At 71.9% G+C, this 57,099-nt stretch carries 47 protein-coding genes (2 of these 47 cut by a window edge); 30 read left to right on the top strand and 17 right to left on the bottom strand.

The genetic code is table 11. The annotated features are described in order from the left end of the window. On the bottom strand, positions 1-352 hold the 5' portion of the coding sequence (locus FVE25_RS48740; RefSeq protein ID WP_157249752.1) for a TetR/AcrR family transcriptional regulator. The gene continues 251 nt to the left of window position 1, outside the view; the window shows 352 of its 603 coding nt (coding positions 1-352); the start codon lies at positions 350-352; its stop codon lies beyond the left edge, outside the window. Between the two features lie 104 nt (positions 353-456). Here FVE25_RS48740 and FVE25_RS48745 point away from each other — a divergent pair, with 104 nt between their 5' ends. From FVE25_RS48745 to FVE25_RS48765, 5 genes are all read left to right on the top strand, one after another. Further along, entirely contained in the window at positions 457-1,362 is a 906-nt protein-coding gene (locus FVE25_RS48745) for an NAD-dependent epimerase/dehydratase family protein (RefSeq protein WP_157249753.1), read from the top strand. Positions 1,363-1,436: 74 nt separating this feature from the next. Then, positions 1,437-4,616 carry a bifunctional cytochrome P450/NADPH--P450 reductase gene (locus FVE25_RS48750; protein WP_219825647.1) on the top strand — a complete coding sequence of 1,060 codons (3,180 nt, stop codon included), beginning with the start codon at positions 1,437-1,439 and terminating at the stop codon, positions 4,614-4,616. A 52-nt stretch (positions 4,617-4,668) separates the two neighbouring features. Beyond that, complete coding sequence (locus tag FVE25_RS48755) at positions 4,669-5,343, top strand: response regulator transcription factor (protein WP_157249754.1); 675 nt, start codon at positions 4,669-4,671, stop codon at positions 5,341-5,343. Continuing rightward, positions 5,340-6,653 carry a HAMP domain-containing sensor histidine kinase gene (locus FVE25_RS48760; RefSeq protein ID WP_157249755.1) on the top strand — a complete coding sequence of 438 codons (1,314 nt, stop codon included), beginning with the start codon at positions 5,340-5,342 and terminating at the stop codon, positions 6,651-6,653. Before FVE25_RS48755 ends, FVE25_RS48760 begins: the two co-directional genes overlap by 4 nt. Next, positions 6,637-7,071 carry a VOC family protein gene (locus FVE25_RS48765; RefSeq protein WP_157249756.1) on the top strand — a complete coding sequence of 145 codons (435 nt, stop codon included), beginning with the start codon at positions 6,637-6,639 and terminating at the stop codon, positions 7,069-7,071. The genes FVE25_RS48760 and FVE25_RS48765 overlap by 17 nt, the downstream gene beginning before the upstream one ends. Here FVE25_RS48765 and FVE25_RS48770 read toward each other — a convergent pair. Further along, positions 7,006-8,316 carry a sulfatase family protein gene (locus tag FVE25_RS48770; RefSeq protein ID WP_157249757.1) on the bottom strand — a complete coding sequence of 437 codons (1,311 nt, stop codon included), beginning with the start codon at positions 8,314-8,316 and terminating at the stop codon, positions 7,006-7,008. The two genes, FVE25_RS48765 and FVE25_RS48770, sit on opposite strands and share 66 nt — an antisense overlap. 172 nt (positions 8,317-8,488) lie before the next feature. Between FVE25_RS48770 and FVE25_RS54150 the strand changes: the two genes are divergently transcribed. Further along, on the top strand, positions 8,489-8,647 hold the full coding sequence (locus tag FVE25_RS54150) for a hypothetical protein (protein ID WP_181019721.1): 159 nt from the start codon (positions 8,489-8,491) through the stop codon (positions 8,645-8,647). On the opposite strand, the gene ispG is transcribed toward FVE25_RS54150, so the two are convergent. Then, entirely contained in the window at positions 8,641-9,747 is a 1,107-nt protein-coding gene (ispG, locus tag FVE25_RS48775; protein WP_157249758.1) for a flavodoxin-dependent (E)-4-hydroxy-3-methylbut-2-enyl-diphosphate synthase, read from the bottom strand. The two genes, FVE25_RS54150 and ispG, sit on opposite strands and share 7 nt — an antisense overlap. After that, a complete protein-coding gene (locus FVE25_RS48780) occupies positions 9,744-11,480 on the bottom strand; it encodes a 1-deoxy-D-xylulose-5-phosphate synthase (RefSeq protein ID WP_157249759.1) in 1,737 nt (578 codons plus the stop codon). Before FVE25_RS48780 ends, ispG begins: the two co-directional genes overlap by 4 nt. A 131-nt stretch (positions 11,481-11,611) precedes the next feature. Between FVE25_RS48780 and FVE25_RS48785 the strand changes: the two genes are divergently transcribed. From FVE25_RS48785 to FVE25_RS48825, 9 genes are all read left to right on the top strand, one after another. Next, complete coding sequence (locus tag FVE25_RS48785) at positions 11,612-12,700, top strand: polyprenyl synthetase family protein (protein WP_219825648.1); 1,089 nt, start codon at positions 11,612-11,614, stop codon at positions 12,698-12,700. After that, complete coding sequence (locus FVE25_RS48790; RefSeq protein ID WP_246267472.1) at positions 12,697-13,641, top strand: 4-hydroxy-3-methylbut-2-enyl diphosphate reductase; 945 nt, start codon at positions 12,697-12,699, stop codon at positions 13,639-13,641. The genes FVE25_RS48785 and FVE25_RS48790 overlap by 4 nt, the downstream gene beginning before the upstream one ends. Further along, positions 13,638-15,026 (top strand): family 2B encapsulin nanocompartment shell protein, encoded by a 1,389-nt coding sequence (locus FVE25_RS48795; protein ID WP_246267473.1) that lies wholly within the window; start codon positions 13,638-13,640, stop codon positions 15,024-15,026. The genes FVE25_RS48790 and FVE25_RS48795 overlap by 4 nt, the downstream gene beginning before the upstream one ends. After that, the gene (locus tag FVE25_RS48800; RefSeq protein WP_157249761.1) at positions 15,026-17,167 is read left to right on the top strand and encodes a terpene synthase family protein; all 2,142 of its coding nucleotides are present in this window, start codon (positions 15,026-15,028) and stop codon (positions 17,165-17,167) included. The genes FVE25_RS48795 and FVE25_RS48800 overlap by 1 nt, the downstream gene beginning before the upstream one ends. Next, positions 17,164-18,492 (top strand): family 2B encapsulin nanocompartment shell protein, encoded by a 1,329-nt coding sequence (locus FVE25_RS48805; protein ID WP_157249762.1) that lies wholly within the window; start codon positions 17,164-17,166, stop codon positions 18,490-18,492. The genes FVE25_RS48800 and FVE25_RS48805 overlap by 4 nt, the downstream gene beginning before the upstream one ends. A gap of 141 nt (positions 18,493-18,633) precedes the next feature. Next, entirely contained in the window at positions 18,634-20,097 is a 1,464-nt protein-coding gene (locus tag FVE25_RS48810) for an alpha/beta fold hydrolase (RefSeq protein ID WP_157249763.1), read from the top strand. 19 nt (positions 20,098-20,116) lie between these two features. Next, positions 20,117-20,554 carry a hemerythrin domain-containing protein gene (locus tag FVE25_RS48815; protein WP_157249764.1) on the top strand — a complete coding sequence of 146 codons (438 nt, stop codon included), beginning with the start codon at positions 20,117-20,119 and terminating at the stop codon, positions 20,552-20,554. Then, complete coding sequence (locus tag FVE25_RS48820) at positions 20,551-20,904, top strand: nucleotide pyrophosphohydrolase (protein ID WP_157249765.1); 354 nt, start codon at positions 20,551-20,553, stop codon at positions 20,902-20,904. Before FVE25_RS48815 ends, FVE25_RS48820 begins: the two co-directional genes overlap by 4 nt. A gap of 98 nt (positions 20,905-21,002) precedes the next feature. Then, positions 21,003-21,434, top strand: coding sequence for a hypothetical protein (locus tag FVE25_RS48825; RefSeq protein WP_157249766.1), 432 nt, complete (start codon positions 21,003-21,005; stop codon positions 21,432-21,434). Here the strand turns inward: FVE25_RS48825 and FVE25_RS48830 are convergent. The 3 genes from FVE25_RS48830 to recD2 all read right to left on the bottom strand — a co-directional run bounded on the left by FVE25_RS48830 (position 21,431) and on the right by recD2 (position 25,955). Then, positions 21,431-21,949, bottom strand: coding sequence for a pyridoxamine 5'-phosphate oxidase family protein (locus FVE25_RS48830; RefSeq protein WP_157249767.1), 519 nt, complete (start codon positions 21,947-21,949; stop codon positions 21,431-21,433). The genes FVE25_RS48825 and FVE25_RS48830 overlap by 4 nt on opposite strands. 90 nt (positions 21,950-22,039) lie before the next feature. Beyond that, positions 22,040-23,635, bottom strand: coding sequence for an MFS transporter (locus FVE25_RS48835; RefSeq protein WP_181019722.1), 1,596 nt, complete (start codon positions 23,633-23,635; stop codon positions 22,040-22,042). 217 nt (positions 23,636-23,852) lie between these two features. After that, positions 23,853-25,955, bottom strand: a complete 2,103-nt coding sequence (gene recD2 / locus FVE25_RS48840) for an SF1B family DNA helicase RecD2 (protein ID WP_219825649.1) — start codon at positions 25,953-25,955, stop codon at positions 23,853-23,855. Positions 25,956-26,010: 55 nt separating this feature from the next. On the opposite strand from recD2, the gene FVE25_RS48845 reads away from it, so the two are divergent. Both FVE25_RS48845 and FVE25_RS48850 read left to right on the top strand, forming a co-directional pair. Continuing rightward, positions 26,011-26,871: a 3-methyladenine DNA glycosylase gene (locus FVE25_RS48845; RefSeq protein ID WP_157249769.1), complete on the top strand. Its 861-nt coding sequence runs from the start codon at positions 26,011-26,013 to the stop codon at positions 26,869-26,871. Between the two features lie 49 nt (positions 26,872-26,920). Further along, a complete protein-coding gene (locus tag FVE25_RS48850) occupies positions 26,921-27,697 on the top strand; it encodes an SDR family oxidoreductase (protein ID WP_157249770.1) in 777 nt (258 codons plus the stop codon). Here FVE25_RS48850 and FVE25_RS48855 read toward each other — a convergent pair. The 3 genes from FVE25_RS48855 to FVE25_RS48865 are packed head-to-tail and all read right to left on the bottom strand — an operon-like array spanning position 27,694 to position 29,960. After that, positions 27,694-28,515 (bottom strand): oxidoreductase, encoded by an 822-nt coding sequence (locus FVE25_RS48855; RefSeq protein ID WP_157249771.1) that lies wholly within the window; start codon positions 28,513-28,515, stop codon positions 27,694-27,696. The two genes, FVE25_RS48850 and FVE25_RS48855, sit on opposite strands and share 4 nt — an antisense overlap. Continuing rightward, a complete protein-coding gene (locus tag FVE25_RS48860; RefSeq protein ID WP_219825650.1) occupies positions 28,508-29,302 on the bottom strand; it encodes a class I SAM-dependent methyltransferase in 795 nt (264 codons plus the stop codon). Before FVE25_RS48860 ends, FVE25_RS48855 begins: the two co-directional genes overlap by 8 nt. Next, positions 29,292-29,960, bottom strand: coding sequence for a TetR/AcrR family transcriptional regulator (locus FVE25_RS48865; RefSeq protein WP_181019723.1), 669 nt, complete (start codon positions 29,958-29,960; stop codon positions 29,292-29,294). Before FVE25_RS48865 ends, FVE25_RS48860 begins: the two co-directional genes overlap by 11 nt. A gap of 116 nt (positions 29,961-30,076) precedes the next feature. Here FVE25_RS48865 and FVE25_RS48870 point away from each other — a divergent pair, with 116 nt between their 5' ends. The 5 genes from FVE25_RS48870 (at position 30,077) to FVE25_RS48890 (ending at position 39,971) form a co-directional block, all read left to right on the top strand. Continuing rightward, positions 30,077-32,902: an alpha-L-fucosidase gene (locus tag FVE25_RS48870; protein ID WP_157249774.1), complete on the top strand. Its 2,826-nt coding sequence runs from the start codon at positions 30,077-30,079 to the stop codon at positions 32,900-32,902. 17 nt (positions 32,903-32,919) lie between these two features. Beyond that, positions 32,920-34,602 carry a glycosyl hydrolase family 28-related protein gene (locus FVE25_RS48875; protein WP_157249775.1) on the top strand — a complete coding sequence of 561 codons (1,683 nt, stop codon included), beginning with the start codon at positions 32,920-32,922 and terminating at the stop codon, positions 34,600-34,602. Next, positions 34,568-36,559 (top strand): family 10 glycosylhydrolase, encoded by a 1,992-nt coding sequence (locus FVE25_RS48880; RefSeq protein ID WP_157249776.1) that lies wholly within the window; start codon positions 34,568-34,570, stop codon positions 36,557-36,559. Before FVE25_RS48875 ends, FVE25_RS48880 begins: the two co-directional genes overlap by 35 nt. A 41-nt stretch (positions 36,560-36,600) precedes the next feature. Continuing rightward, a complete protein-coding gene (locus FVE25_RS48885) occupies positions 36,601-38,643 on the top strand; it encodes a M14 family metallopeptidase (protein WP_157249777.1) in 2,043 nt (680 codons plus the stop codon). 101 nt (positions 38,644-38,744) lie between these two features. Continuing rightward, a complete protein-coding gene (locus FVE25_RS48890) occupies positions 38,745-39,971 on the top strand; it encodes an erythromycin esterase family protein (RefSeq protein ID WP_157249778.1) in 1,227 nt (408 codons plus the stop codon). Here the strand turns inward: FVE25_RS48890 and FVE25_RS56690 are convergent. Continuing rightward, positions 39,968-41,524 carry a serine/threonine-protein kinase gene (locus tag FVE25_RS56690; protein WP_219825651.1) on the bottom strand — a complete coding sequence of 519 codons (1,557 nt, stop codon included), beginning with the start codon at positions 41,522-41,524 and terminating at the stop codon, positions 39,968-39,970. The genes FVE25_RS48890 and FVE25_RS56690 overlap by 4 nt on opposite strands. Positions 41,525-41,564: 40 nt before the next feature. Beyond that, complete coding sequence (locus tag FVE25_RS48900; RefSeq protein ID WP_157249779.1) at positions 41,565-44,621, bottom strand: AfsR/SARP family transcriptional regulator; 3,057 nt, start codon at positions 44,619-44,621, stop codon at positions 41,565-41,567. A gap of 59 nt (positions 44,622-44,680) precedes the next feature. Between FVE25_RS48900 and FVE25_RS48905 the strand changes: the two genes are divergently transcribed. From FVE25_RS48905 to FVE25_RS48915, 3 genes are all read left to right on the top strand, one after another. Then, positions 44,681-46,168, top strand: coding sequence for an MFS transporter (locus tag FVE25_RS48905; RefSeq protein ID WP_157249780.1), 1,488 nt, complete (start codon positions 44,681-44,683; stop codon positions 46,166-46,168). A 305-nt stretch (positions 46,169-46,473) separates the two neighbouring features. Further along, positions 46,474-48,078, top strand: coding sequence for an alpha/beta fold hydrolase (locus FVE25_RS48910; RefSeq protein WP_157249781.1), 1,605 nt, complete (start codon positions 46,474-46,476; stop codon positions 48,076-48,078). 53 nt (positions 48,079-48,131) lie between these two features. After that, a complete protein-coding gene (locus FVE25_RS48915) occupies positions 48,132-48,626 on the top strand; it encodes a beta-class carbonic anhydrase (protein WP_157249782.1) in 495 nt (164 codons plus the stop codon). A gap of 32 nt (positions 48,627-48,658) precedes the next feature. Here the strand turns inward: FVE25_RS48915 and FVE25_RS48920 are convergent, their stop codons facing one another. The 5 genes from FVE25_RS48920 to FVE25_RS48940 all read right to left on the bottom strand — a co-directional run bounded on the left by FVE25_RS48920 (position 48,659) and on the right by FVE25_RS48940 (position 51,626). Continuing rightward, positions 48,659-48,865 carry a TM2 domain-containing protein gene (locus FVE25_RS48920; RefSeq protein WP_157249783.1) on the bottom strand — a complete coding sequence of 69 codons (207 nt, stop codon included), beginning with the start codon at positions 48,863-48,865 and terminating at the stop codon, positions 48,659-48,661. Positions 48,866-48,946: 81 nt separating this feature from the next. Beyond that, positions 48,947-49,336, bottom strand: coding sequence for a DUF7144 family membrane protein (locus tag FVE25_RS48925; RefSeq protein WP_157249784.1), 390 nt, complete (start codon positions 49,334-49,336; stop codon positions 48,947-48,949). A gap of 93 nt (positions 49,337-49,429) precedes the next feature. Beyond that, positions 49,430-49,828, bottom strand: a complete 399-nt coding sequence (locus FVE25_RS48930) for an SRPBCC family protein (protein WP_157249785.1) — start codon at positions 49,826-49,828, stop codon at positions 49,430-49,432. A gap of 35 nt (positions 49,829-49,863) precedes the next feature. Further along, positions 49,864-50,619, bottom strand: a complete 756-nt coding sequence (locus FVE25_RS48935; RefSeq protein ID WP_157249786.1) for an alpha/beta fold hydrolase — start codon at positions 50,617-50,619, stop codon at positions 49,864-49,866. 41 nt (positions 50,620-50,660) lie between these two features. Next, positions 50,661-51,626 carry a hydroxyacid dehydrogenase gene (locus FVE25_RS48940; protein ID WP_219825652.1) on the bottom strand — a complete coding sequence of 322 codons (966 nt, stop codon included), beginning with the start codon at positions 51,624-51,626 and terminating at the stop codon, positions 50,661-50,663. Positions 51,627-51,747: 121 nt separating this feature from the next. Here FVE25_RS48940 and FVE25_RS48945 point away from each other — a divergent pair, with 121 nt between their 5' ends. The 5 genes in view from FVE25_RS48945 to FVE25_RS48965 are tightly spaced (each overlapping or abutting the next) and all read left to right on the top strand, a layout consistent with a single transcriptional unit that may run on beyond the window. Further along, the gene (locus FVE25_RS48945; protein ID WP_246267476.1) at positions 51,748-53,334 is read left to right on the top strand and encodes a TIGR04028 family ABC transporter substrate-binding protein; all 1,587 of its coding nucleotides are present in this window, start codon (positions 51,748-51,750) and stop codon (positions 53,332-53,334) included. After that, the gene (locus FVE25_RS48950; RefSeq protein ID WP_157249788.1) at positions 53,331-54,236 is read left to right on the top strand and encodes an ABC transporter permease; all 906 of its coding nucleotides are present in this window, start codon (positions 53,331-53,333) and stop codon (positions 54,234-54,236) included. Before FVE25_RS48945 ends, FVE25_RS48950 begins: the two co-directional genes overlap by 4 nt. Beyond that, complete coding sequence (locus FVE25_RS48955) at positions 54,233-55,000, top strand: ABC transporter permease (protein ID WP_157249789.1); 768 nt, start codon at positions 54,233-54,235, stop codon at positions 54,998-55,000. Before FVE25_RS48950 ends, FVE25_RS48955 begins: the two co-directional genes overlap by 4 nt. Further along, on the top strand, positions 54,997-56,538 hold the full coding sequence (locus tag FVE25_RS48960) for a dipeptide ABC transporter ATP-binding protein (protein WP_157249790.1): 1,542 nt from the start codon (positions 54,997-54,999) through the stop codon (positions 56,536-56,538). Before FVE25_RS48955 ends, FVE25_RS48960 begins: the two co-directional genes overlap by 4 nt. Beyond that, positions 56,535-57,099, top strand: the 5' portion of a protein-coding gene (locus FVE25_RS48965; protein ID WP_157249791.1) for a putative FMN-dependent luciferase-like monooxygenase. It continues 410 nt past the right edge of the window; the window shows 565 of its 975 coding nt (coding positions 1-565); the start codon lies at positions 56,535-56,537; the stop codon falls past the right edge of the window. Before FVE25_RS48960 ends, FVE25_RS48965 begins: the two co-directional genes overlap by 4 nt.

Raw genomic sequence — 57,099 nt, forward strand, 5'->3', positions numbered from 1 at the left:
GGTCCCGCAGGGAGAGCAGGGTCAGCTCCAGGAACAGGATGTACTTCTCCCGTTCCTCGGTGACCGTGCGCCACAACTCCCGCACCAGCGCCGCGATCGTCTCCCGGAAGTCCGTGCCGTCCTCCGGCATGGCCGCCTCGACCCGGCTGACGAGCGTCCTGATGAGCTCTTCCAGCACGCCGCGGTAGAGCTCCTGCTTGGAGCCGAACATGTAGTGCACCATCGCCTGCGCCACCCCCGCCTCGGCGGCGATGGCCCGGGTGCTCCCCGCGGCGACGCCTTCCCGGGCCATGAGCCCGATCGCGGCCTCAACGAGCTGAGGGCGCCGCTCGGCGGCGGGGACGTGAGCCATGCCCGCACCCTATCGGCTCTCCTTCGCGGGCAGCCGCGATGTCACAACGGGACCCCGTCCGCTCGTCGTCGGGGGTGACCGCGTGCTGAGGAAGGGAAACTGACATGAAGGTGCTCGTCGCCGGAGCCACGGGAGCCATCGGCAAGCCGCTCGTCGCGGCGCTGCGGGAGGCGGGTCACGAGGTGCTGGCCCTGACCCGGTCGCCCGGGGCCGTCGTGCCCGGCGCCCGGACGGTCGTCGCCGACGTGCTCGACCGCGAGGGACTGCTGCGGGCCGTGGACGGCCTCGCCGCCGACGCCGTCGTCCACGAGCTCACCGCGCTGAGCAAGGCCCCGGCCAGGTACCGGGACCTGGAGACGACCAACCTCCTGCGCACGACCGGGACCGCCCACCTGCTCGACGTGGCCGCGGCGATCGGGGCCCGGCGGTTCGTGACGCAGTCGATGGTCCCCGGCTACGGCTACTACGACCACGGCGACCGGGTGCTCACCGAGGAGGACCCGTTCGGCGTCGAGCGCGGCGCCAAGGGGGACGCCGTGGTGGCGGCGATGCGGGTCAACGAGGAGCGGGTCTTCGCCTTCGGCGGCGTCTCGCTGCGGTACGGCGCCTTCTACGGGCTGGAGGGCTCGCGCGTCTTCGCGGCCATGCTGCGCGCGGGCAAGCTGCCCGCACCCAGGGGCGGGGGCGGCATGGTGCCGTGGATCCACCTGGCCGACGCCGCCGCCGCGACGGTCGCGGCTCTGGAGCGGGGTACGGCGGGCGCGGCCTACAACATCGTGGACGACACCCCGGTGACCTGGGGTGAGATGCTCGGCGCTCATGCCAGGGCCGTCGGCGCCCGGCCACCGCGGGCGCTGCCGCGCTGGCTGATGCGGATGGCCGCGCCGTACTTCGCCACGCTGATGTTCGACACCCGGATGCGGGTCTCGAACGACAAGGCCAAGCGGGAGCTGGGCTGGAAGCCCGTCTATCCGGGTTACGAGGAGGGCGTGGCGGCCCAGGAGCTGTGATTGTTCAATCGACTTAGTCGGATGACAAAGTCGCGTGCTAGCCTGGCGGTGACACCGGAAGAAGGGACGTTCACGTGACCGCTGCCGTCATCCCGTCGCCGCCCGCCCTGCCGTTCGCCGGCCACGCGCTCAGCGTGCCGGCCGACCGCCAGGTCGCCCACCTGTGCGAGCTGGCCCGCACCTGGGGCCCGATCTTCACGATGAGCGCCTTCGGCGAGGAGGTCGTGCTCGTCACCGGGCTCGACCTGGTCACCGAGCTGTGCGACGAGCGCCGCTTCCGCAAGAACGTCCACTCCGACCTGGTCAACCTGCGCCCGCTCGCCGGAGACGGCCTGTTCACCGCCTACTCCGGCGAGCCGAACTGGCGCAAGGCCCACGACATCCTGCTGCCCGCCTTCTCCGTCACCGCGATGCGCGGCTACCACGCGACCATGCTCGGCGTCGCCGGGAACCTGGTGACCGCCTGGGCGCGGGCGGGCCGGCGGCCCGTGGAGGTCAGCGCCGACATGACCCGGCTGACACTCGACACCATCGGGCTGTGCGGATTCGGCCACGACTTCGAGTCCTTCACCCGTGCCGAACCCCACCCGTTCATCGGCGCGCTGGTCGGCGCGCTGTCGTACGGCCAGGCCAAGGGCAGCTTCATCCCCGGCCTCGACTTCCTCTACGGCAGGCGCACCCGGCGCTTCCACGAGGACCTGCGCGTCATGGAGGACCTGGTCGACGAGGTCATCAGGCAGCGCAGGCAGTCCGGCGACCGGAGCACCGGCGACCTGCTCGGCCGCATGCTGCACAGCACCGACCCGGTCACCGGCGAACCCCTCGACGACCTCAACATCCGCTACCAGGTGATCACCTTCCTGATCGCCGGGCACGAGACCACCTCGGGCGCCCTGTCGTTCGCGCTGTACTACCTGGCCAAGAACCCGGCGGTGCTGGCCAAGGTGCAGGAGGAGGCCGACACGCTCTGGGGCGCCGACGAGCCGGACCCCACCTGGGCCGACGTGGGCCGCCTGACCTACACCCGGCAGGTGCTGCTGGAGAGCCTGCGCCTGTGGCCGACCGCCCCGGCGTTCGCCGTCGAGCCACTGGAGGACACGGTCATCGGCGGGCGGTACCCGGTCAAGGCGGGCGCTTCGCTCATCGTGCTGACGCCCGCGCTGCACCGCGACCCGGTCTGGGGCCGCAACGTGGAGCTGTTCGACCCCGATCGCTTCGCCCCCGACCGGCAGGACGCCCGGCCGCCGCACGCGTTCAAGGCGTTCGGCAGCGGGGAGCGGGCCTGCATCGGGCGGCAGTTCGCGCTGCACGAGGCGACCCTGGTGCTGGGGCTGCTGGCACACCGCTTCCATCTGATCGACCACGCCGGCTACGAGCTGAAGGTCAAGGAGACGCTGACGCTCAAGCCCGACGGCTTCACCCTGCTCGTCGAGCCGCGCACGGCCGCCGACCGGCGCGTGCGGGCCGCTCCGGCCACGTCCGCCGCCCTCACGTCCGCCGCCGTCACGTCCGCCGCCGTCACGTCCGCTGCCGTCACGGGGGTTCGCGCGGCCCCCGGCGCCGCGATCACCTTCCTCCACGGCTCGAACATGGGCACCTGCTCGGCCATCGCCCGCGACCTGGCCGCCGAGGCGGAGGAACGCGGCTTCACCACCACCGTCGCCCCGCTGGACGAGGCCGTGGACGCCCTGGGCGAGACCCCGGTCGTCATCGTGGCCGCCTCCTACAACGGGCGGCCGACCGACGACGCCGCCCGGTTCGTGGAGTGGGTGTCGGTCAAGGACGGGCTGCCGGGCACGCCGTACGCGGTGCTGGGGGTGGGCGACCGCAACTGGGCGGCTACCTTCCAGCGCGTGCCCCGGCTGATCGACGAGCGGCTGGCCGAGGCGGGCGCCGTCCGCCTGGCCGAGCGCGGGGTGGTGGACGCCTCGGGCGACCTCTCTGGCGCCGTGGACGCCTGGTCTGCCGCGCTCTGGCCGGCGCTGCCGGGCGCCGTCCAAGATCCGGCCGTCCAAGAGCCGGCCGGACAGGGGGCGGCTGGCCGGGAGGCGGCCGCGGAGAAGGCCGCTGAGCACGAACCGGTTTTCACCCTCGAGACCGTGACCAAGTCCCCGGCCGAGGAGAGGGCCGCGCACTACGGGGTGCTCCCGATGAAGGTCCTGCTGGCCGAGCCGCTCACCCACCCGGACGCCCGCCAGAAGCAGCACGTGCGCCTCCAGCTCCCCGAGGGTGTCACCTATCGCACCGGCGACCACCTGGCCGTCCTGCCGGAGAACCCGCCCGAGCTGGCCGAGCGGGCCGCCGCCCGCTTCGGTCTCGACCTCGCCCAGCGGGTACGGCTGCGCGCCGCCCGCCGTACCCGGACCCTGCTGCCGCTCGACACCCCGGTCACGGTGCGCGAGCTGCTGACCGGGTTCCTGGAGCTGCAGCGTCCGGCGACCCGGCACCAGTTGGACGTCCTGATCGCCCACACCCAATGCCCGCACACCCGGGCGAGGCTGGCCGCCGTCGATCCGGCCGCCGCCACGGTCCTGGATCTGCTGGCCGGGCATCCGGCCTGCGAGCTGCCGTTCGAGGTGTTCCTGGAGCTCATGCCGGCGTTGCGGCCGCGCAACTACTCCATCTCCACCTCCCCGCTGGTCCAGCCGGACGCCGTGGACCTGATGGTCTCCCGGGTGGCCGGGCCGAGCCGTACCGGGGCGGGGTGGTTCCACGGCGTGGCCTCGCATCACCTGGCCGAGGCGGCGCCGGGGGAGCGGGTGCTCGCGCGGGTCGTGCCGGGGCCGGAGGGCTTCCGGGAGCTGGCGGACGCGGCGAGCCCGGCGATCCTGGTCAGCGCGGGCACCGGGCTGGCGCCGTTCCGCGGGGTGATCCAGGACCGGTTGCGCCGCGGGGCGCGGGGCGGGCTGCTGTGCTACTTCGGGTGTGACGCACCGGAGCTCGACTATCTGCACCGAGCCGAGCTGGAGGAGGCCGAGGCCGCGGGGGTGGTGAGCCTGCGCCCGGTCTTCAGCGAGGTCCCCGGCGGGCGGTTCGTGCAGGATCGGCTGCTCGAGGAGGCGGACGAGGTCGCGGAGGTGCTCGACGCGGGCGGCCGCGTGTACGTCTGCGGGGACGGGCGCCGCATGGCTCCCGGGGTGCGGGCGGCGCTGGCCCGCATCCATGCCGAGCGCACCGGCGGGGCCGCGAGCGAGGAGTGGCTGGAGGAGCTGCGGGCGAGCGGCCGGTACGTTGAGGACGTCTGGGAAGGCTGAAGATTGCCTTAAGGGCGTTTTGTCCGGAAGGGTGGACCCGGATAATGACCGAATGACCAGTTCGGCGCGGGTGATGGTGGTCGAGGACGCGGAGGCCATCCGGCTGGCCGTGCTGTCCGGGCTGGGCTCGGCCGGGTACGTGGCCCGCGGGCTGCCCGACGGCACCGGCTTCGAGCAGGAGCTCAACGTCTTCCAGCCCGACCTGGTCGTGATCGACCTCATGCTGCCCGGCCGCGACGGCTTCGCCCTGCTGGACGTGGTGCGCGGGCGCAGCGACGCCGGCGTCATCGTGCTCACCGCCCGGGACGGCGTCGCCGACCGGCTGCGCGGGCTGCAGGCCGGGGCGGACGACTACGTGGTCAAACCGTTCGAGCTGGCCGAGCTGACCGCCCGGGTCGGCGCCGTGCTGCGGCGGCTGCGCCGTACCCCCTCGACGTTGCAGATCGGCAACCTGATCATCGACGTGGACAAGGGCATCGTGCTGCGCGACGGCCGTCCGGTCGAGCTGACCAGGACCGAGCTGCGCCTGCTCGGCCACCTCGCGCTCCACCGGGGCCAGGTGCTCAGCAAGACGCAGTTGCTCACCAGCGTCTGGGGATACGACGCCTACGATCCCAACCTCGTCGAAGTGCACGTCAGCGCGTTACGCAGGAAACTTGAGAGCACGGGCGAGCGCGTGCTGCACACCGTGCGCGGCCTCGGCTACGTCCTGGACGGACCTCGATGAGAGGGTACGGCTGGCGCAGCGGCTCGCTGCGCGGCAGGGTCACCAGCTCCACGCTCCTCGTCGTCGCCGCCACGCTCGTCGTGCTGCTGGTGGCCGTGGACGCGCTGTTCGGCTTCCTGGCCACCACCCAGACCGAGGACCGGCTGGCCGATCGGGTGCAGTTCGCCGTCCAGCTCGACCGGCGCAACGTCCGCGCCGACCGGCTGGTGCGGCGGCTCAGCGGCGCCGGGATCGAGGTGATGCTGGTCGACCTGGCCGGCCGGCAGCACACGCTCGGCGGCTTCCAGCCCAACCTCGGCACCCCCACCCTGACCAGGCGGCTGCCGAGCGGTGCGCTGCTCACCCTCTACGCCGACACCGAGGCCATCGACGCCACCCGGAACACGCTGCGCATGCTCATGCTGATAGCCGGGATCGCCGCGCTCGCGGCGCTGGGCTTCGTGCTGCCGGTGACGATACGGCACGCCACCCGGCCGATGGACGACATGGCGGACCTGGCCCGGCAGATCGCGCTGGGGGAGCGCGGCAAGCGCCTCACCCCCGAGCGCAGGGACACCGAGCTGGGACGCACCGCCGCCGCCTTCGACTCCATGCTCGACGCGCTGGAGGGCGCCGAACGACAGGCCCGCGAGTCGGAGAACCGCTCCCGCCAGTTCCTCGCCGACGTCGCCCACGAGCTGCGCACCCCGCTGGCCGGCATCCAGGCCACGGCGGAGGCGGTGCTGCAGGCGCCGCAGGCGATGCCGGCCGAGGAGCGCGAGCGCATGCAGCTCCTGCTGGTGCGCGAGACCCGCCGGGCCGGGCGCCTGGTGGACGACCTCCTTGCGCTGGCCAGGATCGACGCCGGTCTCGGCCTGCACCGCGAGCCCGTCCAGCTGCGTGCCCTGTGCGAAGCCGAAGCCGAGCACGTACGGCTGCGCGATCCCGACCTCATGGTGAGCGTGGCCGGGCAGGAGGCGATGGTGATCGGCGACGCCCAGCGGCTCGGCCAGGTGCTGGCCAACCTCCTCGACAACGCCCGCCGCCACACCCCGCCCGGCGGCGCCATCACGATGACGGTCGCCCGCCGCGACGTGCACGCGGTGGTCGACGTGACCGACACCGGGCCCGGGGTCCCGCCCTCGGCCCGCGAGCTGATCTTCCACCGCTTCGTCCGCCACGACACCGCCTCCGGCGGCGCCGGTCTCGGCCTGCCCATCGCCCGCGGCCTGGCGCTGGCCCACGGCGGCACCCTGACCTGCGAAGAGTCGGCGTCGGGCGCGCTGTTCCGGCTCAGACTGCCACTATGGGCCGATGGCTCAGCTTCATGACCTCGTCATCGACTGCCGTCATCCCGCTTCCCAGGCCAGGTTCTGGGCCGCCCTGCTCGACGGGTACGCGGTGGCGCCGTACGACGAGGAGGAACTGCGCCGCCTGAGCGCCATGGGCCTGTCCGGCCCGGAGGACGACCCGACCGTGCTGGTCGAAGGGCCGGACGGGGCGCCGCGGATCTTCTTCGTGAAGGTCCCCGAGCCCAAGCTGGTCAAGAACCGGGTGCACCTCGACGTCAGGGCGGCCGACCTCGAGGCCGAGCGGGAGCGCCTGCTCGGCCTCGGCGCGCGGGAGACGGGCCGGCACGAGAACTGGATCGTCATGGCCGACCCGGAGGGCAACGAGTTCTGCCTACAACCTGCGGGCGGCGGTCAGCCGGGCGGCCAGGTCGGCGGGGGGCCGGTCGCCGGGGCGTAGGAGGTTCTCCAGTTGATGGGGATCCTTGCCCAGGTCGTAGTACTCGCGGAAGATCACCTCGCCGGCTCCGTCGTAGTACTCGGTGTAGATGCGGGTGCCGGTGTAGACCGCCGCCCATAGGCCGGGCCCGGTGCCGTCGGGGCGGCCGTGGTACTCCAGGAACGCGAGGTCGCGGCGGCGGCCGGTCAGGAGCGAGAAGCCGTCCATGCGGCCGCGCGGCGCGATCCCGGCGGCGTCCAGGATCGTCGGCGCGATGTCGATGTTGGCGGCCAGCCGGTCGTCCGCCCTGCCCTGGCCGAAGCCCCCGGCGGGCCACGACAGGTAGAACGGCACCCGGAAGGCCGGCCGGTAGGGCACGCTCTTGCCGACGTGGCCGTGCTCGGCCCAGCTGAAGCCGTTGTCGCCGATGAAGATGATCAGTGTGTCGTCCAGCTTGCCCTGCGCCACCAGCTCGGCTCTGATCGCCTTGAACATGTCGTCCACCGAGCGGAGCGTGCGCAACTGGGCCTGGCGGACCTCGCGCCCGCGGGCCAGGTCGGCCGAGGCTCGCTGGATGTAGGGGGGCTTGTCGCTCTTGTCGGTCTCGGCCACGGCCGGGTTGCCGTCCCAGGGCGGCACCTCGAGGTCGGCGTACTTGTCCTCCGGGGTGTTCGGCCCGTGGGAGGCGTACGGCGACAGGTACAGGAACCACGGGTCGTCCTTGTTGGCCCGCATGAACGCCAGCGCGTGCTGCCTGATCAGCGTGGTGGTGTAGCCGGGGCGGCGGCCGACGGTGCCGTTGACGTTCCACTGGGCCCGCCGGTAGGCCGGGCGCATGATGGCGAAGTCGTCGAAGTGCGGCGGGGCCTGGCTGATGTCCCAGGCGTTGAGGTACTTGCCGTACAGCCCGGTGCGGTAGCCGCCCGCCCGGAGGTGGCTCTGGACGGTGGTGTCCTGGTCGAGCCGCTCCGGCGCGCTGTTGTCGACGACCCCGTGATGGCGGGCCAGGCGCCCGGTCATGATCGAGGAGCGGGACGGCGAGCACAGCGGCGTGGTCACGCAGCCGTGGGAGAAATCAACCCCCTGGCCGCCGATGAGGCTGACGATCGAGGGGATCGCCCACTCGGTCTCCTTCCGGTGATCGTCGGTGACGATGAGCAGGATGTTGGGGCGTTTGGGGCGCGTGGCCGCGGACGCCGGGCCGCTGGTGACCGCGGCGGCGGCAGCCGTACCGGCGATGAAGGCGCGTCTGCTGAGTTGACTCACGTCCTGACCTCCCGAAAACGGTAGTCAGTAATTGTTCACCACTCATCACCATATGTCGGGTTTTGGGGGAGATCTTCAGGGGTTCTTCAGAAGGAGGGTTGACACCACTTCGTGTGTAGTACTACGTTGACAGCACTTCAAACGTAGTGCTTCAGAGCGAAGGAATCACCAGATGCGAATCAAGCTCCCCGCTTCGATCACCGGCGCCACCGCCGAGCAGGCCAAGGGCAAGCACGGCAAGCGTGAGCACGCCGTGCGCGAGATCCAGCCCACCGGCCGCGCCAACTTGTCCCGCCGTCCGACCGCCGCACCCCGAAGGAGCTCCTACTGAGAATCCGCCGCCGAGTCCCCGGCCAGCCGCAGGGCCTCCTCGATCAGGGTCTCCACGATCCGCGACTCCGAGACGGTCTTGACCACCTCGCCCTTCACGAAGATCTGCCCCTTGCCGTTGCCCGACGCCACGCCCAGGTCCGCCTCGCGGGCCTCGCCCGGGCCGTTGACCACGCAGCCCATGACCGCGACCCGTAGCGGGAACGGGAAGTCCTCCAGACCGGCCGTGACCTCCTCGGCCAGGCGATAGACGTCCACCTGTGCCCGTCCGCAGGACGGGCACGAGACGATCTCCAGTTTTCGCTGCCGCAACCCCAGCGATTCGAGGATGCCGATGCCGACCTTGACCTCCTCCACCGGCGGCGCCGACAGCGAGACCCGGATCGTGTCGCCCACGCCCTCGGCCAGCAGCACGCCGAAGGCCACCGCCGACTTGACCGTCCCCTGCATGAGCGGCCCCGCCTCGGTCACGCCCAGGTGCAGCGGGTAGTCGCAGCGCGCCGCGAGCTGCCGGTAGGCGGCGACCATCACCACCGGGTCGTGGTGCTTGACCGAGATCTTCACGTCCAGGAAGCCGTGCTCCTCGAACAGCGAGCACTCCCACAACGCCGACTCCACCAGCGCCTCCGGCGTGGCCCTGCCGTACTTGGCCAGCAGCCGGGGGTCCAGGGAGCCGGCGTTGACCCCGATCCTGATCGGCACCCCCGCCGCCGACGCCGCCCGCGCGATCTCGGCCACCCGATCGTCGAACTTCTTGATGTTGCCCGGATTGACGCGCACCGCCGCGCACCCGGCGTCGATCGCGGCGAAGACGTAGCGCGGCTGGAAGTGGATGTCGGCCACCACCGGGATCTGCGACTTGCGGGCGATCTCCGGCAGCGCCTCCGCGTCGTCGTGTGTGGGCACCGCCACCCGTACGATCTGGCAGCCGGCCGCCGTCAGCTCGGCGATTTGCTGCAGCGTGGCGTTGACGTCGTGCGTGGGCGTGGTGGTCATCGACTGCACGCTCACCGGCGCTCCGCCGCCGACGGGCACGCCGCCCACCATCACCTGTCGCGAGACCCGCCGCCTCTTCGACGGCATCCCGAGGTCGATCATCATCGGGCCAGCTCCTTCCGTACGGCATGCGCGATCCCGGGACCGGTCAGCCCCGCCTCCGTCAGCAACTGGTCCCGTGACCCGTGCTGGATGAAGGCCGGGGGCAGCCCGAGATGCCGCATCCGCTGACCGGTGCCGCACTCCTGCCCGATGACCGCCCCCGCGCCGCCGGTCACGACCCCGTCCTCCACCGTGACGACCAGTTGGTGCGCTCCCACCGCCTGCCGCAGGCCGGGCGTGACGGGCAGCACCCAGCGCGGGTCGAGCACGCTCACCCCCACCCCTTCCGCGCTCAGCATGGCCGCCGCCTCGAGGCAGGGCTCCGCCATCGCCCCGATCGCGATCAGCAGCACGTCGTGCCCGCTGCTCCAGAGCACGTCCATGCCTTCGGAACGTTCCACCGCGGCCAGCTCGATGCCCGCGCTCGCCTTGGGGAAGCGCAGCGCCGCCGGGCCCGCGCAGTCCACGGCCTCCTCCAGCAGCTCGCGCAGGCGGCGGCCGTCGCGCGGCGCGGCCACCCGCAGGCCCGGCACCGCCGACAGGATCGCCAGATCCCACATGCCGTGGTGGCTGGGGCCGTCGGGCCCGGTGATCCCGGCCCGGTCCAGCACGATCGTGACCGGCAGGCCCTGCATCGCCACGTCCAGGAGCACCTGGTCGAAGGCGCGGTTGAGGAAGGTCGCGTAGACGGCCACCACCGGGTGGAAGCCCTCCATCGCCAGCCCGGCCGCCGAGACCATCGCGTGCTGCTCGGCGATGCCCACGTCGAACATCCGGCCGGGGAACCGCTTGCCGAAGGCGTCCAGCCCGGTCGGGCCGGGCATGGCCGCGGTGATGGCGACCAGGCCGGGCCGGGTCTCGCCGAGCGCGCACAGGTGCTCGGCGAAGACCTGGGTCCAGGTGCGGCTGCTGCCGGACAGCGGCTTGCCGGTCTGCGGGTCGCTGACCGGGATGGCGTGCATGTGCTCGCCGAGATCCAGCTCCGCGGGGCGGTAGCCGTACCCCTTGCGGGTTTTGCAGTGGACCACGCTGGGGCTCGGCAGCGTGCGGGCGGTGCGCAGCGCGCGCTCGACCGCGGCGATGTCGTGGCCGTCCACCGGGCCGAGGTAGACGAAGCCGAGGCTCTCCAGCAGCGGGCCGAAGACGCGCGCGCACCCGCCGTGGGTGGGCGCGTAGGAGCGGCCGTTGTCGTTGAGCACGACGATGACCGGGCGGCCCTCGCCGTCGCTCAGGTTGTTGAGCGACTCCCACGCCAGCCCGCCGGTCAGCGCGCCGTCGCCGACGACGGCGACCACCGATCGGCCCTCCTCGCCCTTGAGCCGGCGGGCCTTGGCGATGCCGTCGGCGTAGCCGAGCGCGGTGGAGGCGTGGGAGTTGCCGATGTGGTCGTGGGGCGACTCCTCGGGCGAGGGGTAGCCGCTGAGCCCGCCGAGCGCGCGCAGGGTGTCGAAGCCCGCCTGCCGGCCGGTGAGCAGTTTGTGGACGTATGCCTGATGTCCGGTGTCGAACAGAAGTGTGTCCTCCGGGGAATGGAAGACGCGGTGCAGAGCGATCGTGATCTCGACCATGCCGAGGTTCGAGCCGAGGTGCCCGCCGCTCGCCATGACCTTGCCGATGAGGAACTCGCGAATCTCCCGGGCCAGCGCCTGCAGGTGCGCAGAGGGAAGGAGGCGCAGGTCGCGGGGGCTTGAGATGGTCTGGAGCAGAGGATCTTCCAGGCCAGAGGAGGCCGCCATGGTTGCTCCAAGAGGGGTCGACTGCGGTCGTGGTCGAATCCTGTCTCCGTGCCGCCTGTCCGTGAACAGGGTGTTCCAGTGGATGGAACAAGCGATTTCACTCTCGGTGTTCGTGACCTAGCTTCTCGTGTGTGCCCGACGATCTCGCACGAGGGGAACGGATCATGGCGGCGGAGCTCGCGGATCCACCGGAGGAGTCCGTCACGGCGGCCATCGACCGGGTCAGGTCGAGCGTTGACGCGCTTCTCGCGGCCTTCATCGACGCCCATCCCGCCCCCGTCGCCGATCCCGAGCTCGCCGAAGGCCACCGCCTTCTGAAGGAGTTCGTGGTCAAGGGCGGCAAGCGCATCCGGCCCCTGCTCTGCTACTGGGGAGCGCGCGGCGCCGGCGGCACGGACGATGCGGCCACCGTCGCCGCGGGCGCCGCCCTCGAGCTCTACCACGCCGGTCTCCTCATCCACGACGACATCATGGACGGCAGCGAACTGCGCCGTGGGCGGCCCACCCTGCACCGGAGCCTGGCCCGGCCGACCAAGCACCCCGTCGCGGAACCCTTCGGCCACTGCGCCGCCGTCCTGCTCGGCGTGCTCACGCAGGCGTGGGCCGACGAGCTCTTAGGCGCGGCCAACCCGGCCGTCAGGGCGTTGTTCAACCAGATGCGCGGCGAGGTCATCGCCGGCCAGTACCTCGACGTCCAGACGCACCTCGGCCCGAGCGTCGATCGCGCGCTCACCGTCATCCGCTTCAAGACCGCCAAGTACACCGTCGAGCGCCCCCTCCAGATCGGCGGCGCGCTCGCCGGCGCCCCCCGCGCCCTCCTCGAGTCCTACTCCCGCTTCGGCCTGCCCATGGGCGAGGCGTTCCAACTGCGCGACGACATCCTCGGCGTCTTCGGCGACCCCGGGATCACCGGCAAGCCGGTCACCGACGACCTGCGTGAGGGCAAGGCCACCGTGCTCATCGCGCTCGCCTTCGCCGAGGCCACCGGATCCGCCCTCCACCTGCTGCGGACCTGGCACGGCAATCCCGACCTCGACGATGCCCGCGCCGCCGACCTGCGGCAGGTCATCGTCGACTCCCGTGCACTCACCCGCGTCGAGTCGATGATCGACGGCCGGGTCAGAACCGGACTGGAGGAACTGCGGACATGCGCGATCGACGAGGACGCCAGGGAGGCGCTCACCTTGATGGCCGGACAGCTGACACACCGGCTGGCGTGAAGCGGGTGCTGCTGGCCGCCCCGCGCGGATACTGCGCCGGGGTGGAGCGGGCCATCCGCGCCGTGGAGGAGGCCCTGACACGGTACGGCCCGCCCATCTACGTGCGTAAACAGATCGTGCACAACACCTTCGTGGTGGCCGACCTCACGCGGCGCGGCGCGATCTTCGTTGACGAACTGGACGAGGTCCCCGACTCCGCCCTGGTCGTCTTCTCCGCCCACGGCGTCGCGCCCGCGGTCAAGCGGGAGGCCGGTGGCCGCGGCCTGCGGACCATCGACGCCACCTGCCCGCTGGTGACCAAGGTGCACAAGGAGGCCGTGCGATTCGCCGAGGCGGGCTACGACATCGTGCTCATCGGCCACGCCGAGCACGAAGAGGTCGAGGGCACGCTCGGCGAGGCACCCGGGCGCATCCACGTCGTCGACCCGGCCCGCGTGGACGAGGCGGTGCTGCCCGCCGGCCGGCCGATCAGCTGGCTGTCGCAGACCACGCTCTCGGTGGAGGAGACCATGGGCGCGGTCGAGAAGCTGCGCGAACGCCGCCCCGGGCTGATCGACCCGCCCAGCGACGACATCTGCTACGCCAGCCAGAACCGCCAGGAGGCGATCACCGCGATCGCGCCCGAGTGCGACCTGGTGATCGTGGTCGGCTCGGCCAACTCCTCCAACTCCCGGCGCCTGGTCGAGGTCGCGCTCGCCGCCGGGGCGCGGGCCGGATACCTGGTGGACGGCGTCGCCCAGGCCGAGGAGCGCTGGCTGCAGGGCGTGGCCACCGTCGGCGTCAGCTCCGGGGCCTCCGTCCCCGACCATCTCGTCGCCGAGGTCCTCGACTGGCTGGGTGAGCGCGGCTTCGCCGACGTCGAGACCGTGACGCTCACCGAGGAACGCCTGACCTTCTCCCTCCCGCACGAACTCCGATCCCCGATAGGTGGTGTGCAGTGACCGAATCCGTCCTGAACAACGAGAGCCCCCTCAGCCTCGGTACCAAAGCCGCGCGCAATCTGGCGACCACGACCAAGACCCAGCCGCAGATGCAGGAGATCACCTCCCGGCACCTGCTCAAGGTGCTGCCCTGGGTCGAAGTGATCGGCGGCGCGTACCGGGTCAACCGCCGCCTCACCTACACGGTCGGGGACGGCCGGATCACGTTCACCAACACCGGCGCGTCCGTGCGGGTGATCCCGGCGGAGCTGTGCGAGCTGCCCGCGCTGCGCGGCTACGACGACGTCGACGTGCTCACCGCCCTGGCCGACCGCTTCGTCCAGCGTGAATACGAGCCCGGCCAGGTGATCGTGGAGGCCGGCAGTCCGGCGGAAGAGGTCATCCTCATCGCCCACGGCAAGGTCAGCGTGCTCGCCGAGGGGGCCTACGGCAAGCAGACCGTGCGCGGCGTGCTGGCCGACGGCGATCACGTCGGCGACCGGTCGCTGGCCGGGGAGACCGGCACGTGGGAGAACACGGTGCAGGCGGTCACCGCGTGCACGATCCTCGCCCTGCCCAGGCCGGCCTTCGACGAGGTGGCGGAACAGGCGGAGGGGCTGCGCGAGCACGTGGACGCGTGGGCGGCCGATCCCGACCAGGCGCTCAACGCCCACGGCGAGGCCGAGATCGCGCTGGCCTCGGGCCACATCGGCGAGCCGACGCTGCCCGGCACGTTCGTGGACTACGACCTGGCGCCGCGCGAGTACGAGCTGAGCGTCGCGCAGACGATCCTGCGGGTGCACACGCGGGTGGCCGATCTGTACAACGAGCCGATGAACCAGACGCAGCAGCAGTTGCGGCTGACGGTGGAGGCGCTGCGCGAGCGCCAGGAGCACGAGCTGGTCAACAACCGCGAGTTCGGCCTGCTGCACAACGCCGACCTCAAGCAGCGCATCCACACCCTGACCGGCCCGCCCACCCCGGACGACCTGGATGAGCTGCTGGCCCTGGTCTGGAAGAACCCGGCGGTCTTCCTCGCCCACCCGCGGGCCATCGCCGCCTTCGCCCGCCAGTGCACCGAGCGCGGCGTCTATCCCACGGCCGTCGAGGTCAACGGGCAGAAGGCGCCGTCGTGGCGTGGGGTGCCGATCCTGCCGTGCAACAAGATCCCGGTCAGTGAGTCCGGACTCAGCTCGATCATGGTGATGCGGGTGGGCGAGGCGGCCCAGGGGGTCATCGGCCTGACGCGCACCGGCCTGCCCGACGAGTACGAGCCCGGTCTGTCGGTGCGCTTCATGGGCATCAACGACAAGGCGATCATTTCCTACCTTGTCACGACGTACTACTCCGCCTCGGTGCTCGTGCCGGACGCTCTCGGCATCCTGGAGAGCGTTGAGGTGGGCTGATGCCGTATGAGATGCCGGACTTCTACCTCCCCTATCCCCCCAGGCTGAACCCGCACCTGGACGCCGCCCGCGCGCACAGCCGCGCGTGGGCGGCGCGGATGGGGTTCTTCGACAACCCCGACGTGTGGACGCCGGCCGACCTGGAGGCGCACGACTACGGCCTCATGTGCGCCTACGCCCACCCCGACTGTTCGTCGCGGGAGCTCGACCTCGTCACCGACTGGTACGTCTGGGTGTTCTACTTCGACGACCACTTCCTGCACGCCTTCAAACGCACCCAGGACCACAGGGGCGCCCAGGCATACCTCGACCGCCTCGACCTGTCCATGGCCGACGATCCGCCGGAGCCGGACAACCCCGTCGAACTGGCTCTCCAGGACCTGTGGGCCAGAACCGTCCCGGCCATGGGCGCCGACTGGCGGGCCCGGTTCGTCGCGGTCACCCGCGACCTCACCCAGGAGTCGATGTGGGAGTTGTTCCACATCCGCTCCGGCCAGGTCGCCAACCCCATCGAGTACATCGAGGAACGCAGGAAGGTCGGCGGCGCCGGGTGGTCGGCCTGCCTGGTCGAGCACGCCGCCGACGCGGAACTGCCGGCCAGGATCGCGCGCACCCGGCCGATCCGGGTGCTCACCGAGACGTTCTGCGACGCCGTACACCTGCGCAACGACCTGTTCTCCTACCACCGCGAGGTGATCGCCGAAGGCGAGCTGTCGAACTCGGTGCTGGTGTGCGAGCGGTTCTTCCACTGCGACACCCAGCGCGGCGCCGACATCACCAACGACATGATCACCTCCCGCCTGCACCAGTTCGAGCACACGACGCTCACCGAACTGCCGCCGCTGTTCGCCGAGCACGCGATCACCCCGCCCGAGCAGGAACGGGTGCTGCGCTACGTCAAGGGCCTGCAGGACTGGCAGGCCGGCGGCCACGCCTGGCACCTGTCCTCCAGCCGCTACACCAGGTCACGGCGCGAGGACGGGCCGGTGCACGTCTCCCCGGCCCACGTGGCGAGCGCCGTGCGCAGCTTCTCCCACCGCCCCTACACCGAGATCGCGGTACGGCTGCCGCCGCTCGCCCTGCCGTACACCGTCCGCGACAACCCGCACCTGGAACGCGCGCGCGCCCACAACGTGCGCTGGTGTCACGCGATGGGGTTCGGGGCCGGGCTGCCCGGCCTGCCGGCCGCGGCGATCTGGAGCGAGCGGCAGATGCACGGCTTCGACTTCGCGCTGTGCGCCTCCGGCGCGGCCCCGGACGCCGATCCCGACGCCCTCGAGCGGGCGGCCGACTGGCTGGCCTGGGGCACCTACGCCGACGACTACTACCCCCGGGTCTTCGGCAAGGCGCACGACCTGACCGGCGCGAAGCTGTCCAACCGGCGGCTGCGCGCGTTCATGCCGCTCGACCTGCTCCCGCTCACGGCGCCGGTGAACGCCGTGGAACGCGGACTGGCCGACCTGTGGCCGCGGACCGCCGGCCTCCTGCCTCCCGAGGAGCGCCGGAGGCTGCGCCGGGACGTCGAGAGCATGATCGACAGCTGGGAGTGGGAACTTGCCAACCTGGTGCAGAACCGGATCCCCGATCCGGTCGACTACCTCGAGATGCGCCGGCTGACCTTCGGCGCCGACCTCACCGTCCGGCTGTCGTGCCCTGAGCCCCTGCCGGAGGAGATCCGGCGCAGCCGCGAACTCCTGGCCCTGGCGGGGGCGGCCGCCGACTACGCGTGCCTGCTCAACGACCTGTTCTCCTGTCAGAAGGAGATCCAGTTCGAAGGCGACCTGCACAACGCCGTGCTGGTCATGCGCACCTTCTTCGACTGCGGCGTGGACGAGGCCGTCGCCATCGTCACCGACCTGCTGAACGCCCGGCTGGCCCAGTTCGAGCAGGTCGCCGCGGACGACCTGCCGGCCATGCTCGCCGAGCGGGGCGCCGACGACGGGCTGCGCGCCGCGGTCGCCCGTCACGTGACCGGCCTCCAGGACTGGATGGCCGGCATTCTGCGCTGGCACGAACTCACCATCCGCTATCCGGAACACGAACTCCGCCACACCCATGCCGTGCGCTGGACCCAGGGCCCCACCGGCCTCGGCACCGCGGCGGCCCGCATCCAGTCCCTGCTACCGATCGGCGCGCCATGACCGACAACCTGCTCAGCCTGTCCACCGCCGCGGCGCGCAAGCTCGCCACCACCAGCAAATCCGTCCCGCAGATGCGGGAGATCACGCCCCGCCACCTGCTGCACGTGCTGCCGTTCGAGGAGGCCGTCGGCGGCGTGTACCGGGTGAACCGGCGCCTCACCTACACCATCGGCGACGGCCGGGTCAGCTTCACCTCGGTCGGCGCCGCCGTACAGGTGATCCCTGCGGAGCTGTGCGAGCTGCCGTCGCTGCACGACTTCGACGACGAGGAGGCGCTGGGGGAGCTCGCCGCCCGCTTCGTCCAGCACGACCTGGACGAGGGCGCGGACGTGCCCGACGGGCAGATCGTCCTGGTCGCGCACGGCAAGATCGCCAAAACCGGGGTCAGCGGGTACGGCAGGGCCGCCGTGCTCGGCATGCTGGCCGACGGCGACCACCTGGGCGACCTGACCGGCGAGGGCGCGCAACCGGCCAGGGCGGTCACCGCCTGCACGGTGCTGGTGCTCTCCCGGGAGGACGCCGACCGGCTCCGCGAACGCTCGGAGAGCCTGCGCGCCCATCTGGAGCGCCCGCTCCGGACCGGGCCGAGCAACAAGCACGGCGAGGCCGAGATCGCGATGGCCGCCGGGCACTCCGGGGAGCCGAACCTGCCCGGCACGTTCGTGGACTACGACCGGGGGCCGCGCGAGTACGAGCTGAGCGTGGCGCAGACGGTGCTGCGCGTGCACACGCGGGTGGCCGATCTGTACAACGGGCCGATGGACCAGACGCAGCAGCAGCTCCGGCTGACCATCGAGGCGCTGCGCGAGCGGGAGGAGGACGAGCTGTTCAACAACCGCGAGTTCGGCCTGCTGCACAACGCCGACCTCAAGCAGCGCTTCCAGACGCGCAGCGGGCCGCCCACGCCCGACGACATGGACGAGCTGCTGTCGCGGCGGCGCAGCTCGCACTACTTCTTCGCCCACCCCCGGGCCATCGCCGCGCTGGGCAGGCAGTGCACGGCGCGGCGCATCGTGCCGGACGTGAGCGAGGTCAACGGGGCCAGGGTCATGCTCTGGCGCGGGGTGCCGATCCTGCCCACGGACAAGATCCCGGTCACCGAGTCCGGGCTCAGCTCGATTGTGGTCATGCGCACCGGGACGGAGAAGCAAGGGGTGATCGGGCTGACCCGCACGGGGCTGCCGGACGAGTGCGAGCCGGGGGTGTCGGTGCGCAAGCTGGGCATCGACGACAAGGCGATCACCCGGTATCTCGTCACCACGTACTACTCGGCGGCCGTGCTGGTGCCCGACGCGCTCGGCGTGCTGGAGAACGTCGAGGTGTGATCTTCGCGCGTCAGCCTGGGGGATGACGTCGGGGGTCGGTCATCCGGCCGACCCCTGACCTGCGACGTTGAGCACTTCGGCCGATTCGCGGGCGCGCGGTGGTGCAGCAGGATGCTCGTGAACACGAGCGAAAGGTCTTCCGTGCACATCCGTACCACCCTCGCCCTGCTGACCCCGCTGGTAGTCGTGGCCGCCTGCGGCACCACGGCCGCCCCCGCCGGGCAGCCGGCCAAGCCGAAGCCGAGCCCGCCCGCCGCGGCCTGGCGGCCCTGCGCCGGCGGCGAGGGCGCCGAGTGCGCGCGCGTCAAGGTGCCCCTGGACTGGGAGCGGCCCGCGGGCGCGCAGATCGAGATCGCCATCGCCCGCCGGAAGGCGCCCAAGTCCGAGGGCACGATCGTGTACCTGCCCGGCGGCCCCGGGCAGTCGGGCGTCGAGACGCTCAAGGCGAGCAAGGAGTTCGGCGGGCTGGAGAAGCGCTACGACATCGTCAGCCTCGACCCGCGCGGCGTCGGCGAAAGCAGCCCGCTGACCTGCCCGTCCGACCAGGTCATGGCCGTGGACCCGCAGCGCGTCCCCACCTCGGACGCCCGGCTCGCCGCGTTGAAGGAGTCGTCGGCCAGGCTGGCCGAGGCGTGCAGGAAGCTCACCGGCCCGGTCTTCGACCACCTGGACAGCGCCGGCGCCGCCAAGGACTTCGACCTGGTCAGGCAGGCCATCGGCGCGGACAAGGTGACCGTCTACAGCCACTCCTACGGGACCCTGCTGGCCCAGGAGTACGCCGCCAGGTTCGGCTCGCGGCTGCGCGGGGCCGTACTCGACGGGGTGATGGACCACAGCATCGACCGGCGCACGTTCACCGTCTCGGCGGCCAAGGCGCTGGAGGAGTCCTTCGGCCAGTTCGCGCAGTGGTGCGCAAAGGACAAGGAGTGCGCCGTCGCGGACCCGGCCGCCGCCTACCGGCGGGTGCTGGCCAAGGCCGAGCGCGGCAAGCTGGGCGAGGACGAGGCCGGGCGGCCCTGGACGCCGTACACGGTGACGGCGACGATCGACGCGATGTTGTTCACGCCGTCCTGGCCGGCGGCGGGCATGTTCCTGAACGCGCTCGACAAGGGCAAGCCCTGGAAGACCGACGCCGACGACACCATGCCCAAGCGGCTGAACTACGCCGATCCCATCCTCTGCCAGGACTACGCCATGGCCTACCGGGACGCCGCCGCGGTCAAGGCCGACCTGGCCGCCGCGGCCGCCGTCGCGCCGACCATGCGGTATTCGCCCAACGCGCTGAAGGCCGTGCTGGCCTGCCAGGGCTGGCCGGCGCCGGTCAAGAACCCGCAGCGCCCGGCCGTCAGCAAGGCGGTGACGCCGCTGCTGCTCCTGCAGAGCCGCTACGACAACGCCACCCCGCCGGCCTGGGCCGAGAACGTCGCCCGTCAGCTCGGCGACCGCGCCCGGCTGACCGTGCTGCCCGACTGGACGCATGCCATGAAGCTGTACAACCGAGGCTGCCAGGCGGATTACGCGGCCGGCTACCTGACCTCCTTGACGCTCCCGCCCGCCACCCCGCGCTGCACGAGCACGCCTCCTGGAGTCACCACCACGCCCTGACCCTCTAGGATCGGGGCCCATGCACGAGATCGCCGCGTTCGGAACCCAGCTCATCGAGGCCCACCAATGGCTGCGTGAGGAGCTGGCGCGGCTGCGCGAGGACCTGGGCGCGGGCGGCCGCCCGGCCGACCTGCGCGCCCACTGCCTGGCCTTCTGCTCCGCCCTGACCCGCCACCACACGGGTGAGGACGCCGTCGCCTTCCCGGCCCTGGCCGAGCGCCATCCCGAGCTGCGCCCCGTCCTGGCCCAGCTGGAGGAGGACCACCAGCTGGTGGCCGACATCCTGCGCCGCATCTCCGCCCTGGACGGCAGCGACCCGAAGGCCGCTCTGGCGGAGCTGGACGGCCTGACGGCCATCATGGAGTCCCACTTCGCCTTCGAGGAGCGGAAGATCGTCGCCGCCCTCGACGCCCTGGACCTGCCCGAGTGGCGCCCCTATCTGGAGCCCACGCCATGAGCACCGAACTCGGCGACCTGGCCGCCCGCCTGCGCGCCTTCGCCGAGGCCCGCGACTGGGGCCAGTTCCACACCCCCAAGAACCTCGCCATGGCCCTGGCCGGAGAGGTGGGGGAACTGGTGGCCGAGTTCCAGTGGCTGCGCCCCGACGAGGACCTCGACCCCGAGGCGCGGGCGCGCGTCGTGGCCGAGCTGGGCGACGTCACCGGCTATCTGGTACGGCTGGCCGACGTGCTGGGCGTCGACCTGCTGGCGGCCGCGCATGCCAAGCTCGACCAGAGCGAGGCCCGCTACGACGTGAGCACCTACCGCGGCTCGGCACGCAAGGCCCCGCCCCTGCCGCCCGGCTGATCAGCCGCCAACGAGGCGTAAACGCGCTGTCCATCGGCCGTCTATCGGCCTGCGCGAAGCTCCCTCCGTATCTCAGAGGACTTACGGAGGGACCACATATGCGTCACCAGCTTCTGCTCGCGACCGTGTCCGCGGCCATCGCCCTGACCGGATGCGGCGCCACGGCCAAGCCCGCAGCGGCCCCGTCCGCGGCCCCGTCCACGTCCGCCCCGTCCACGGCGGACACCTCCGCGCCCGCTTCCGCCGACCCGGTCTGCGAGGAGCTGAAGAAGGTCAAGGCGGAGATGGAACAGGGCGGCGAACCCGACGTCGCCGGGCTGATCGCCGCGGCCGGAGAGTCCAGCGCCAAGCTCGTCGAGCAGGCCAAGGACCCCGACCTGGTCAAGGCGCTGCAGCTCAACATCGAGATCGCCGACGCGGTCAAGAAGGCGACCGACGGCGGTGGCGACGTGCAGGAGGCGGTCTCCGGCGTCCAGGCTCAGATCGACGAGTCGGAGGCGCTGACCGACAAGGTGTGCGGGAAGTTCTAGGCGAAGCGCCAGCGGGTCGCGCCATGCGGCTCGGCCGTGGCGACGCCGAACGCCACCCGCATCGAGAAGCGGTAGACGTACCAGGGCGCCGGTCCCGCGCTGGGCGCGCTGTAGGGGGCGGTGATGGCGTCGCCCTCGGCGCTCGCGGGCCAGCCCAGCTCGGCGTACCTGGCGGCCACGCCCGCGACCTCGGCGGCGTCGGTGACCCGGTGCGCGGTGCCCTCGAGGTTCAGGTCTATCCCCTCGAGCCGGACGGAGAAGGTGCAGTTCGGGTTGGCCTCCAGGTTGTGGGTCTTGCGGGCGTGCGGGCCGCTGGTGAAGTGGACGGCGCCGCCGTACCAGATGGCTCCGACCCCGGTGGCGTGCGGCCGGCCGTCGGGGCGCACGGTGCCGAGGAACCAGCTGATCTCGGGTCCCGTGGAAGCGGTGAGCTGGGCGAGCGCGCGCTCCCACGGCAGCGGGGCGTGGCCGTAGCGGTCGAGGTTGGTGACGTCGGCGGGTGTCTGGTCGCTCATCGGATCCTCCTAGCGCGTGGCGGACACAGGGATAGACCCGCCGGCGGAGCGGAACTCATCGCGGTCCCGTCCGCCGGCGGGTGAGGGTGGTCAGCCGGTCTTCCGCTGTTTCGCCAGCAGGGTGCAGCAGGCGGTGGCGGCGATGAGGATGGCGGCGGCGGCCAGGAAGGTGGCGTGCATGGCGGTGGTGAAGCTCGCGGTGAACGCCTCGTGGCCCAGGCGCTGGAACAGGGCGGCATCGCCGGTGCCGAGGCCGGTGGGCGGGCTGGGCGGGCGGAAGCGCCCGGCGCCGCCGGCCGTGGCGGTCAGGAACGCGTCGCGCAGGTGTGCGGGCAGCTGAGCGGCCTGTCGTCCGGCGTTCTCCGCGAGGGCGGCGTTGAGCCGGGCGGAGAGCAGGGCGCCCAGGACGGCCATGCCGAGGACGGTGCCGATCTGGCGGATGGTGTTGGCGGTGCCGGAGGCGGCGCCGGCCAGGTGGGGCGGCACGCCGTGCATGGTGACCTGCTGCAGCGGGGTGTAGGTGGCGCCGTTGCCGAGGCCGATGATGATCAGGCCTGGGAGCAGGCCCCAGGCGCCGGTGTCCGGGCCGGTCGTGAAGGTCAGGACGAGCAGTCCGGCGGCCAGCAGCCCCAGCCCTGACATCAGGATGTGCCTGGCCTCGATCCTCTCGGTCAGCCGGCCGGTCCAGGCGGAGCCGATCGCGGTCACGATCGCGCTGGGCAGCAGGACCAGCCCGGTTTCCAGCGGGCTGTAGCCGCGGGCCGACTGCAGGTAGAGGACCAGCGCGAACGGGATCGCCATCATGCCGGCGTAGAAGACGAACCCGACCCCGTTGCCGATCGTGAAGTTCCTGGTGGCGAACAGGGCGAGCGGCATGAGGGGCTCGTTCTTCTCGCGCCGCTGCCAGAGCACGAACAGCACGAGCAGCACGACGCCGGTGACGATGACGGAGCCGATCGTGATCGGGCCGGCGATGGTCCCCCAGTCGTAGCGCCCACCCTCGATCAGGCCGAAGACGACGCCGGTCAGCCCGGCGGTGGCCAGAGCGACGCCCGTCAGGTCGAGGCGGCGGGTACGGCCGGAGCGCATGGCCGGGGCGTGGAGCAGGGTCAGCACGATCGTGATCACGCCGATCGGGATGTTGATGAAGAAGATCCAGCGCCAGCCGGCCTGGGCCAGGAGGAAGCCGCCGACGATCGGCCCGCAGACCGGGGCCAGGCCCGCGATCGCCCCGAACAGGCCGAACGCGCGGCCGCGCAGGTGCGGCGGGAAGATCGTCAGGATCGACGAGATGACCTGCGGGAACAGCAGCGCCGTGCCCACTCCCTGCAGCACGCGCGCGGCCAGCAACTGGCTTCCCGAGGTGGCCAGGCCGCACAGGGCCGAGGCCACGGTGAAGACCGTGACGCCGATCAGGAACAGGCGGCGGTAGCCGAAGATGTCCCCGAGGCGCCCGGTGGTGACCAGCAGCACCGAGAAGATCAGCAGGTAGGCGTCGAGCACCCACAGCACCTGGCTGTAGGAGGCGTCGATGCTGTGGATCAGGGTCGGGACAGCGATGTTGACGATGGTTCCGTCGAGCAACGCCATGAAGAATCCGGCGCAGAGGACGGCGAGGACCAGCCACGGCCGCTGCGTGACCGGCTTGGCTTCTGTCACGTGGGTGACCTCCATGAACACGGTCACCTGGGCAAGGTGGTGAGAGCCCGGGGCATACGGACGGGGTCGGAGAACCGGCCCGCTCGCCATGCTGCGCACGCCCTTGTCCCAGGTGCGGTGCGACTTCCACCTTTTCCGCGGCCATCGGGACCCGGAGAAGCTGGTTGGCGAGGCGAAGTGCCCAACGGTGAGAAGCCAAGAGGGAATCTAGCAACTCACCCAGCGCCCTACAACAGGCCCCCGATCACAGGCCCGCGGCTTCGAGGCGGGCGGTCAGGCTGGTGTTGCGGCGCCGGTCCAGGCGGTGGACGGCGAGCTCGAGGGCGGCGCGCTGGCCGACCAGGACGACCCAGGAGCGGGCCCGGGTGACCAGGGTGTACAGCAGGCGGCGGCGGAGCATGATGCCGCCCGACTCGGCCACCAAGGGGGCCACGACGAAGGGATACTCGCTGCCCTGGGCCCGGTGCACGCTGATGGCGTAGGCGTGGGTGAGGTCGTCCAGTTCGTCGAAGGTGTAGGTGACCGCTTCGCCGTCGTCGATGAGCACGTCCACCTGGCGCTCCTCCGGCACCAGCCGGGTGATCGTGCCGGTCTCGCCGTTGAAGACGCCCTTGTCGTAGTTGTTGCGGATGGGCATCACCCGGTCTCCGACCCGGAAGCAGGTGGAGCCGGACCAGTGCTCGGGCTTGCCGTCGGCGGCGGGGTTCAGGACGTCCTGGAGGCGGCGGCCGAGCTCGGCGGTGCCGGCGGTGCCTTTGCGCATGGGGGCCAGCACCTGCACCTGGCCGGGGGCGACGCCCTGTTTGCGGGGGATGGCGACGGTGGCCAGGTGGACCACGCGGTCGGCGATGGCCGTGGGGTCGTCCAGCTCCTCGAACCAGAAGCCGCCGCCACCCGGCAGCGCGGGCAGTTCGCCGGCGCGGATGCGGTGGGCGGCGCGGATGATGGCGCTGCCCTCGGCCTGGCGGAAGACCTGGGTGAGCCGGACCCGGGGGATGCTCTCGACGCGGAGCACGTCGGTCAGCACGCTGCCCGGGCCCACGCTGGGCAACTGGTCGCCGTCGCCCACCAGCAGCAGATGGCCGCCGGACGGCAGGGCGGCGGCGAGCCGGGTGGCCAGCCCGAGGTCGAGCATGGAGGCTTCGTCCACCACGACGAGGTCGGCGCGCACGGGGCGTTCGTCGAACAGCGCCTCGGGGTCGGGTTCGTAGGCCAGCATGCGGTGGACGGTCATCGCGGGCAGGCCGGTCAGCTCCGACAGCCGCTTGGCCGCCTTGCCCGTGGGGGCGCACAGCGTGACCGTGCCGCCCATCGCCCGGACCGTGGCCGCGATCGCCTTGACGGTGTGGCTCTTGCCGCAGCCGGGGCCGCCGGTGAGGATCGACAGCGTGCTGGTCAGCGCCATGGTGACGGCGGCGCGCTGGTCGTCGTTGAGGGTGTCGTCCTCCTGGTAGGCGCGCAGCCGCAACGTCGAGCGGGCGCCGGCCAGGCGGGTCAGCTCGGTGGTCAGCCGCAGCTCCCGGGCGTGGAGCTCCTTGGGGTAGACGGCGTCGGCCTCGCGGGCCACCCGGCGGGCGGCGGTGAGCGCGTCGAGCCCCTGGCGGATCAGCTCCTCGTCCTGCTCGATGAGGTCGATGGTCTGGGTGACCAGCGCCGTCGGGGACAGGAAGCAGTGACCGCCGCCGCTGGCGGCCGCGTCGAGGCGGTCGAGCAGGGCCGCCTGGATGCGCTGGGGGCTGCTCTCCGGCACCCCGGAGCGCAGCGCGATGCGGTCGGCGGTGGCGAAGGCGATGCCCCTGACCCGGCCGATGAGCTGGTAGGGGTCCTTGGCCAGCACCTCGGCCGAGTCGGCGCCGAACACCTGGTAGATCTTGGCGGCCAGCAGCGGGCTGACGCCATAGCCCTGGAGCAGGACCATCAGGTGGGCGATCGCCTTCTGGTCGGCCCACGCCTCGACGATCTGGCCCTGCCGGATGGGGCCGATGCCGATGACCTCGCGCAGGCGCGCGGGCTCGGTGTCGATGACGGCCAGGCTGCGCTCGCCGAAGTGGCCCACGATGGCCTGGGCGAGCCGGGGGCCGATGCCTCTGATCAGGCCGGAACCGAGGTAGAGCTGGATCGCGCGGATCGTGGAGGGGGTGACGCGCTCGCAGGCGGTGACCGCGAGGCGGCGGCCGTGGCGGGGGTGCTCTTCCCAGTCGCCGGTCAGGTGGAGCGTCTCGCCGGGCTGCACGCCGCCCAGCGCCCGGCCGGCGGCCACGAATCCGGGCCGGCCGTCGGCGCTCATCCTGGCCACGGTGTAGGCGTCGTCGCGCACGAACACGAGCTGTTCGACGGAGACCTCCACGCGATGAACCCTAGGCCATGGCACCGACAGGGAAACGCACGCCTACCATGACGGAGTGGAGACGCTGGACGAGCAGGAGTGGCGCCGCCGTGCCGAGGCGCACGAGCGGCGGGTGCGGGCGTGGATCGACCCGCACCTGGGCAGGCGGCAGGCTCGCCGGGCGCATCCGGTGGAGGACTTCCTGTTCACCTACTACAGCTTCCGCCCGGCGAAGTTGCGGCGCTGGCATCCCGGCGCCGGGGTGGTGCTGGCCGGTGCGAGCGGCTTCGGCCCCGAGTACGCCGACGTCCCCGGCGGGCAGCGTCTCGACCACGCGGCGCTGCTGGAGCGGCGGATGGCCATGGTCGAGTGGACGGCCCGGCTGCTGAAGGCGACCGCGGGGCGCGGTGGTCAATTCGGCTGTTTCGGGATGCACGAGTGGGCGATGGTCTACAGGACCGATGCCGTACGGCACGGCGGACAGCCTCTGCGGATGGCGCCGGCGGAGATCGCCCGGGTGGTGGAGGCGCGCGGGGTGCGCTGCAGCCACTTCGACGCCTTCCGGTTCTTCACCGAGGCGGCCCGGCCGCTCAACCAGCTGGAGCCCACCCGGGAGCGGCAGGCCGAGATGGAGCAGCCGGGGTGCCTGCACGCCAACATGGACCTCTACAAGTGGGCCTACAAGCTCTCGCCGCTGGTGCCGAGTGAGCTGATCGCCGACTGTTTCGAGCTGGCCAGGGAGATCCGCGAGGTGGACATGCGCGCCAGCCCGTACGACCTGCGTGAGCTGGGGTATCGGCCGATCGCGATCGAGACGGCGGCGGGGCGGACGGAGTATGCGGGGCTGCAGAAGCGCTTCGCGGAGCGGGCGGCGCCGCTGCGCGCCCGGTTGCTGGAGGTCTGTGAGGTTTTGATGGAGATTGACGCCCGGGTCTGAGGAGAACTACCTTCTGGATACCGGCTGGTCGGTACAGAAGCGAGGGCGTATGCGGATCAAGGGCAAGGTCGCCGTGGTCACCGGCGCGGCGAGCGGCATCGGGCGGGCGATGGCCCTGCGCTTCGCCGCCGAGGGCGCCGCGGGCGTCGTGGTGGCCGACCTCGACGGTGACGGCGCAGCCGCCGTCGCCGCGCGGATCGGGGAGCGGGCGGTGGGCGTCCGCGCCGACGTGTCCGTCGAGAGCGACGTGGCGGCCCTGGCCGAGACCCCGTTCGGGCCCGTCGACCTGTTCTGCTCCAACGCCGGAGTGATCGCGGGGCACGGCCTCGACGCCACCGATCGGGAGTGGCGCTCGTTGTTCGACGTCAATGTCATGGCCCACGTGTACGCGGCGCGGGCGGTGGTGCCGGGGATGGCCGAGCGCGGTGGCGGCTACCTGGTCAACACCTGCTCGGCGGCCGGCCTGATCAGCTGCCCCGGCGACGCGCCGTACGCGGTGACCAAGGCGGCGGCGATCTCCTTCGCCGAGTGGGTCGCCATCCACCACGCCGCGCAGGGCATTAAGGTCAGCGTCCTGTGCCCGCAGGGCGTGCGCACCGCGATGCTGGCGCGCGGCCTGGAGGAGGACCACCTCACCGCCCGCGCCGTCGGCTCCTCCGGCGCGATCCTGGAGCCGGACGACGTGGCCGCCGCGGTCGTGGACGGCGTCGCGGCCGAGCGGTTCTTCATCTTCCCGCACCCCGAGGTGCCCGAGTACCACCGGCGCAAGGTCGAGGACCCAGACCGCTGGCTGGCCGGCATGTCGCGCTTCGTGGAAGCCCTTTAGGCGCGTGATCGGGTGACGATCCGGTCCCAGGTCCGGTCGGGAAGCAGGCGGTTCATGCGCAGCAGCAGCTTGGCCAGATACCCCGTGGCGTAGCGGGCCCGTGGCTGCCCGGTCTCGATCGAGCGGCGGATCGCCCTGGCCACCACGACCGGGTCCGACGCCTTGCTGCCCGGGCCGAAGGCGCCCTCGGCCTGGGCGGCCATCGGCAGCGCCAGCTCGGCGTAGGCGCCCCGGCCGGAGATCTCCCGCAGCTCGCGGGGCGTGTCCTGCTCGAACTCGGTCTTGATGATGCCCGGCTGCACGACCACCACGTCCACGCCGAACCGCCCGACCTCCTGCCGCAGCGAGTCGGAGAACGCCTCCAGCGCGTGCTTCGAGGCGTAGTACCAGGCGCCGAGCGGCAGCGCGATCTCGCCGCCGATCGACGAGACGTTGACGATCCGCCCCGACCGCTGCCTCCGCATGTACGGCAGGGCCAGCTGCACCAGCCGCGCCGGGCCGAAGAGGTTGACCTCGAACAGCGCACGGGCCCGCTCCAGCGGCGCCTCCTCGATCGAGCCGTGGAGCCCGATCCCGGCGTTGTTGACCAGCACGTCGATCCGGTGCCGTTCGTCGGTGATCGTCCTGATGACGCGTTCGACGTCGTCGGCGCGGGTGATGTCCATGGCCAGCGGGTGGCCGCCGGCCCGGCGCAGGGGTTCCATCCGCTCGGCGCGTCTGGCCACGCCGTACACGATGTGCCCGGCGCGGGCGAGTTCGAGGGCGGTGGCTTCGCCGATGCCGGAGGAGGCTCCGGTGACCAGGCAGACCTTAGGCATGGTCGGCTCCTATGCGGAAGCGCTGGAGGTGCAGGGTGTCGCGGAAGGCGGGGATGCGGTAGAAGGCGCGGAAGAAGGGTTCGGGGATGCGGCTGACGTCCCAGATCGTCGGCATGTGTTCCAGGAGGGTGAGCCGGACGTTGCGCTGCTGCACCACGGCCGGGTGCTTCAGGCCCCACAGGCGGTAGCCGAGCGGGCGGGCGGTGGCGGCCAGCCAGGGGGAGATCGAGTCGAAGATCAGCTCGCCGTGGGGGAAGTGGCCGGTGATGCGCCGCAGAAGCGGGTAGACGTCGGCTTCGCGCAGGTACATCAGCAGGCCCTCGGCGATGACGAGCACGGGGCGGCCGTCGCCGGCGGGGATCCGCTCCAGCCATCCGGGCGCGGTGACGGAGGTGGCGATGGTCGTGTAGCCGTCGCGCTCGGGGTAGAGGCGCTCGCGCAGCTCGATGACCTCGGGGTAGTCGACGTCGTACCAGCGCACGCCCGGTGGCACGTCGAGGCGGAAGGCGCGGCTGTCGAGGCCGCAGCCCAGGTGCACGACCGTGGCGCCGGGATGGGCGGCGAGGAACGCGGTGGTCCAGTCGTCCATCTTCCTGGCGCGCATCAGGCCGAGGTAGCGGTCGCCGGAGGCCATGACGACCTTCCAGCGGCGGTAGGAGATCCGGCGGAGGATGTCGGCGGCCCACTTGTCGCCAACGATCGGATCTTTGCCGGCGTAGTCGAGGGCGCGGAAGTAGAGCGTGAACAGGAGGGTCTCCTTCACGCCGTGCAGATGTTCAGTCTTCACCGTAGATCCACTTCTCATAGGGCGGGACGAGCTCGTCGAAGGCCGTGAGCAGGTCGGCCGCCGCCCGCTCCAGGACCTCCGGGCCGGGTTCGGCGGGCGGCTCGAAGGCGTGCCGGACGACGAACGACAGGGAGGCGGCCTTTTCCCGCAGGTCGCGGGCGGCGGTGACGGGGTCGATGGCGTCGATCATGTAGAAGCCGGCGCCGACGGCGGCCATGGCGTAGGGCAGGTCGGGCACGTCCGCGCGCAGCAGCTTGTGGCGTCCCAGCACCTCGAAGAAGTGCGTGGTGGCCATGAGCTCCCAGCTGCGCGCGGCGATGTCGGCGAGGGCGTCGCGAGTGGCGCGTGAGTCGGCGGCGACCATCCCGAACAGCACCGGATTGGTCACGACCAGGCGGTAGGACTCGGCCAGCAGCCGGTGCGGCCGCACGGTGGCCGGGTCGCGGCGCAGGGCCTCGCGCAGGCCGTCGGTGTAGGCGACGGCCGCCCGCAGGAACACGGCCTGGAAGAGCTCCTTCTTGGTGCGCCAGTGCAGGTAGACCGTGCCCTTGCCGATGGCGGCCCGCTGGGCGACGTCCTCGATCGTCACCTTCTTGAAGCCGAGCTGGACGAGCAGTTCGGTGGCGGCGTCGAGGATGCGATCGGCGCGTTCCCGCACGAGGACTCCCTTGTGACTGGATGACCAGATTTCAAATCTGGTCAAAAGACTACGCCTCGAAAGGACGCTTGACCACCCTGCAACCGCTTGTAATCATCGGATGTCTGGAGGTGCCCATGCGATCCCGCGCGCTCGTCCTCGTCCTGATCCTGTTATCCGGCCTGCTGTGGGCGCCGCCCGCGCGGGCCGAGGTGGAGCATCCCCGGCAGCAGTGGCTGCGGGCGTCCACCGCCGGCCTCTTCCTGCACTGGGGCATGTTCACCGCGCCCCGCCACCTCGACTGCGCAGCCTGGGAGCGCGACGTCACCGAGGGCGGCTGGAGCGCCGACTACTGGGTGGACGAGGCACGCAAACTCGGCGCCTCCTACATCGTCCTGGCCACCTTCCACAGCCGCCTCGGCTACGCCCGGCCCTGGCCGTCCGCGATCCCCGGAAGCTGCTCGACCAAGCGGGACCTGCTCGGCGAACTGGTCGCCGCGGGCAAGGCCAAGGACGTGCGGATCATCCTCTACATGACCGACGACCCGCAGTGGCACAGCGAACAGGGCGTGCAGACGCTCGACTCGGCCGCCTACTCCGCCTACAAGGGCCGGCCGGTGGACCTGACCACCCGCGACGGCTTCGGCATGTACTCCTACGACCTGTTCTTCGAGGTCATGGAGAACTACGCGGACCTGGCCGGCTTCTGGATCGACAACGACAACGCCTACTGGGAGCGCAACAACCTCTACGAGCAGATCAGGGAACGGCGTCCAGGCTGGCTGCTGAGCAACAACAACGAGGACACGCCGATCATGGACACGGTCAGCAACGAGCAGAAGACCGGCATGATCCCGTCCTACGACTACCCGCAGGCCGCCTGGACGCCGATGCCGCGCCTGGTCGAGGCCGACTACAAGCTGCCCTCCACCGGCCAGTGGTGGTACGACGGCGGCGACCACGCCGTCGACACCCGCCTCAGCACCGGCCGCTACATCACCAACGCCGGCTCGTCGATGAAGTCCCTCATGGCCGAGACCCCGATGGTCAACGGCAGGTTCCCGCCGAAGCAGGAGGCGTTCAACGCCTTCATGTCCCGCTGGGTCCCGCCCATCCGCTCCTCGCTCTACGGCACCGAGGGCGGCGGCTACGTGTACGGCGGCATGCAGCCCGGCTTCTGGAACGACGGTGCCCACGGCGTGATCACCGTCGAGCCGGGAGCGCGCACCCAGTACGTCCACGTCGTGACCCGCCCGAGCACCGATCGGGTACGGCTGCGCGACAACGGCTACTGGGTCACCCGGGTCACCGATGTGCGCACCGGCAGGAGCCTGGCCTTCCACCAGTCGGCCGGATACCTGACCATCCTCGGCATCACCGACTGGGACCCCTACGACACCGTCTTCAAGGTCGAGACCAGGGGCCGGCACTTCTACCACGACAAGATCACCGCCTCCAGCCCCGAGCTCGTCGACGGAAATTTCTCGACTTACTGGGATAACCAGGGCAGGCTCCCGGCCGACGTCACCCTCGACCTGGGCCACCGCCGCGTCCTCACCTCCCTGGCGATCAACCAGCGCGAATGGTCGCCCACCTACGCCCGCGAGAGCTTCGGCCGCCCCGAGGACTCCGCCCGCATCAAGGACTACCGCGTCTACCTGAGCGACGACGGCAGGAACTGGGGCAGCCCGATCCGCGAAGGCGCCCTGCGCAGCGCCAGAGGCGTGCAGTTCATCGACCTCGGCGAGCGCCGCGCCCGCCACGTCAAGCTGGAGGTCCTCGACACCTGGGGCGGCCCGCAGGCCCCGCGCTACCACCGCCGCCTCCAGATCGACGAGATCAAGGTCGCCTACGCGCACCCGTTCTCCCTCGGCCCGGCCGCGCCCCTGGAGGCCGAGCACGCGAACCGCTCGCGCGGCGCCCGCCCCGAGCCGTGCCGGACCTGCTCCGGCAACCTCCAGGTCACCGGCCCCGGCACCCTGGCCTTCACCAACGTGACCGCCCCCGAGGACGGCACCTACCGCCTCCAGATCGACCACACGGCGGCGCGGGCCACCTCGGTCAAGGTCACCGTGAACGACGCCCCGGCCGCCGAGGTGCCCATCAGGGCGGGCAACCGGGACGTCCCCGTGCCGACGGCGCTGGCCGTACCGCTCAAGAAGGGCACGAACACTGTCACGCTGGAGGTCGCCCGCGCGGGCATCGACCGCATCGCCGTCTCGCCCCTGCCGCCCGACGGGTACGTCCCGGCCACCACGCTCACGGTCGAACCGGGCGGCCTGCAGTGGACCGGCCCCGGTCAGCAGTCGCTCAAGGTGTCGGCCACGCTCCGGCTCGACGTGGACGACCAGCTCGACCAGGTCACGCTGGCGCCCCAGCTCCCGCCCGGCTGGACGGTCCAGGGCGGCCCGGCCACCGCCGCCTCGCTGCGCCTCGGCCAGACGCTCGGCGCCACCTGGACCCTCACCTCACCGCCCGGCCAGGACGTCGGCGCCGCCGACATCCCCGTCACCGCCGCCTTCCAGGTGCTCGGCCGCTCGGCCCAGGCGGCCAAGCAGCTCAGGGTACGGCTGCGCCCGGCCGACCGGGTGTGGATGCGCGAGGCGGAGGACTCGGCCAACCGGCTCGGCGACGCGGGCATCACCGGCTGCGGCGCGTGCTCGGGCGGGCAGAAGGTCCGCAACCTCGGCGGCGGGCCCGGGGCGTACGTGGAGTTCGGGAACGTCACCGTGCCGTCGGCAGGGACGTACACGCTGGTCGTGGACTACACCGTCAACGGCCCCCGGTCGTTCTTCGTCACCGTCAACGGCGGCGCGCCGGTCGAGGTGAAGGTGGACGGCGTCGGCAACAACACGCCCTACACCACCACCGTCCCGATCACGCTCGGCGCCGGGCCGAACACCGTGAAGATCCACAACGACACCGGGTCCGCCCCCGACCTGGACCGGCTGTCGCTGTCCTGAGCACCTGAGGAGCACCCATGCACGAGACCGTCACCCGCCGCGCCTTACTGGGCGCGGCGGCGGCCACCGCCGTCCTGACCGGCACCGCGGCCAGGGCGGATTCCCCAGATGGCGGCCGCGACCGCGGACGGCCCCAAGACGACTCCGCCGTGCTCCTCGGCCAGTGGGCCCAGGCGCCCGGCGCCCACCCGCTCGTCCCCGACGTCTCCCGGGCCGGGTACCGGCTGGGCGCCCGGCTCCCGCGCGGGGGCCGGGTGGTGACGCGGGTGACCGACCACGGCGCGCGGGCCGACGGCGTCACCGACTGCGCCCCCGCCTTCAACGCCGCGCTGAAGGCGGCCGGGCAACGCGGCGGCGGGGTCGTGCTGGTGCCGCCCGGCACGTACCTGCTGAACGCGCCCGTCTTCATGCACTGGTCGAACGTGGTCCTGCGCGGATCGGGCCGCGAGGCCACGATCCTGCACTTCGCCAGGCCCCTGGACGACGGCTACCGCCAGGCCCGCCAGTCCAACGGCAACAGCCGCTGGTCGTGGACCGGCGGCCAGGTCTGGTTCATCTCGCCGGAGCGCCGGGCGCTGTCGGAGGCCGAGGACTTCGCCGGCACCGAGAACTGGCTGGTGGGCGAGACCCTGGCCACGGTCGCCGCGGCCACCAGGGGCGCCCGCACGCTCATGGTCTCCGGCACCGCCGGCCTGCGTCCCGGCGACATGGTGATCCTGGAGACCGAGAACCGCCCCGACGCGGGGCTGCTGAAGCACGTCTCCGGCGACGTCCCCGGCGCCGCCGCCTACGACTGGCCCCGCCGCGCCCCGCAGTTGGTGACCGGATCGGGCGGGCAGTACATCCAGTACGCGAGCTTCCAGTGGCCCGTGCGGGTGCAGGAAGTCCTCGGTCCCCGGCTGGTCAGGCTGGCCCAGCCGATCCGCTACGACCTGCGTCCCGAGTGGCCGGCCAGGCTGCGCGCGATCGGCCCGGTCGTCCACGACAGCGGCCTCGAGCGGCTGACCGTCCGCAACGCCCTGGCCCCGATGACCGCGCACAACAAGCACCCGGGCGCCAACGGCGTCTGCTTCCAGGCGGTCCACGACTGCTGGGCCTTCGACGTGCGGGTGGAGAACTGCGATCTCGGCTTCGGCTTCACCACGGCCAAGTCCAACACGCTGAGCCGGGTGAGCGTCGGCGGCCGGGCCGCCCACCACAGCTTCGCCTGCCGGATGCAGTCGCACGACAACCTCGTCGAGGACTTCGAGATCGAGGCGTTCACGGTGCCCGTCCCGGCGGGCGCGGTGCACCACGGCCTCAACCTGGAGGGCCTGTCCTCGGGCAACGTCTGGCGCCGGGGCACGATGGCCGAGGGCACCTTCGACACCCACCGGGCGCTGCCGTTCGAGAACGTGCGCACCGACATCACGCTGGTCAACAACGGCCGGGTGGGCGGGTCCGGCGCCTCGGGGCCGTTGTTCGGGGCCCGGATCGCGCACTGGAACGTCCGCATCACGAGCGGCAGCCCGTACGCGCTGACCATCGGCGACGTGGCCCCGCGCAGCGTGTCGGTCGGCATCCAGGGCGCGAACGGCACCGGCAGCGAGCTCACCCCGGACTTCGCCGGCGACCTGGAGTCCTTCACCGCCCTGCACGGCGCCAAGCCCTCGGTCGCCGACCTCTATGCCGCCCAGCGGGAGATTATTGACAGGCACTGATCATCCGAAGAAGCTTTCTTTCGTGACGACAGGTCGTGGTGTCTTAGCCGTCCTAGCCCTTCTCCTCACGTACCTCCTCAACCCGGCGCAGGCGGCCGCCACCGCCTCCGCCGCCTGTGCCACCAACCCCGCCACGCCCAAGCGGCAGTTGCGGGCCATGTGGGTGGCCAGTGTCGCCAACATCGACTGGCCCAGCGCCACCGGGCTCAGCGCCGCCGCCCAGCAGGCGGAGTTCCGCTCCTGGCTGGACCTGGCCGTGCAGAAGCGGATGAACGCGGTCGTGGTGCAGATCCGGCCCACGGCCGACGCGTTCTGGCCCTCGCCGCACGAGCCGTGGTCGCAGTGGCTGACCGGCACCCAGGGCGGCAACCCCGGCTACGACCCGCTGGCCTTCATGGTCGCCGAGGCACACGCCCGCAACCTGGAGTTCCACGCCTGGTTCAACCCCTACCGGATCGCCAACCACGACGACCCCAACCGGCTGATCTCCTCACACCCGGCCCGGCGCAACCCCGGCTGGCGCTTCGCCTACGGTGGCAAGCTCTACTACAACCCGGGCATCCCGGCGGTACGCTCGTTCATCCAGGACGCCATGATGGACGCGGTCACCAGGTACGACATCGACGGCGTGCACCTGGACGACTACTTCTACCCCTATCCGGTCAGCGGTCAGGCGATCCCCGACGCCGCCACGTTCGCCCAGTACCCGGGCGGCTTCACCGACGTCAACGACTGGCGGCGCAACAACGTCAACCTGCTCATCCAGGAGCTCGGCCAGCGCATCCACGCCGCCAAGGCCCACGTGAAGTTCGGCGTCAGCCCGTTCGGCATCTGGCGCAACCAGAGCGCCGACCCGCTCGGCTCGGCCACCTCCGGCCTGCAGTCCTACGACGCGATCTACGCCGACACCCGCCGCTGGGTCAAACAGGGCTGGATCGACTACATCACGCCCCAGCTCTACTGGCACATCGGCTACAGCGTGGCCGACTACAAGGTCCTCACCGCCTGGTGGGCCGACGTGGTCAAGGGCACCCGCGTCCAGCTGTACGTCGGCCAGGCCGCCTACCGCGCCGGAGTCGACGCCAACTGGCAGCGCACCGCCGAACTCTCCGACCACCTCACCTACAACCGCCAGCACCCCGAGGTCCGCGGCGACATCTTCTTCAGCGCCAAGGACGTCAAGGCCAACCGCATCAACAGCATCTCCACGATGACGGCCGCCCACTACACCAGACCCGCCCTCATCCCCGAGTACGGCACCGCCGCCGCACCGGGCGCCCCGGCGATCACCGCGGCCACCCGCGGCGCCGGCGGCGTCAGCCTGAGCTGGCAGGGCCAGGGCGCCGCCTACGCCGTCTACCGGGTGGACGGCTCGCCCGCCACCGACCCGTGCTTCTTCGCCGATGCCCGCAACCTGCTCACCACCACCCGCGCCACCTCCTTCACCGACGCCGGCGCCGCCGCGGGCAGCACGTACACCTACTACGTGAGCGCGCTCACCCGCACCCACCAGGAGAGCGGGCCCAGCGCCGGCCGGGTCGTCACCGGAGGCGGCGGCGAGACCTTCAGCGTCGTCGTCGACAACCAGGACCCCGGCTTCGCCGCCACCGCCACCTGGGGCACCTCCGCCTTCTCCGGGCAGCGACACGGCGCCGACTACCGCTTCGCCGCGCCGGTCGCCGCCAGCGACCCCGCCTGGTTCAGCGCCGCCATTCCCGCCACCGGCAGCTACCGGGTCGAGGTCTGGTATCCGGCCGACCCCGGCTACAACAGCGCCACGCCGTACCTGGTGGCCGGGCAGACGATCAAGGTGGACCAGCGCAGCGGCGGCGGCGCGTGGCGCAGCCTCGGCACCTTCACCCTGCAAGCCGGGACCGGGAACGTGGTGGGCGTCAGCAGATGGACCTCGGCCACCGGCTATGTGATAGCCGACGCGGTACGGATCACGAAGGTGTGAGCCGTGTTTCAATGACCTCCTAGGCTGATCTAGGAGGAGCCATGCGTGGCTTACGTGCGTCAGCAAGTGTCCTCGCGATAACCCTCTCCCTCGCCCTGTTACCCACCACGGCGGTGCCCGCCGCCGTCACCGCGGCGCCGCCCGCCGAACCCGAGCCCGCCTCCCTCATGACGATCTCCGTGCCCGGCCGGGCGGCGTTCGACCGCCTGGTCGCGCAGGGGGCCGACCTCACCGAGCGGGTCCGCCCGCAGCCCGACGGCAGCATCCAGGTCGACGCGGTGCTCACCCCGAGCCAGCTCGCCGCGCTCCAGCCGCTCGGCATCGCCAGGGCGGACACGACCGCGCCCGCGCCGCCCCAGCAGAAGGGCAGCGCCCAAGCCGACCAGATCGTGATCGAGCGGGCGGTCTGGTTCAAGTCCCGCGACGGCTACTTCCTGTCCGTCGAGGCCACCAGCAGCGCGGGCGGCACCGCCGCGCTCACCGCGGCCTGGCGCGGCTCCCACGGGAGCGGCGGCACGGTCGCCATGGTTCCGTACGTGGACGCGGGCGCCTATCTCGGGCACCAGTTCACCACCCCGGCCCCGGCCGATCGGCGCCCGCAGTGGGTGACGGTCACCTCCGCGGGCGGCGGCAGCACGCAGGCCCGGGTCAGGGAATGGCCGGACGGCGAGCGGCCCGACCGGACGGTGCCCGGCTACCAGAAGGACTTCATCACCCAGTACATGCCGCCCGACCAGATCAACGAACGGGTCCGGGCACTGGCGAAGCGCTACCCGCACCTGGCCGAGATCATGGCTCTGCCGTACAAGACGAACGGCTACCGCCGCCACGCCCAGGCGCAGTTCGGGACCGTCGTGGTGACCTCGCTGGCCTACGGCTCCGAGGGCGGCAACGACGTGTCCGTCGAGTTCGTGGACCCCGGCGCGCCCGACCGGGCGCTCCAGGTCGGCGTGCGTGGCAAGAGCGTCACGGTCAGCCTCGCGACCGGCTCCGGTGGGCAGCTCACCAGCACCGCCGCCCAGGTCGTGGCCGCGCTCAACGCCGGGGCGGGCACGCTGCTGAAGGCGACGCCGTACCGCGACGACCCGGGGACGGGCGTGGTGGCGGCCGCGGCGCGCACCCCGCTCACCGACTTCCTCAAGGCGCCCGCGAGCGTGTCGCGCAAACCCGCGACCGTGCTGGCGTTGCGCGTCGGGACCAAGCGCAACGGCTCGCGCACCGGCGTGATCGCCTACTCGCAGGAGCACGCGCGCGAGTGGGTGACGCCGCTGGTCACGCTCGAGGCGGCCGAGCGGCTGCTGCGCAACTACCAGCGCGACCCCGCCACCCGCAGGCTGCTGAACCGCACCGAGATCTTCATCGTGCCCACGGTCAACCCCGACGGCGCGAACTACAGCTTCTACGACTTCAACCTCCAGCGGAAGAACATGGTCAACCACTGCCCCGCCGCACAGGCCGACCCGGCGCTGCGCAACACGTGGGGCGTGGACATCAACCGCAACTACGCCTCCGGCTCGCTGTTCGACGGCTACTTCGGCGCCTCGGCCAACTGCCAGAGCAGCGTCTACGCCGGGCCCGCCGAGCACTCCGAGGCCGAGAGCGGCAACGTGATCTGGCTGGCCAAGACGTTCCGCAACATCAGGTTCGCGCTCAACGTCCACAGCTACGGCGGGTACTTCATGTGGCCGCCCGGCGCGTACAAGTTCGACGGCCGGGTCACGCTGCCCCGGCCGAGCCCGGCCGAGGAGGCGTACTTCCTGCGGTCGGCGCGCACGATCGAGCAGGCCATCGCCGCCGAGCGCGGCACCGTCACCTGGCCGCAGCAGACCGGCCCGGTCACCGACGTGCTGTACTCGGCCGCCGGGAACTCCGCCGACGAGCTCTGGTACGACTACGGCGTCTTCGGCTGGGACTTCGAGGTCGGCAACGACCTGTGGGACCCCGCCACCAAGACGTGGCAGCCGGTCGGCTTCCAGCCGCCCTTCGAGGAGGGGCACAAGGAGGCGATGGAGTTCGCCTCCGGGCTGATCAGCCTGATCGGGGTCGCCGCCGACTACCGCTCGGCGGGGACGGCACAGCAGTGAGCGTACGTCCGCCGGAGTAGCGGCGCGACCGCTCCCCGGCGGACGCGACGGCGGCCGGGACGGAGGACGGTGGTGGCGTTCGCCCTCCGAAGGAGACCACCATGATCACGCAAGCCGTCCTGGCCGCCACGCTCGTCCTCACGCCCGTCCCCGACTGGGTCAGGAGGACCGCAGTCCCGCTGGTCACCATCGACCCGGCCGCGCCCTTGGACGACCTCGCGCCGATGACCCGCATGGTCGGCGGGGCGAAGGTCGTCGGCCTGGGCGAGTCCACGCACGGGGCGCACGAGGAGGCGCTGCTCAAGCACCGGGTGCTGCGGCACCTCGTGGAGAAGATGGGCTTCCGCACGATCGCCTGGGAGGAGGACTGGACCACCGGCCAGATCGTCGACCGCTACATCACCGAGGGCAAGGGCGACCTCGACGCCGTGGTCCGGCAGCTGACCACCACCTGGCAGGCCGAGGAGGTCCGGGACGTGCTGCGCTGGCTGCGCGGCTACAACGCCACCCACAAGGACAAGGTCCGCTTCGTCGGCGTCGAGTTCTACGCCACCCGTCCCGCCGCCTACGACGCCGTCGCCCGCTACGTGGCCAAGGCCGCCCCCGCCAAGCTCGACGAGGTCAAGGCCCACCTGGACGCCATCCGGCCGCCGTCGGACGAGATCGGCCCCTACTTCCGTGAACTGTTCGAGAGCGGGCGCGACATGAAGCCCTACATCGCCCACGCCCGCGCCGCCTACAACGCCGTCAAGAGCCTGCCGGAGACCCGCGCCCAGCAACTGGCCCTGCACAACGCCCGCCAGATCGTCTCGTTCCACGAGTACATTCACCGCAAGGGCGACACCGGCTACCGCGACCAGCAGTCCTCACGCAACCTGCGCTGGTGGCAGCGCCACTCCGGGGACAAGGTCGCCTACTGGGCCGCCAGCGCCCACACCGCCAACGCCCCCGACCTGCGCGTGTCCCTGCCGCCCATGCCCGAGCTGCGCTTCGCCACCGCCGGCTCGCACCTGCGCCGCTGGTACGGCCGGCAGTACCTGTCCATGGGGTTCACCTTCGACCACGGCACCCTGAAGGCCGGCAAGGTCCCCAGACCGCCGCGCGACTGGTACGACCGGCCGCTCGGGGACGCCGGCCTGCGGCAGTACGTCCTCGACCTGCGGGTCGGCACCCCGTCCCAGCTCTACCGGCCGGCCAGGATGCGGGGGATCGGCGGGTACGACCCCAAGCGGCCCTTCGACTACTACATGTACGGCGGCACGCTCCCGCAGTGGTTCGACGTGATCGTCCACCGGCAGACGATCACCCCGCTGCGGGTCCTCGGCTAACGGAACAACTGCCCGGGCGCCTCCCGGCCGGTGACGCCGCCGACGCACCGATACACCCGGTCGCCCTTCTCGAACCGCGCGGCGCTCGGCGGCAGCACCGTGGTCATCCAGCGGCTGCGCTCGACCTGCTCCTTGCCCCGACGGGAGGCCAGCATGGTCGCCACGCCGCAGACCTTCTTGATCGTCGGGTGGCGTTCGAGGTCCTGCTGGTCGTAGGTCTCGGAGTCGGCCGGGATGCGGCCCACGGCGAACGTCTCCCAGCTGTGCTTCTCCTCGCACCCGAGCCGCCTGGCCCGGGTGTCCCCGGCCACGATCGCCAGGCCGCCCCAGCACTCCGACTCCTTCACGCACGCCGCGCCCGCGCCTTTCACCTTGGCGGCCGGGCAGTTCTCGGTGTAGGTGTCCAGGCCGGGGAAGGCGGCGGGACTGGCCTGGCCGGTCTTGGCGGAGGAGGACGGCCCCGGCTGCAGGGTCGTGGCGCCCGGGCCGCGCAGCGCGTAGACCCCGACGGCCGCCCCGGCCCCGACCGCCACCACCAGCGCGGCCACCAGCCCCACGCCCTTGCGCGCCTGCTTCCGCCCGGCCCGCCTGGAGGACCGGGTGGAGGCGTCGCCGGGAGGGGACGTGGCCGGTTGGGATGGGACCCCGGGATAGCCGGGAGGGGAGGTGGCCGGTTGGGACGGGACTCCGGGATAGCCGGGAGGGGCCGGTTGGAAGGCGGGTGAGGGGGCGGCCTGCCGTACCGGAGTGGCGGGGTCGACGTGGACGGCGGCCAGGGCGTCGCGCAGGGCGGCGGCGCTGGGGGTGCGGTGGGCCGGGTCCGTCGCGAGCGCGTCGCGCAGGACGGCGGTGAGCTGCGGCGGCACGCCCGGCACGTCGGGCACGGGCAGGCGGTGCAGGGCGAGGATCGCGGCCAGGTTGGCGATGCCGGACTCGGGGAAGCGCGGCGGCCGGCCCGACAGCAGCGCGTAGAGGGTGGCGGCCAGCGAGTAGACGTCGCCCGCGGGGCTGGGCCCGGCCAGCTCGAATGCCTCCGGGGGCGCGTAGGCGGGGGTCAGGGACTCGCGGGTGACCGAGGCGTCGGGGCCGGATTCCGGCATCGTGGCCAGCCCGAAGTCGGACAGCGCGACGTGCCCGTACCGGTTGATGAGGATGTTGCCGGGCTTGACGTCGCGGTGCAGCACCCCCTGCGCGTGCGCCGCGGCGAGCGCGTCGGCGATTCGCACGCCGGCATCGCGCACCTCGGCCGGCGAGAGCCGCTTTCCCGCCAGCGACCCGCCCGGGCACAGCTCCAGCACCATGTACGGCCGGCCGTCGGGCAGCAGCCCGGCGTCGTAGACCGGCACGACGTGCGGATGCCCGGACAGCGCCCCGGCGGCGGTGACCTCGCGCAGGAAGCGCCGCCGGTCGCGTTCTGACAGCAGGACCCGGTTGTCGACCTTGAGCGCGACCTCACGGCCGACCGCGGACTGCAGGGCGAGGTAGACGATCCCGAACCCGCCCTGGCCGATGACGCCACGGATCTCGTACCCGGGCAGCGAAATGTCGGACACCTGGGGAAGCGTAGCGGTCTGCCACGACACCCGAGAGGGTCTAGTCCAGAGGGCGCTTCTCTCCCTCGGCGTAGGCGGCGGCGAACGCGTCCTCGCCCAGCGCCCGCCGAGCCCGCTGCGTGGCCCGTTCGATGTCGTCCAGCTCGCCGGGCGAGGCGGGGGTGGCATGGGCGGCCCGGGCCGCCGCGGCGGCGCCGAGCATCCCGGCCGCCTCCTCCGGCCCGGCCACCGTGGCCAGCGCCTCGAAGGTCGCGGCGAGGGTGCGCGGGTCGCCGATCTTCCTGGCCACCCCCAGCGCCTCCTCGAACAGGGAGCGGGCCGCCTCCTCCGCGCCCTGCGCCTGCCGTACGTGGCCGAGCTCCATCAGCACGGTCGGCATGAACAGCAGCGGGTCGGCGTCCGGATCGCGGGGCACCCCGGCCAGCATGGCGTTGAGGTGCTCCTCGGCCAGTTCGAGCCGTCCCGAGCGCCGGGCCGCGATCGTCAGGCCCATGCGGGCGAAGATCGTGCCCTCCTGGTAGCCCTGGCCCTCGGCCAGCCGGAGCGCGGCCAGGCAGGTGTCGACCGCGCGGTCGTAGTCACGCCGGTAGCCGGCGATCCAGCCGAGCCAGCACAGCCGCCGGACCTTGTCCGGCCACAGGCCCAGCTCCTCGGCGATGGCGGCGTCCTCGGTGAAGATCCGGGCCGCCTCGTCGTAGTCGCCGGTGATCTCGTTGAGCCCGCCCAGCCACTCGTTGGCCTGGAGCACACCCCACCGGTCGCCCAGCTCGCGGAACAGCCGGGCGCTCTCGTTGCCGATCTGGTCCAGCCGCTCCAGCTCGCGCAGGGTGAAGGCGTCCCTGGACTGCCGGCTGAGCGCCACCGCCACGCCCCAGGTGTCGCCGAGTTCGCGGCAGGCGGCCAGCGCCCGGGCCACGACCGCGGTCGCGGTGGCCATGTCGGTCAGCCCGTACTGCACGAACAGCTCGGCCCTGGCCCGGTCGGCCGGGTCGGCGATCTCCAGCGCGGCCTGCCAGTCCACGCTCTCGCCGAGCAGCATCGCGAACCCGGCCCGCCAGGCCCGCGCCCGCTCCAGGTCCGCCGGCGCCGCCGCATCCGGCTTGGCCAGGGCGGCGTCCAGCGACCGCAGGCCCTCGTGCAGCCGCCCGCGCAGGTACCAGTGCCAGGCCAGCGCGTTCACCAGCCGCAGGGCCAGGCCGGCGGGGGCGAGGTCGAGGGCCGCGCGCAGGTTGCCCGCGTCGGCGTCCAGCGCGCGCATCCACCGCACCTGCTCGCCGCCGCGCAGGTGCGCCCCGGCGCGTTCGGCCAGGTCGGTGTAGTAGGCCGCGAACGCCTGCCGGACCCGGTCGCCCTCCTCCGCCTCGTCCAGCCGCCGCCGGCAGTACTCGGCCACCGACTCCAGCAGCCGGTAGCGCATCCCGGAGGCCCCCTCGGCCACGGTCACCAGCGAGCGGTCGACCAGCCGCGCGAGCAGCTCCATCACGTCGAGCCCGCCGTCGCCGCAGACGGCCTCGGCCGCGTCCAGCGTGCACCCGTCGGCGTGTACGGCCAGCCGCCGCAACACCACGCGCTCGTCGTCGGTGAGCAGGGTCCAGCTCCAGTCGATCATGCCCATGAGCGTCTGCTGCCGGTCGGAGACCCCGCGCTGCCAGCCGGACAGCACCCGGAACCGGTCGTCGAGCCGGGCCAGCAGCTCGTGCACGCCGAGCGAGCGCACGCGGGTGGCGGCCAGCTCGAGCGCCAGCGGCAGCCCGTCGAGCCGGCGGCACAGCTGGGCGACGGGCGCCGCGTTGCCCGCGTCCAGCACGAAGGCGCGGGCCGAGGCCGTGGCCCGCGCCATGAACAGGCGCACCGCGTCGGAGTTCGCGACCGCGTCGAGATCCTCCACGTCGGGCAGCCCGAGCGGGGGCACGCTCCACAGCACCTCGCCCGCCACGCTCAGCGGCTCCCGGCTCGTGGCCAGGATCCGCAGCCCCGGCGCCGCCCGCAGCAGCGTGTCGGCCAGCTTGGCCGCCTGGTCGATCACGTGCTCGCAGTTGTCCAGCACGAGCAGCATGCGCCGGCCCCGCAGCGCGTCGGCCAGCCGGTCCAGCGCGTCGCCCGGGCCCGCGCTGTCGCGGATGTCCAGCGCGGTCAGGACGGCGTCGGCCAGCGAGGCCGTGTCCCGGTCGTAGGCGGCCAGCTCCACCAGCCAGGCGCCGTCCGGGTAGGCGCCGGTGAGCCGGCCGGCGACGGCCAGGGACAGGCGCGTCTTGCCGACGCCGCCGGAGCCGGTCAGCGTGACCAGGCGGCTCGTGCCGAGCAGGTCCCGCACCTCGCCGACCGCGCCGGCGCGGCCGATGAGGTCGCTGACGGTCGCGGGCAGGTTGGTGGCCGGCCGCCGGCCGGGCCCGCTGAGCTCCGGGTCCTGGCGGAGGATCCTGGCCTGCAGCTCGGCCAGCTCCGGCGACGGGTCGAGGCCGAGCTCGTCGGCCAGCCGCTCGCGCAGCTCGCCGTAGGCGGCCAGGGCCTCGCTCTGCCGTCCTGCCCGGTAGAGGGCTTGCATGTGGACCGCGCGCAGGCGTTCGCGCAGCGGGTGCTCGGTCACGAGTTCGGCCACGTCGACGGGCTCGCCGGCGGCCAGCCGTACCTCGGCGAGCTCTTCGACCGCGGTCAGCCGCTGCTCCTCGAGCTTGGTGATCGGGGCGCGCGTGAACTCCATGTCGGAGAAGTCCGCGTACGGCGAGCCGCGCCACAACTCCAGGGCCTCGGCCAGGCGTCCCTCGCCCGTCAGGCGGGCGAAGCGCAGCGCGTCCACCGCGTCCGGCGCGACCTGCAACTGGTAGCCGGGGGCGCGGGAGACGACGAGGTTCTTGCCGCCGGGTTCGGCGTCCTCCAGGGCCTTGCGCAGCTGCGAGACGCGCACCTGCAGCGCGGCGGCCGGGTTGGCCGGCGCGTCGTCGCCCCACAGGTCGTCGACCAGGCGGTCGGTGGAGACCACGCGGCCGTCGTGGGCCAGCAGGTCGGCCAGCAGCGTGCGGACCTTGAGACCGGGGATCGTCACGACCTCTCCGGCCTCGGTCCATACGGTCAGCGGCCCGAGCACTCCAAAACGCATACGAAGCACCTTAAGGCGCTGGAAAGGAGACCAGAAGCGGAGCCCGGCACGGTGGAGCCATGAACACGAACTCCGCCGCCGGACGGCGCGCCTGGATCGCCCTGGCAGTCCTCAGCTCGATCGCGCTGCTGCTCTCCATCGACGTCAGCGTGTTGTACCTGGCGCTGCCGCACATGAGCGCCGAGCTCGGCGCCACCGGCCCGCAGCAACTGTGGATCATGGACATCTACTCGTTCATGCTGGCCGGCTTCCTCGTCACCATGGGCACGCTCGGCGACCGGATCGGCCGGCGCAGGCTCCTGCTGGCCGGAGCCGCCGCCTTCGGCGTGCTGTCCGTCGTGGCCGCCTTCTCCGCCAGCGCCGAGATGCTGGTCGTGACCCGGGCCCTGCTGGGCGTCGCCGGGGCCACGCTGATGCCGTCGTCGATGGCGCTGATCCGCAACATCTTCCACGACCCCAAGCAGATGGGGGCGGCGATCGGGATCTGGTTCAGCTGCTTCATGGGCGGCATGGCCGTCGGCCCGTTCGTGGGCGGGCTGCTGCTGGAGCACTTCTGGTGGGGCTCGGCCTTCCTGCTCGGCGTGCCGTTCATGCTCGTGGTGCTGCTCGCCGGTCCGGCCGTGCTGCCGGAGTACCGCGACCGTACAGCCGGCCGCCTCGACCCGGTGAGCGTCGTGTTGTCGCTGGCCGCGATCCTGCCGCTCATCTACGGGCTCAAGGAGGTCGCCCGGGGCGGCTGGCAGCTCGTCCCCGTCGCCGCGCTGGTGGCTGGCCTGGCGCTCGGCGCCGTGTTCGTGCGCCGCCAGCGCCGCCTGGCCGACCCGCTGCTCGACCTGCGCCTGTTCGGCAACCGTGCCTTCGCCTCCTCCCTGACGCTGATGCTGCTCGGCGGCGTGGTGATGGCCGGGATCACGCTGACGGCCACCACGTTCCTGCAGTCGGTGGCCGGGCTGTCCCCGCTGGCGGCCGGGCTGTGGATGGTGCCGCCGAGCCTGATCATGATCGTCGCGCTGTCGGCCGGTCCGATGCTGGCCCGGCGGGTCCAGCCCGCCTACGTGATGGCCGGCGGCCTGGTGCTGGGCGCGGCCGGGATGGCGCTGATGACGCTGGCCACCCCCGGCAACGGCGTGGCCTTCGTGATCCTCGGGCTGGTGGTGGCCCAGGCGGGCATCGCGCTGCCGATGAGCCTGAGCAACGGGATCATGATGGCCGCCGCCCCGGCGGAGAAGGCGGGTTCGGCGGCCGCGATCGCCGAGACCAGCGGCGAGTTCGGGGTGGCGGTGGGCGTGGCCGCGCTGGGCAGCCTGGCCGCCGCGGTCTTCCGGGCGGGGCTGCCGGAGGGGATCGCCGCGGACACCATCGCGGGTGCGGCGGCCGAGACGGCCCACCAGCCGCTGCTGCTGGAGGCGGCGCGGGCGGCCTACACCTCGGGCCTGCACGCGGTCTCCGGCCTGGGCGCCCTGGTCTTCCTGGGCCTGGCCGTGCTGACCGTGGTGGTGCTGCGGGAGCGCGGCGTCAGGGCGGAGCCGGTGCCGGCCGCCGCGTGAAGGATCACCCGCTGACCGCAAGGGGAACTCGCCCCTTGCGGTCTTTCGGGTTCTCCTCCTTCCGCAGCTTCCGGGTTCTCCTCCCTCCCGAGCTTTCGGGGTCTCCTCCTTCCTGAGCTTCTGGGTTCTCCACCTCCCCGAGCTTTCGGGTTCTCCTCCTCCCCGAGCTTCCGGGTTCCCCACCTCCCCGAGCTTTCGGGGTCTCCTCCTTCCTGAGGAGGAGGGAAGCGCTGGGGCGGCGGCAGGATGAGGTCTGTCCTTTGGTCTCTGGTGGGAGAGAAGACCGGTCGATCAAGCTTTCTGACATGTCGTTGATTTCCGCTTTTCTGGCGGTGACCACTGGCCTGTCGGTCTTAGCGCCGACCCCTCCGACCCCGTCGCCCCCCGCGGCGCAGCAGAGCTGGCCCTACCCGGCGGCTCCCGTACCCTTCCCGCTCCCGCCGGGCCTGGAGAAGACCACCTCCGCGGCCCCGCGCACCCCGGAGCCCGGCGCCCCCGCCTGGTGTCCCGCGCTTCCCGGCCGCCGGGCCGAGTGCGGCACCGTGTCCCGCCCCCTGGTGGCGGGCAAGCCGGAACTCGGCACGATCGACGTGGCCTACGCGCTGGTCCGCCGCGAGAACGAGGCGGCTCCGGCCAAGAACACCGTCATGGTCAACCCGGGCGGCCCCGGCGGCGCCCCGATCGCGATCGCCGCGTGGTACGCGGCGCTGACCGCCCCGCTGCGCGCCGACCACGACCTGCTGCTCATCGACCCGCGCGGCACCGGCCAGTCGGGCACGCTGAGCTGCGGCATCGGTGACCTCATCCTCAACGGCCGGGCGGAGCTGCGGCGCATGGCCGCCCAGTGCGGAGCCAACCTCGGCCCGCGGGCCGAGGGCTACACCTCGGCCGCCACCGCCGACGACTTCAACGCGGTCCGGCAGAGGCTCGGCCTGGGCAAGGTCGTCCTGTACGGCGTGTCCTACGGCACCTACCTGATGCCGATCTACGCCGAGCGGCACCCGGACTCCGTGCGCTCGATCGTGGTGTCGGCCGCCTTCCCGGTCACCTTCGACTCGCTCGGCGGCCCGAGCGCCCGGCAGATCTCTCTGACCCTGCGCCGCATCTGCGCGCGCAGCGGCGCCTGCGACGGCGCGGCCACGGTGCGGGACCTGCGCAAGGTGAACGCGCGGCTACGCGTCAGGCCGGTCGAGCTGACCATCACGGTCGGCGGCCGCCCGCACACGATGACGCTGGACGAGAGCCTCTTCGCCATGGTCCTCACCTTCGCCGCCAGCGGCGGTGTGGGCGGCTCTCCCGACGTGGTGCCGCTGATCGGCCGGATGCCGGCCCACCTCCACAAGGCGGCCAGGGGGGACGTGCGGCCGCTGGCCGCCGAGCTCACCGCGGCCTTCCAGGAGTACGCCGACACGGCGGCCGGCGGGGACAACTCCCTGACGCTCACCGTGGTCTGCAACGACTACACGCGCGCCTGGTCGGTGGACGCGCCGCTGCGCACGCGCCGGCGTCAGTTCGACCGGGCGGTCAGGGCCGCGGACCCGGCCGGGTTCGGCGCCTTCAGCAGGGAGAGCTTCGCCTCCAGCGCACCCGACGGCGGCGACGCGTGCATCGAGTGGCCGAAGGAGGGGACGGCCCGGCCGTACAAGCTGACCGGGAAGCTGCCCGACGTGCCCACGCTGGTGCTCGCCGGCGACCTGGACAACAACACCCCGGAGGAGAACAGCAGGCTGAACGCCGCGCAGTTCCCGCGGGCGACGTTCCTGGTGGTGCCGAACACCGGGCACGCCCCGGAGATGGACGCCACGGGCTGTGCGATCTCCGTGGTGACCGGGTTCATCAGGGACGAGCGGCTGGGTGACACCTCGTGCCTGGCCCACATCCCGCCGCCCAAGGTGAGTAAACCCTATTGAATCCATAGGGATTTAGGGTAATTCTGAAGGCCCGACCTCACGGAGGAGCCTCGATGAGCGTCACCGACGAGCTGCTGGCCAACGCCGAGCGATACGCCGCCACCTTCGACAAGGGGGACCTGCCGCTGCCACCCGGCAAAGGCGTCGCCGTCGTCGCCTGCATGGACGCGCGTCTGAACGTCTACGGCCTCCTCGGCCTGCGCGAAGGGGACGCGCACGTCATCCGCAACGCCGGCGGTGTCATCACCGCCGACGAGCGGCGCAGCCTCGCGATCAGCCAGCGGCTCCTGGGCACCACCGAGATCATCCTCATCCATCACACCGACTGCGGCATGCTGACGTTCACCGACGACGCGTTCAAGGAGGCCATCCGGGCCGAGACCGGCATCAAGCCGGACTGGTCCGCCGAGGCGTTCTCCGACCTCGAAGGCGATGTCGCGCAGTCGATCGCGCGCGTCAGGGCCGACCCGTTCATCCCGCATCGCGATGCCGTGCGCGGCTTCGTCTACGAGGTGGAGACCGGCCGCCTGCGCGAGGTGAAGGGCTGACGGCCGTGCCGGGGGCCCGGCCCCCGGCATCCTCACTTGGCCAGCGGCCTGCCCTCCTTGTCGGTGAACTTGCCCACCAGGATCATGAAGAAGTCGATCAGCACCCAGATGCCCAGCCCGCCGATGGTGACCAGCTGCAGCACGCCGGTGCCGATCTTGCCCACGTAGAAGCGGTGGACGCCGAGGGCTCCGAGGAAGAAGCAGAGCGCGGCGGTGACGATCCAGGACTTGGAGGCCATGGGGGAGCGCCTTTCCCGTAGGTGATGAAGTGGGAAGGACGATCCCCGGCCGCCATTGACGGGTGATGGACGAACGGTTGATCAGGCGCTCGCCCGGCGCGGTGCGACGATCAGCCCGTAGATCACCAGCACGCTGATCGCGATGCTGATCACCGAGTAGACCGGGTAGGCGCCGAGGAAGGCGAACTGCCCGATCATGGACAGGCCGCAGAACACGATGCCGAGCACCCGCGCCCACGTCTTCCCGGCCAGGATGCCGAGCGCCACCGCGATCTGCGCCAGCCCGATGATCACCCAGATCCAGCCCCAGGTGTTGTAGTCGAGCACCAGCAGTTGCCCGCCGGGCGTCAGGTAGACGTCCTGCCGGAAGAAGGCGATGACGCCCTGGATCACATGGAAGAACCCGAGGATGACGCCGAGCATGCCGGCGAATCCGAGCCAGCCGGAGTGGCCGGGCTCTGTGTAGTGCATGGCCATCTCACTCCCCTTTCGCCTCTTCTGGAGGTGCCCCACTCCGGTACGGCAGGCGCGCGGATTGCCCAACGGTGGGAGGGAATTTGCGATTCACGGACGGACGCCGAGATGTTCGGCGAGGCGGTCCAGCGATTCCAGCCAGGCGGCCCGCACGTGCTCCTCGGCGGCACCGAGATGCTGGAACCGCAGGACGGTCCCGTCGCGCTCGCCCCGCAGGGTGACGGTGACGAGCGCGGCACCGGAGGTGAACACCAGCCGGTCGGGCACGCTGGCCTCCTGGTAGAAGCCGCCCAGGGTGGCCTCGAAGCCGTGCTCGCCGACGAGCGTGGCCTGCCAGGCGCCGCCCGGCCGAGGGTCCAGGACGACGCGGCCCGGCGGCGTGGTGAAGATGCGCGGGCCGAACCAGCGGGCGAAGCGCTCGGGGGTGGTCCAGGCGGCGTAGACCTGGTCGGGCGGGGCGGCGAGGGCGCGTTCGACGGAGTACTCCATGCCTCCACGGTGCGCGCGGGCACTTACGGTCCCCTTCAGGCCGGCTTAAGGAACGCCTCGACGTCGGCGGGGAAGTCCGGGTGGCGGAACGTCCGGAGATGACTGGCCCCGGGGTAGACCAGCAGCTTCCCGTGCGGCAGGCCGTCCGCGGTCTCCCGGAACAGCTCGGGCGTGTAGGCCAGATCGCGCTCGCCCCCGACGACCAGGATGGGCGTCTGCATGGCCGGCAGCCGCTCGCGCACGTCGAAGGCGTCCTCGGCCTGGGCGAAGTGCAGCATGTCGTGGGGGTTGGCGGGCCGGATCGCGGGGTCGGCCAGCCACATGAGCGCGGTGAAGAAGGCCCGGGTGACCGGGTTGCCCCCGGCCAGCGGCGCCAGGTGCTGCGCGCCCCGGCGCCCGGCGGCGACGGCCTCGGTGTAGCGGCGCTGGGCCCGGCGGGTGTGCGGCGGCAGCGTGTACGCGGCGCCCGCCACCACCATGCGGTTGACCACGCCCGGATGGTCGGCCGCCAGTTGCAGGGCCAGGGAGCCGCCCGAGGACATGCCCAGCACGTCCACCGGCTGGCCGAAGCGCTTGCGCAGGTCGAGGGCGTGCTGTTCGGCGATGTCGGCCATCGTGGTGCCGGGCGGCATGTTGGGCGCCCGGTTCACCGCGTAGACCCGGAAGCGCGTGCCCAGCGCGGTCAGGACCGGCAGCTCTCCGGGGCTCAGCTTGGCGGAGTGCTCGGGTGTGAACCAGCGCAGCACTACCAGTGGATGCCCGGTGCCCAGCTCCAGCCAGGGAAGGTCCATGCCTCCAGTGTGGCCTGTGAGGCCCCGCTCACGCGCGGCCCTCAGGCAAGACGTTCGGCGGCCTCGCGGGTCAGCGCGTGCTCCAGCAGCAGCCCGTCGGCGAAGCGCTCCAGTTCCCCGGCGACCAGCTCGCCCAGCAGCCCGCGCTCGGCTCCCAGGCTGCCCGCGATGTGCGGGGTGAGCACGACGTTCGGCAGCGTGAACAGCGGCGAGCCCGGCACCGGCGGCTCGGGGTCGGTGACGTCCAGGGCGGCGAACAGGTCGGGCCGCCCGGCCAGCACCTCGACCAGCGCGGCCTCGTCGAGGATCGCGCCGCGGGCGGTGTTGATCAGCGTGGCCCCCTGCCGCATCGAGCCCAGCAGCTCCCGCCCCACCAGCCCGCGGGTCTCGTCCAGCAGCGGGGTGTGCACGCTGACCACGTCGCTGGTCGCGAAGAGCTCCGCCAGCTCCACCATCCGCACCCCGTCGTACGGCCCGGCGAACGGGTCATGGGCCACCACGTCCACGGCCAGCGCCCGCAGCCGGTCCACGACCAGCCGCCCGATCGCGCCCAGCGAGAGAAGCCCGACGCGCGAGCCGTACAACCCGGGCTGGGGCACCCGCGTCATGGGCGCGCCGGCGGCCCGGGCGCCGAGCGCGTACCGCCAGCCGCCCTTGAGCGCGTAGACGATCTGCGCGTAGGTGAAGTCGGCGACGGGCACGGCGTTGGCCCGGTAGGCGGAGACGAGCGGGACTTCCCGCGCCCAGAACTCGGGCGTGACGAGCTTGCGCACCGATCCGGCGGCGTACAGGACGAGCTTCAGCCGCGGCATGGCGTCCAGGAGGGCGGCGTCGAGCACGGGCGCGCCCCAGCTCGTGCACAGAACCTCGACAGGGCCGAGCCGGGCGGGGTCGGCGTGCGCGGCGGGGCCGTACACGATCTCGGCTCTGGCCCGGATGCGGTCGAGGACGGGAGCGTAGACGTCGGAGAACACCTCGGGGCGGTGGAGGAAGGCCGCGGCTAACACACCTCCGATCTTACATTTGCCTACTATTCAGGTAGGTATTATCGTTTTGTCGCGTAAGCCCCCGGAAGTGAAGGGTTGTCGCCCCATGTCCTCAACCAGACCCGCGATTCTCAGCGTTGCCATGCTCGCCGTCGTAGGGCTGCTGAGCTCCTGTGGTGGCGGCGGCACGGGGGCGGCGGCCAAAGCGGCCGGCGGCCAGCCGAAGTACGGCGGCACGCTCACCTACCTGGAGCACCAGCCGCCCACCTGCCTCTACCTCCCGGCGGCCGGGTTCTATCCCAACGGCGGCGTGCTCAACCAGCTCACCGACAAGCTCACCTGGCAGAACCCCGAGACCCTGAAGATCGAGCCGTGGATCGCCACCAAGTGGGAGGTCAACGACGACGCCACCGAGTACACCTTCCACCTGCGCGACGGCGTGACCTTCAGCGACGGCAGCCCGCTCGACGCCGCGGCGGTCGCGGCCAACTTCGACGTCTACGGCAAGGGCGACGAGAAGCTCAAGCTGCCGCCGGCCGAGTTCGTCAACAACTATGAGCGCTCCGAAGTCGTCGACGCCAAGACGGTCAGGTTCTTCTTCGACAAGCCCTCCCCGGGCTTCCTCCAGGGCACCTCGGTGATCGGGGCCGGGCTGGTGGCCAAGAAGACGATCGGCCTGCCGTACGAGGAGCAGTGCCAGCTCAAGAACGTGATCGGCTCGGGACCGTTCACCGTGGCCAAGCAGGTCGTGGACAAGGAGATCGACCTTCAGGCGCGCAAGGACTACAACTGGGCGCCGCCGTCCGCCAAGCATCAGGGGCGCGCCTACCTCGACCTGATCAAGATCATCGTCACGCCCGAGGACAACGTCCGGGTGGGCGCGCTGACCTCCGGCCAGGCCGACTACGTGCGCTACGTGCAGGCGTACGACGAGCAGACGGTCAAGTCGGCCGGCTTCACGGTCAGGGCCGAGCCCACGCGCGGCGTCAACAACGGCCTGTACCTGCGCCCGGCCAACAGCATCCTCAAGGACATCAGGGTCCGCCGGGCGCTGCTGAAGGGCACGAACGCCAAGGAGGTCGTGGACACGCTCTTCACCGAGAACTACCCGCAGGCCACCTCGGTGCTCAGTCACCTGGCCCAGGGGTACGCGGACCTGTCGAAGGAACTGGTCCACGACCCCGACGGCGCGAACAAGCTGCTGGACGAGGCCGGCTGGGTCCAGGGCGCCGACGGCGTCCGGGAGAAGGGCGGCGTCAAGCTGAACCTCGGCGTCTTCGTGGCCGGGCCGCAGCCGCTGTCCAAGCAGACGCTCGAACTCGTCGCCCAGCAGTGGGCCAAGCTCGGCGTCAAGCTGGAGATCCGCCCCGCCGACGCGGGCACCCAGGCCGTGGACATCAAGAACGCGGAGAAGACCGCGGTCTCGCACAGCATGGTCGGCCGCGCCGACCAGGACGTGATCAAGAGCCAGTTCCACAGCAAGAACCGCGACGTGATCCTGTCCAACGACGCCAAGCTCGACCGGCTGCTGGAGGAGCAGTCCGCCCTGCCCGACGTGGACCGGCGCAACGCCAAGGTGGCCGAGATCCAGCGGTACCTGATCGAGCAGGCGTACGCGATCCCGCTGTTCGAGGAGCCCCAGGTGTACGGCGTGGCCCCGTACGTCCAGGGGGTGGCCTTCGAGGCGGTGGCCCGGCCCAGCTTCTACTCCGTCTGGCTGGATAAATGAGGAAATATCTGGCCAAGCGGGTGGGGCAGGCGCTCCTGGTGCTCTGGGCGGCCTTCACCGCCGCCTACCTCCTGCTCCAGGCCATGCCCGGCGACTCCATCCTGATCAAGTTCCAGAACCCGGAGCTGGGCCTGTCACCCGAGCAGATCGCCCAGATTCGCCAGTACTACGACGCCGGCGGCTACCTGCACACCGTCCTCGGGTTCGTGCGCGGCGACTTCGGCTACTCGGTCGACACCGGCACCCCGGTGCTGGAGCGGCTGGCAGAAGGGCTTCCGGAGACGGCCAAGCTGGCCGGCGCCGCCTTCGTCCTGGCCGTGCTGCTGGCCGTGCTGATCGCGGTCGCCGCCAGTCACAGCTCCCGCCTGCGCGGCCTGCTGCTGGCGGTGCCCGCGCTGTTCATCTCGATCCCGGCCTTCTGGCTGGGCATCCTGCTGATCCAGGTGTTCTCCTTCCGGCTCGGCCTGGTGCCGGTCATCGGCGGCAGCGAGATCCAGCAGCTCGTCCTGCCCGTGCTCACGCTCGCCGTGCCGATCTCCGCGCCCATCGCCCAGGTCCTGGCCCGCAGCCTCGACCAGGTCTTCACCCAGCCGTTCGTGCCGGTCGTGGCCGCCAAGGGCGCCTCGCGCTCGTGGATCCTGTGGCGGCACGTGGTCCGCAACGCGCTGCCGCCCACGCTGACCGTCGCCGGGCTCACCTTCGGCGAGCTGATCGCCGGATCGGTCGTGACTGAGACCGTCTTCGGCCGCAACGGCATCGGCCGCCTCACCGAGCAGGCGGTCAACGCCCAGGACACACCCGTGCTGCTGGCCGTCGTGGTGCTGGCCGCGACCGTGTTCGTCCTGGTCAACTTGGTGGTGGACGTGCTGTTTCCGGTGCTCGACCCGAGGCTGGCGCGATGAAGGTGCTCTCCTGGCTGACGATCGCCGTCGTCGTGCTCTGGGCGATCGTGCCGTGGGTGTTCACCGGCCACGATCCGCTGGCCGGCGTGCCGGCCGACAAGCTGCAGCCGCCCAGCGCCGCCCACTGGTTCGGCACCGACGCGGTCGGCCGCGACGTGTTCGCCCGCGTCGTGCACGGCTCGGTGCACTCGCTGTCGGGCGCGTTCGTGGCGGTCGGCGTCGGGCTGGTGCTGGGCACGCTGCTCGGCCTGCTGGCCGGCGCCGCGGGCGGGGCGGCCGACGAAGTGATCATGCGAGGCGTGGACGTGCTGCTCTCGGTGCCCGGCCTCCTGCTGGCGCTGACCGTGATCATCCTGCTCGGCCCCGGCACGGTGAACGTGGCCATCGCCGTGGGCATCGCCTCGGTCGCCGCCTTCGCCCGCCTGTCCCGCGCCGAGGTGGTCAGAGTACGGCGCAGCGACTACGTGGAGGCCGCCTTCGGCAGCGGCGGCACCTTCGCCGGAGTCCTCTGGCGGCACGTGCTGCCCAACTCCCTCGGCCCCGTGGTCGCGCTGGCCGCCCTGCAGTTCGGCGTGGCCATCCTGGCCATCTCCACCCTGGGCTTCCTCGGGTACGGCGCCGAGCCGCCCACGCCCGAATGGGGCCTGCTGATCTCCGAGGGCCGCAACTACCTGGCCACCTCCTGGTGGCTGACCACGCTGCCCGGCGCGGTCGTGGTCGCCGTGGTGCTGGCCGCCGGCCGTATCTCGAAGGAGATCCGATGACTCTGCTCGACGTCAGGGACCTGCGGGTGTCCTACCCGCAGGCGCGCGGCCTGCGGCGGCAGGGCGGGCACGAGGCGGTCAAGGGCGTCTCGCTGCGCGTCGAGGAGGGCGAGTTCGTCGCGGTGGTGGGCGAGTCGGGCTCGGGGAAGACCACCACGGCGAACGCCGTCATCGGCCTGCACCCGGCCGACAGCGGCCAGATCCTGCTCAACGGCACCGACATCGCCGGCTGGTCCCAGCGCCGCCTGCGGGAGATCCGCGGCACCAGCATCGGCCTCGTCCCCCAGGATCCGGCCAACTCGCTGAACCCGGTCAAGAAGGTCGGCGTCCAGATCGCCGAGACCCTCCTCATCCACAAGCATGGGGACAAATCCGCACGCAGGCGCCGGGTCCTGGAGCTCCTGGAACGCGTCGGCCTGGACGACCCGGCCCGCCGCGCCGGGCAGTACCCGCACGAACTGTCCGGCGGCATGCGCCAGCGCGTGCTCATCGCCGCCGCCATCGCGCTGCGCCCCAGCCTGCTCATCGCCGACGAGCCGACCAGCGCCCTGGACGTGACCGTGCAGCGCCGCATCCTCGACCTCATCGACGACCTCAGGCAGGAGTACGGCACCGCCGTCCTGCTGGTCACCCACGACCTGGGCGTGGCCGCGGCCCGCTCCGACCGGCTCGTGGTCATGCGCGACGGCGTGGTCGAGGAGAGCGGCGGCACCCGCGAGGTCCTGGCCGCCCCGGCCGCCGCCTACACCCGCAGGCTGCTGGAGGACGCGCCCGCGCTGAGCACCCGGTCCTTCAAGCAGCCCCCGGCCGGCGAGCCCGCGATCGTCGTGCGGGACCTGGTCAAGGAATTCGGCGGGTTCCGCGCCGTGGACGGGATCGGCTTCGAGGTGACCCGGGGCAGCACGCACGCGCTCGTGGGGGAGTCCGGCTCCGGCAAGACCACCACCGCGCGCATGGTCACCCGGTTCGCCGAGCCCACCTCCGGGGTCGTGGAGATCCCGGGGATCACCGAGTTCCGCCGGGGCGTGCAGCTCGTGTACCAGAACCCCTACGGCTCGCTGGATCCCCGGCAGACCGTGGCCGAGATCGTCGAGGAGCCGCTGCGCAACTTCCGCCTCGGTGACCGGGCGGCCCGCCGTACCAAGGTGAAAGAGCTGCTGGAGCGGGTCGCGCTGCCCGAGACGCTGCTGGCGCGCAGGCCCCGCGAGCTGTCCGGCGGCCAGCGCCAGCGGGTCGCGATCGCCCGCGCGCTGGCCGTGGAACCCCAGGTGGTGGTGCTGGACGAGGCGGTCTCCGCGCTGGACGTGACCGTCCAGGCGCAGATCCTGGAACTGCTGGAGCGCCTCCAGCGCGACCTCGGCCTGACCTACCTGTTCATCTCGCACGACCTCGCGGTGGTGCGCCAGATCTCTCACACCGTTTCCGTCATGAACAAGGGACGCATCGTGGAATCAGGGACGACCCAACAGATCTTCGACAGCCCGCGGCACGAGTACACGCGCGAGCTGCTGGCCGCGGTGCCGGAGGCGGTGCGATGACCCGGCTCGGCTTCTTCACCCGGCTCCTCGACGACGTCCCGCCCCGCGAGCGCTACCGGCTGGCGCTGGAGCAGATCGTGCACGCCGAACGCCTCGGCTTCGACACCGCCTGGGTGGCGCAACACCACTTCGACGGCGACGAGGGCGGGCTGCCCGCGCCGCTCGTCTTCCTCAGCCACGTGGCCGCGCGCACCTCCCGGATCCGGATCGGCACCGGGATCATCACGCTGCCGCTGGAGCACCCGGTCCGGGTGGCCGAGGACGCCGCCGTGCTCGACCTGCTGTCCGGCGGGCGGCTGGAGGTCGGAGTGGCTGGAGGCGGCACGCCCTCGGCGTTCGAGGCGTTCGGCAAGGACCCGTCCCGACGCAACGAGATCTACGCCGAGCACCTGGCCGTGCTGGTCGACGCCTGGTCCGGCGGCGACCTGGGCGGCGGCAAGCGGCTCTACCCGCAGGCGCCGCGGCTGCTGGAGGCGATCTGGGAGGCGACGTTCTCGGTCAGCGGCGGCGAACGCGCGGGCAAGGCCGGGCACGGGCTGATGCTCTCGCGCACCCAGCCGC

Source organism: Nonomuraea typhae (genome assembly GCF_009760925.1).
GTDB lineage: Bacteria > Actinomycetota > Actinomycetes > Streptosporangiales > Streptosporangiaceae > Nonomuraea > Nonomuraea typhae.

What these genes read in the sequence shown, in the direction of transcription:
- FVE25_RS48745 (WP_157249753.1), top strand. Translation starts at nt 457, where the DNA reads ATGAAGGTGCTCGTCGCCGGAGCCACGGGAGCCATCGGCAAGCCGCTC.
- FVE25_RS48755 (WP_157249754.1), top strand. Translation starts at nt 4,669, where the DNA reads ATGACCAGTTCGGCGCGGGTGATGGTGGTCGAGGACGCGGAGGCCATC.
- FVE25_RS48760 (WP_157249755.1), top strand. Translation starts at nt 5,340, where the DNA reads ATGAGAGGGTACGGCTGGCGCAGCGGCTCGCTGCGCGGCAGGGTCACC.
- FVE25_RS48765 (WP_157249756.1), top strand. Translation starts at nt 6,637, where the DNA reads ATGGCTCAGCTTCATGACCTCGTCATCGACTGCCGTCATCCCGCTTCC.
- FVE25_RS54150 (WP_181019721.1), top strand. Translation starts at nt 8,489, where the DNA reads ATGCGAATCAAGCTCCCCGCTTCGATCACCGGCGCCACCGCCGAGCAG.
- ispG (WP_157249758.1), bottom strand. Translation starts at nt 9,747, where the DNA reads ATGATGATCGACCTCGGGATGCCGTCGAAGAGGCGGCGGGTCTCGCGA.
- FVE25_RS48780 (WP_157249759.1), bottom strand. Translation starts at nt 11,480, where the DNA reads ATGGCGGCCTCCTCTGGCCTGGAAGATCCTCTGCTCCAGACCATCTCA.
- FVE25_RS48800 (WP_157249761.1), top strand. Translation starts at nt 15,026, where the DNA reads ATGCCGTATGAGATGCCGGACTTCTACCTCCCCTATCCCCCCAGGCTG.
- FVE25_RS48805 (WP_157249762.1), top strand. Translation starts at nt 17,164, where the DNA reads ATGACCGACAACCTGCTCAGCCTGTCCACCGCCGCGGCGCGCAAGCTC.
- FVE25_RS48815 (WP_157249764.1), top strand. Translation starts at nt 20,117, where the DNA reads ATGCACGAGATCGCCGCGTTCGGAACCCAGCTCATCGAGGCCCACCAA.
- FVE25_RS48820 (WP_157249765.1), top strand. Translation starts at nt 20,551, where the DNA reads ATGAGCACCGAACTCGGCGACCTGGCCGCCCGCCTGCGCGCCTTCGCC.
- FVE25_RS48825 (WP_157249766.1), top strand. Translation starts at nt 21,003, where the DNA reads ATGCGTCACCAGCTTCTGCTCGCGACCGTGTCCGCGGCCATCGCCCTG.
- FVE25_RS48830 (WP_157249767.1), bottom strand. Translation starts at nt 21,949, where the DNA reads ATGAGCGACCAGACACCCGCCGACGTCACCAACCTCGACCGCTACGGC.
- FVE25_RS48850 (WP_157249770.1), top strand. Translation starts at nt 26,921, where the DNA reads ATGCGGATCAAGGGCAAGGTCGCCGTGGTCACCGGCGCGGCGAGCGGC.
- FVE25_RS48855 (WP_157249771.1), bottom strand. Translation starts at nt 28,515, where the DNA reads ATGCCTAAGGTCTGCCTGGTCACCGGAGCCTCCTCCGGCATCGGCGAA.
- FVE25_RS48870 (WP_157249774.1), top strand. Translation starts at nt 30,077, where the DNA reads ATGCGATCCCGCGCGCTCGTCCTCGTCCTGATCCTGTTATCCGGCCTG.
- FVE25_RS48875 (WP_157249775.1), top strand. Translation starts at nt 32,920, where the DNA reads ATGCACGAGACCGTCACCCGCCGCGCCTTACTGGGCGCGGCGGCGGCC.
- FVE25_RS48880 (WP_157249776.1), top strand. Translation starts at nt 34,568, where the DNA reads ATGCCGCCCAGCGGGAGATTATTGACAGGCACTGATCATCCGAAGAAG.
- FVE25_RS48885 (WP_157249777.1), top strand. Translation starts at nt 36,601, where the DNA reads ATGCGTGGCTTACGTGCGTCAGCAAGTGTCCTCGCGATAACCCTCTCC.
- FVE25_RS48890 (WP_157249778.1), top strand. Translation starts at nt 38,745, where the DNA reads ATGATCACGCAAGCCGTCCTGGCCGCCACGCTCGTCCTCACGCCCGTC.
- FVE25_RS48900 (WP_157249779.1), bottom strand. Translation starts at nt 44,621, where the DNA reads ATGCGTTTTGGAGTGCTCGGGCCGCTGACCGTATGGACCGAGGCCGGA.
- FVE25_RS48905 (WP_157249780.1), top strand. Translation starts at nt 44,681, where the DNA reads ATGAACACGAACTCCGCCGCCGGACGGCGCGCCTGGATCGCCCTGGCA.
- FVE25_RS48910 (WP_157249781.1), top strand. Translation starts at nt 46,474, where the DNA reads ATGTCGTTGATTTCCGCTTTTCTGGCGGTGACCACTGGCCTGTCGGTC.
- FVE25_RS48915 (WP_157249782.1), top strand. Translation starts at nt 48,132, where the DNA reads ATGAGCGTCACCGACGAGCTGCTGGCCAACGCCGAGCGATACGCCGCC.
- FVE25_RS48920 (WP_157249783.1), bottom strand. Translation starts at nt 48,865, where the DNA reads ATGGCCTCCAAGTCCTGGATCGTCACCGCCGCGCTCTGCTTCTTCCTC.
- FVE25_RS48925 (WP_157249784.1), bottom strand. Translation starts at nt 49,336, where the DNA reads ATGCACTACACAGAGCCCGGCCACTCCGGCTGGCTCGGATTCGCCGGC.
- FVE25_RS48930 (WP_157249785.1), bottom strand. Translation starts at nt 49,828, where the DNA reads ATGGAGTACTCCGTCGAACGCGCCCTCGCCGCCCCGCCCGACCAGGTC.
- FVE25_RS48935 (WP_157249786.1), bottom strand. Translation starts at nt 50,619, where the DNA reads ATGGACCTTCCCTGGCTGGAGCTGGGCACCGGGCATCCACTGGTAGTG.
- FVE25_RS48945 (WP_246267476.1), top strand. Translation starts at nt 51,748, where the DNA reads ATGCTCGCCGTCGTAGGGCTGCTGAGCTCCTGTGGTGGCGGCGGCACG.
- FVE25_RS48950 (WP_157249788.1), top strand. Translation starts at nt 53,331, where the DNA reads ATGAGGAAATATCTGGCCAAGCGGGTGGGGCAGGCGCTCCTGGTGCTC.
- FVE25_RS48955 (WP_157249789.1), top strand. Translation starts at nt 54,233, where the DNA reads ATGAAGGTGCTCTCCTGGCTGACGATCGCCGTCGTCGTGCTCTGGGCG.
- FVE25_RS48960 (WP_157249790.1), top strand. Translation starts at nt 54,997, where the DNA reads ATGACTCTGCTCGACGTCAGGGACCTGCGGGTGTCCTACCCGCAGGCG.